Here is a 45,621-nt window from a genome sequence, read left to right on the forward strand (position 1 = left end):
CCAACTTGCCCCGGGCACACCGCCGGGCGGGGTTTTTTTTTCGGCCGGGGGGGGGGGGTGTGTGTCGCCGGGGGGGGCCCCGGGGCCGGCGCGGGGGCACCCCGCTTCTTCGGTGCCGTGTCCCGAACGCGTGGACGCGTCAGATGATATGCAGGCTGGTCATGGTCGTACCGTATTCGACCACCCTCTTGGTCTGCCACTTCCCCACGATCTCGGTGCCCAGGGTCGTCCTGAAGATGACGTTGTTGTTGCCGGTCGAGACCCGGTAGACCTCGGGGATGTTGACGTTCATGGAGCCCGCGTTGGCGTAGCAGACCGACGAGCTCCCCCCGCTGTAGTACTCGATCTTGACCAGGTCGTTCCGGTCGCCGCAGGGCGCCGTGTTGATCGCGGCGGCGGTGCTGACGGGGAGGCTGACCGCGAGAGCCGCGGTCGAGCCGGCCGCGACCAGGACTCGCTTGAGCGAGCGCTTCATGTGAATGTCCTTCATCCGGTCTGTACAGTTCGGGCGGTGAGCGGCCGAAGCCGCTGCCCATCTCGTAGAACGCAGGCCCCCACCCGCGGGTTCACCCGTCGTCGCATTATTTTTGACGGGGCTCCGACAGACAACTGGAAAGCGGACGAAAGCCTTCCGGCGCCGCGCGGAGGAGCCGCCAGGGAGTGCGGCCCGGGTACGTACGGTGAGGGCGCGATGGCGGATCCGTGCGGTGCGTGGCACCCCGCCGCGAACGGAAACACCCCCGAAACCGTTCTTCCTGACAGTTCCGGAACTCCCGCACGGGCCCGGCCGACCGGCCGGCCGCGGGGGGCCTGTACTGCTTCCTCCACGCGGGTGATCCTGGGCGGCATCCGGCCGGTCGGCCGCCCGGGGCCGCTATCTCTTGAGCGTGATCAAAACCCTGATGCGATCCGTGGCGGTCTCCGCCCTGGCACTGCTTCCCCTGACCGCTCCTGCTTCGGCCGCCGGTGAGACCGGCGCAGCACGCGCCGGCATCGACTGCCCGTCCGGCTACGTGTGCATCTATCCCGAGATCGACTTCGGCGGGCAGCTCTGGGTGCGCCGGGCTTCGGACGGCAGTGTGAAGGATCTGCCCTCCGCGATCCGTGACCGAGGCAGCTCCATCCGCAACAACTCCGACCGCACCGCCCGCGTGTACGAAAAGCGCAACCACGCCGGCCGCTGGGTGTGCGTGTCCCGCAGCGGCGGCTCCATCCACGACCTGCGCGGCTACAACCTCAACGACCAGATCCGCTCGCTGAAGATCAACCGCAACGACTGCGGCTGACCTGCCCGTACCACCACCTCGCGAGGGCCGGTGCGCCCGGCCGGCCTGGGCGCAGGTGCCCTTGTCGGAGGCAGCCGCCTCCGGCGGACAAACACGATTGGCCCCTTCAGAGGACTGCACGCGTATCCCAGCAGGTGTTGCGGGAGTTGATCACGGTATGAAGAAGTCATCCTCCCGCGTCCTTGTCATCGCCGCGCTCACCACCGGTGCAGTCCTTGCCTCCGTGGCCCCCGCGCAGGCCGGCATCGTCGACGGCACACTCAACAACGTCTCTGCCCTGGCTTCCGGCAACCCCCTGGGCGCGCTCCTCAACGGCGTCCTTACGGACGAGCCGAACAACAACGCGAACACGAAAGCATCGGGCAAGGAGAACAACAGCACCAACTGAACACCTGCACGCCCCGAACAGCGCAACCAGCAGGCCGGCCTCCTCGGACAAGCCGAAGCCCAGGCCTACACCCGCGGCAGGATCAGCGCCTACCTGGGCCAGATCAACACCACGACCGACAGCGGACACCTCCAGCGCCTGGAGTCAGACGTCGCCGTCGCCCAGCGGCTCGTCCAAGGCCTCGAAGAGCAGCTCGACACCGAGACCATCGACGACAAACTCACCCACGGCCTCAGCTACCTCAGCGGCAGGATGACCGGCCACGCCCGAACCCTGAAACTCGAACACGGCGACCGCTTGGTCCGTCTGGACCTCAAAAAGCTCACCGTCGTCGCCGACACCGTCGAGGGCATCACCGAACTGCTCCGCATCGGCAGCGGCAAGAACCACGTCGGCTACCACGTGGCCGTGCATCTCGCCCTCCACCAGTACTTCGTCGCCAACAGCCGGCCCGTACCCCGCTTCCTCGTGCTCGACCAGCCGACCCAGCCCTACTACCCCTCCGACATGGCCAAACAGCGAGGACGACTGGAAGACCTCGCCCTGGACGAAGACCGAGTGACCGTCACCCGCCTCTTCGAACTCATGCATCAGGTCGTCAGGGAGCTCGCCCCGAACTTCCAGATGATCGTCAGCGACCACGCGGACCTGCCCCACGACTGGTACCAGGCATCCATCCGCTACAACTGGCGCAACGGCGAAAAACTCATCCCGACCACCTGGCTCAACGACAACCCCACCCCGTAGCCAGGCACCCTCTCCACTCTCAGACCGTGTTTGAGATCTGCCGTGTCCCTTTGCTGAGGGGTTCGTTGAGCTCACCGTGAGCGGTGGTGGGTATCCGTCTGACCTGCCGGATGGGCAGTGGGCGCTGGTGGAGCCGTTGCTCCCGCCGGCGCGGGTGGGCCCGAAGAGCGGACGTCGGGAGAAGCATCCGCGGCGGCGGATCGTGGACGCGATCTTCTACGTGGTGCGGACCGGGTGCGCCTGGCGGCAGCTGCCGAAGGACTTCGCCCCGTGGCCGACGGTGTACTGGTACTTCACCTGGTGGCACGACGACGGCACCGTCGAGCGCATCCACGACGCTCTGCGTGGCAAGGTCCGTGAAGCTGACGATCGCGACGTGGAGCCGAGCGCGGGCCTGATCGACTCGCAGTCCGTCCGTACTGCCGATACGGTCCCCGCGGCCACCAGGGGCTTCGATGCGGGCAAGAAGGTGAAGGGCCGCAAGAGGTTCATCGTCACCGACACCCTGGGCCTGCTCCTGGCCGTTCACGTCGTCGCGGCGAGCATCCAGGACCGTGACGGCGCGAAACGGCCCTTGCTGTGGACCAGGCTCGACCACCCCGGCGTCAAGAAGGTCTGGGCCGACCAGGGCTTCGCCGGCCGCCTGGTCGAGTGGGCTGCACAGATCCTCGGCCGCGACCTGGAGATCGTCCGCAAGGATCCTGGCCAGCGAGGCTTCCAGGTTCAGCCCAAGCGGTGGGCGGTAGAGCGGACGTTCTCGTGGCTCACCGCCCACCGGCGCCTGGCCCGGGACTACGAGACCAGTCCGGCCCACTCCGAGACGATGATCCGCTGGGCCATGATCGGCGTCATGGTCCGCCGGCTCACCCGGGGCCGTGCTGCGACACGTCCCGGCCCACGACCGGCCGTGCGAAACTCCTCGTAGACAGCCTGTCGGCCCTCGCCGCGGTAGCTGCCGTCGGCGAGCTACAGAGCCAAAAACCCCTCAACCCCGGGTTTTAGGGCAGGCGGCACATCGGCCAACTCCGAGACGATCAGGCGGACATCCCGCTCGAGCTCGGGGGACTCGCTCCAGACCTCCGCGCTCCTGGTGAGCACGGCGGCCAGCAGATCGCCCTCGTACATGTCGCCTTCCGCCAGTGGGTCAATCTTGAGGACCTCCACCGCCAGGGGCAGGAGATAGGCAAGGCCCACGTTTTGCCTGAGCAATAGCCGCATGTCCTCGACCGTCAGGCCGCCGATCGGCTTGCGCCGAAGCTCACGCACCGTCGCCATCAGCCGGGTTTCACCGCCCGACGGAGCCAACCAGCGGTCGCGCTCAAGCTCCTCAAGGGAACGGTCACGGTTCACGAGTCGAGTCACCGACCGATCGTCCCACCTCAGATTTCAAACACGGTCTGAGGTTGTGGGGGCGTCGGCAGCTCCTGTCGAGTCGACCGTTAACGGCGTTAATACCTCCGAGGAGGCGTCAGCGCCGGAGGCTGCCAACCGGCCCACCGTTAACGGCGTTAATACTTCGGATTCGCGGAGGGCGCTCGTGTGTGGCTGCGGATCCTGCGGAAGCAGCAGCCTGACGCCTATCGCACCCTGCTCGAGGAGCTGTCCCAGCCGGAACGGCAAGCCTGACCCTGCGACAAATACTGAGGAACCCCGCCAGCGCCTGGTGTGATCCAGGTGATGGCGGGGTCTCTTGCTATAGAGAGCACCATCGTCGGTGAGGGCGCTGGGCCGTGTCTGACAAATGATCTCTGCGAGGCTTCGGTGTCCGAGGCCGAAGGAGGGGGCATGGGGATTGAGCTGGAACTGCACTCGGGGGGACCTGCACGCAAGAGATCGTCCCGGGACACCTTGCTGCGGGGCTCTTACGAGCACGGTGAAGCGTTGTCGAGGGTGCTGAGCACCCTCGACCGGCACGGCTCGGGCAAGCTCGGCTGGGTGGATCCATACGGTGACACGCTGTTCAACGAACAGGAAGCTCAAGTCGCCCGCGAGGAAGTCGCCGCCTTGACACAGAACTGTTCTGACGACCAGCAAAAGGCGGCTCTGCTCGACCTGGCCGAGCTCCTTGAAGCGTGTGCAGTGACGCCGGGCAGCTACCTGTGGTTCATCGGTGACTAGCCCTACCTGATCATTGATCTTGTGGTTGGCCAGGGTGACTTGACGGATGAGCTTCGGCAGACCGGTTCTTCACCGTCTTGGCATTGGCGAGGATGCAGGCCGTGTACGGCTGCCGGATGCTGATGCCGCAAATCCAGTCGCCCTCGGGGAGGGGCGCAGTGCTCATGCTGCACGCCCCCACCTGCTCGTACCCGGGCGGCCGGCCCGGCGGCCGTTGATGGTGGGAACCGTGGCGTGCACGGCGGTGGCGAGGTGGGCGCGGCCGGAGTGCTTGCCTTCGTACAGGGCTGCGTCGGCCGCCTTCTGCAGCATGGCCAGGTCGCGGGATCCGATCGCGTCCGGTGTCGCGGCGCCGACCGAAGCGGCGATGTCGACGGTGCGGCCGTCGTCCAAGACGACCGGTGCGTGCAGCATGCGGACCAGCTGCGCGAGGCGCTGCTCGCGACGTGCGGCGGGCAGCTGAAGGGCGACCGTGAACTCATCGCCTCCGAGCCTGCCTGCCGACGCGTGCGGGCCCGCCCACGCGGTGAGCCGGGCGCCGAAGGCCGTCAGGACGGCGTCGCCAGTCGGGTGGCCCATCGTGTCGTTCACGGCCTTGAAGTGGTCGGCGTCGACCATGACCACGGCCACGGTGTCGCCGTGGCGGGCCAGGAGCCGGCGGGCGGTGTAGGCGTCGCGGCGCAGCAGGCCGGTCAGCGGATCCTTCCGGGCCGACCGTCTCGGCCGTCATCCCCGGGGGACCGGGGACGACGCGTGAGCCGTCGCTCTACAACGCGGGGGTGTAGGTGACGGTGGTGTCGCCGCAGTCGTCGGCGAGCCGGTCGTGCTCTGCCTGGTCGGTGGTGAGGTTCCAGCGCAGTTTGGTGGCAGTCCATTAGGCCACGTACCGGCACACCGCGCCCTGGGCCGGGGGCAGCCACTGGGCGGGGTCCTGGTCGGCCTTGCTGCGGTTGGAGCGGGCGGTGACGGCGACGAGGCTGGTCTGCTGTCCGAGGTCGTTGGCGTAGGCCTCGCGCCGGGCAGCGGTCCAGACGGAGGCGCCGGAGTCCCAGGCCTCGGCGAGGGGCACCATGTGGTCGATGCCGAGACCGGAGGCGTCTGCGACGGTGGTCTCGTCGTAGTAGGAGAACCAGCTGCCGCCACTCAGCGCGCAGCGGGCGCCGACGACGGGGGCGGTGACGGCTTCGGCCAGGAGGACCTCGCCGCGGGTGGTGCAGCCGTCGGTCGGGTCGGCGCCGGCATTCCAGTGGCGGAAGGCGTCACGGGTGTAGCCGTCGCGGGACTCACCGGCGAGGAGCAGGGCGGTGACGGCGTCGGTGAGCGGTAGGACGACGGGCTCTGCGGCCACCGCGTGCGCGAGGGCCGCGGCGAGCGGTGCGAGGGCGAGGACGGAGGCGGCGAGAATGTGCGCGAGGGTGTGGGTCACCGAATGTGGATAACGCGTGGCGCGGGAGGTGCTGGGCGGGTTCGGCCTGCGGATCATCCGCGAGGGTGACCGCGTTCACCCGGGTCGCTCACCGCTTCTTCGTGCCGCCGTGCAGGAACCCCTCACCCGTGACAAAGGCGACGCCGCCGGCGATACGATGGGGCGGCTTGCCCAGGTCGCTGTCGGCGGCCTTGGATACGGTGCCCGTGTGAACGGACCGAACACGCCGGCCGAACTTGGCGCTTTGCTGCCCCTGCTGACATCCCACGAAGACGTGGTGGCCTTCTTGCAGCCCAGACCGTCGCCTGCCGCAAAGACGTGTGCCGCTCGGAAAGTCATCGCTGCTGGTCAAGCCGCATATCGGTACTCGTTGATCGCTCCGCCGAGGATGTGGGTGCGTAGGAGTTTGCCGGGATGGCCGTGCTGGCGTTCGGCGGTGGGTTCTTCGCTCACGTCGGGCGGGAGTTGGTCCCGGGCCTGGTGAGGCCGGTGCCCGTTGTAGTGATCTTGGTACCGGCCGAGGACGCGACGCGCATGGGCCTCGTTCACGATCAGCACGTGGTCCAAGGCTTCTGGGCGGATCGTGCCGATCACGCGCTCGCAGTGGGCGTTCATTCGCGGCACCCGGGGCGCGCTGAGCAGCACGTCCACGTCCTCTGACTGGAAGACGGCGTCGAAGGCCCCGGTGTACTTGGTGTCGCGGTCGCGCAGCATGAAACGCAGGTACTCCGTCCGTGTGCCGAAGTCAGCGGCGAGGTTGCGCGCCTGCTGCACCGCCCACTGGCCGGTCGGGTGGGCGGTAACGCCGGTCAGGTGCAGGCGCCGGGTGCCGTGCTCGAGGAACGCCAGCACATACAGGCGCTTGCCCAGGACGGTGTCGAGGTGGAAGAAGTCCGCGGCAATGATCCCCTCGGCCTGGGCAGTGAGGAACGTGCGCCAGCCGGGGCCGGAGCGGCGTGGGGCCGGGTCGATGCCCGCAGCGTTGAGGATCTGCCAGACGGTGGACGGTGAGATCGGGTGCCCCAGCCGGGCCGGCTCGCCCTGAATCCGGCGATGGCCCCACCTCGGATTCTCCTCGGCCAGGCGCAGGACGAGCTTCCTCAGCGCGGCCGGGGTCGGGGGTCGGCTGGTGCGGCCGCGGCGCTTGGAACAGTCCCACTTCTTCGCGATCAGCCTGCGGTGCCAGGCCAGTACGGTGCCGGGCTGGACCGGGAAGACCTGCGCCCAGCGGCGGCGCGGTATCAGCGATGACAGGGCAGCAAACCAGAACCGGTCGGCCGGCTCGTAGCGCACCGGTCCTGCGAGTTGGCGGCGCAGGACCGTGTTCTCGTGCCGCAGCACGAACAGTTCAGCTTCCTTCGTGGTGTCGCGGCGCAGCAGTATGCCGGGGACGGCCAGCAGCTTCCGGGTCACCCTGCACAGCAGCGAGACGATCACCATGACAGCATCCCAGCTGCTACCGACGCTCCAGGACATGGGTACGCACCTGCAGCAATGACTTTCCGAGCGGTACAGGTCCCGGTGCATCCCTGGCCTACTACCGGGACGCCGCCGAGTCGGCGCAGAAGAACCACGACGGGCTGGAACAACAGCGCCTGACGGTCCCGGTTCTTGGGATCTCCAGCAGCGACGGCTGACGACACGGCAGCTTCCATCAAACCGAGAAGGGCTCCTCCGTGTCAGTCCGAGCGTAGCCGTCCCCCATTTTGGTTGCTCGCCGCCCGACTGCTCGTGTCAGGTGACCCTGTCGTCAGGATCGGTTTGGTACAGGTAAAGATTCATGGCACGCATCATCTTGCGTAGATCGCGGCCAAGCCCGAGCCGCTGCTCGTCGTCCAAGAAGGCGAGAGCTCGGTCTTCGGCCGCTCCTGTGGATGCATGGGCGCGCGCCAAGAGCTCCGTTCCCTCCGGAGTGATACGCACCTGAAGGATGCGACCGTGTGTCGGGTGCGGCTCGCGGCGAACTAGTCCGCGTTCGAGCAATCCGGCGATAGCGGTCGACATGGACTGTGCGGTGATGCCGTTCCTCTCCGCCATCGTTGCAGCAGAGAGAGCCTCGGGGTCGACGAGACCCAACTGCGCGAGTGCGCCGTACTGCGCATGCGTCAGAGGAAAGCGCCGAAGCGCCTTGTCGACGTCATGGGCGAGCGCCGTGCTGACCCGCCGCAACAGGTACGTCAGTCTCTGCTCGAAGTTCTCCGCCATCTCGCTCTCTGCCTCTGCGCTGTGGGGCCGAGTGCCCCTTTGCCAGCGGATGGTCAGGCTATCCGACCTTGATTAGTGTCAGCTAACTGATAAGATGACTGATGTCTAACTCGGAGGATCACATGGACACAAGTCCCGCACGAACAGTCGTTGTCACCGGAGCAGCCGGGGGCATCGGTTCGGAAATTGTCGATCGGTTCCTGGTCGCCGGCGACACGGTCGTTGCCTCGGACCTTGCAGGCGCAACGCTCAAGACGTGGCGCGGCCGCTGGGACACCGATGCAGCAGGCGGAAGGAACGAACGGCTGCACACCGTGGCCGCAGACATTGCGAGCGAGGACAGCGTTGCAGCGTTCGCCGACACAGTTCGGCAGCGGTTCGGTGCCGCCGATGTCCTCATCAACAATGCCGGCTTCTTCTCGCACACACTCTTCGAGGAGATGAGCACCGAGGAGTGGCGCAGGATTCTAGACATCAACCTGACCGGCACCTTCCTCATGATCCGCGCATTCGTCCCACTCATGAAGGAGGGCGGCCGGGGACGCATCGTCAACATCGGATCCGGGTCAGTCCACAACGGCACCCCCCAGCAGGCCCACTACGTGGCAGCGAAGGGAGGCGTCATGGGCCTGTCCCGCGTCCTGGCCCGCGAACTCGCCCAGTACGGCATCACCGTCAACCTGCTCACGCCGGGCCTCACCATCACTCCCATGACAGCCGGGGTACTGCCCGAACCTCTCCTGGAGATGCAGCGGAACCTGCGCTCCTTCCACCGCGATGAAACGCCGGCAGATCTCGTAGGAACGATCTTCTTCCTCGCATCCGAGGACGCGGCATTCCTCACCGGCCAGACCCTGAATGTTGACGGAGGGCTGTATTTCGTATGAGAAGAGGGCCCCTCCCTTGTTGCTCCTGACGAGGCGGCCGATCTTGATGATCCACAGGCTGCCATTCTTCTGGGTGTTGCGGCACGCCACCCTGCTGCGGATGCCGACGCTCGTCTTGCCTATGTTGGCACGTCCGATGCCCCGCCCGATGCTGTTGTTGCGCAGGTCCATCTCCTTGTCGTTGCCCCGGGAGGTGGACTCGTGACGCGTGGCGATCTCGTACGCGTCCTTGGTGGAGAGGCGGATTTCCATCAGTGCGTTCCAGCAGCAGTGCCGGAAGAAGTCACCGGTGCCCGTCGGCGGCCGCGCCCACGCCGCCGCCTGAGCTTGGCGTTCGTCCTCCCCAGGCTGCAGGGCTCCGTTGTTCTCGCGGTTGGCCCGAGGTAGCCGGTATGCGCCTGATGGCCCGACTCGTCCGCGATGGTGATCCGTGACGGATCGGCAGATACGCGCGCAGGCACGGCTCCCGGTGATCATGGAGTGTCGAGTTCGCTGATCACCACACCGGAAGACCGCGCCTGCTGCGTACCCATCGCCCATCCCTGCCGGGCTGGGCCAACTCGCCGGTTCCGATCCGGCCCGCTCCGATGAACTGCCCGACCTGCTGGACCTGCTGCGGTATCTGCCCGACCCGCGCCGCCTCCGAGGCCGGCGGTCAGTACCTGTTTCTGATCCCCGGTTCTGAGTAGCCTTGGGTTCTACGCTGGCGTGGTGTCCAAGGGCACCGGGCGGGCCGGGGAGAGGAACTGTCTGGCTTGTGGCGAGCGGCTGAGGCCGGGGGCCCGGCCTGACGCCTTGTTCTGTTCTTCGGCGTGTCGTGCCAGGCAGTGGTGTACGGACCGGCAGTTGCGCAAGCGTCTGGCGGCCGTGCAGGGCGAGGTCGGGGAGGCCGAGTGTCCCGAGTGCGGGGCCCGGTGGGTGGCCGGCGTCGAGCGGAGGTCGACGGCCCTGTTCTGCTCGGGTCGGTGCAAGGTGAGGGCCTGGCGGCGCCGGAAGGAAACGTTCGGCGAACGGTCACAGTGAGCTGTTTCCAACCTCAGCTTGAGCAGGTCAGATACAGGGTGAGGACCGCACCCGCAGCAACCGCTTCAAGCGCTGAACACTTCGCGAAGCGCTGCAGGCAGTCGCGAGTCGGCAGGTCGGCAACGAAGACGAAAGGCGGATCAGCGCGCCGGCTCCGACGTGCCTCGCGCCTGGTCGCGGCTGGCGACCACCAGGTATCCATCGCTCTCGGGGGCGAAGGTGGTGGACTGCACCGTGAGCCCGACACTCCGCAACTGCGCCACAAGGTCCTCGTACCGGTAGGGCCAGATGGACAACCGCTCCGAGCAGGCTCGCACTGACCCGTCCGGCTCGATCTGGGCGACCACGATCTCGAGGAAGTGTTCCTGCTCCCAGCGCTGCTCGATCTGCCAGTAGTAGCTGACGACCGCATCGCGGTCGTTGCGGCGGATGAGCCGATCGCGGACGTCTACCCGTGAGCCGGCGGAGCGCACGAGCTCCCAGTTGCGTGAGTGGAGCACAAGGCGTCCGCCTGGATTCAGCAGCCCCGACATCGCTTCCAGTGCGGTCAGGCGCCCGGCTGCGCCCTCGGCGTGCCCGAGCGAGTTGCCGACGCAAAACACCAGATCGAACGTGGAGTCCTCCAGGTGCTCGGGCAGCTCGTCCCAGCTCGCGCGGAGGGCTCGAAGCGAGACACCCTGCTCGTCGGCGGCCTTCTCGGTCCGGCGAACCATCCCCTTGCCGGCATCTGCGGCGACCACGTCAAGGCCAAGACTCGCGAGACCGACGGCGAGCTGGCCGGTTCCACACGCGCAGTCGAGGACGCGCGCATTGGGCAGCGCAGAGCCCACGACATCGCTGTAGTAAACCGCGACTGCCTTGGCGGGGGTCAACCTGTCGTCCCCGATCAGCCACTCGTATACGTCGGAAAGCGCCCCATAACCAGCCACCGCGATAACCTCCATCATTCGATGCCACGCGGGCTTGACCGCGCCTGCGACTCGGACCTTGTGCCTCGCACTGTGCCGGGCCGTGTCAGCGAAGCATTGAGCAGGACCCAACCACTTCCGGCCGCTGAGACTCCACCGGATTTCATGGAAAACCGCGGCACGCCGCACCGACGCAGGTCCTGCGGTGCCTGACCGCGAGTTGGACTGTCCTGCGCAACGACGAAGCTCCTGGTAGACGGGTTCTAGACCAAGATCACCCTTATCCGCCAGGAGCTTCGCGTGCTTGTCTACCCGTCCTCGATTGATCTGTCCAGCCGCACCCTGCGGTTCCTGACCGGACAACTGACAGCCCGGCGGCAGGAGATCGGAACGCGGTGGCGGCGCCTTCCCGCCGCACGTCAGGCACTGCTCGCTCTGGCCCATCTACGGTGCGGTGACACCTATGCCCAGCTCGCTGCCGGGTTCGACATCGGGATCACGACCGTCTACCGCTACATACGTGAAGCCGTCGAGGCCCTGGCCGCCCTCGCCCCGTCCCTGGCCGAGGCGATGAAGACGATCCGGACGAAGGCGTTCGTGATCCTCGACGGCACCCTGCTGCCGATCGACCGCATCGCCGCCGACACCCCGTACTACTCCGGGAAACACAAACGCCACGGCATGAACGTCCAGGTCCTCACCGATCCGTTCGGACGGCTGCTCTGGGCCTCGCCGGCTCTGCCCGGCTCGACTCCCGACCTGACCGCCGCGCGGCAGCACGGCATCATCGAAGCCCTCGCCGATGCGGAACTCAAATGCTGGGCGGACAAGGCATATCAAGGCGCCGGCGGACCCGTCCGCGTACCGTTTCGGGGCCGCCGCCTCAAGCGATGGAAGCGTCGCCACAACACCACCCACGCCAAGATCCGCTGCCTCGGCGAGCGGGACTGTAAAACGTTCGGTGTAACTCCCGATCATGGAAGATGCATCGATGACCAGCAACAACGTGACCGAGGCCGAGTCCGGCGAGCCGTCTGCACGACCAACGCGATCGAGTCCGTCAACGCTAGGATCCGCCGGGCGGTCAAGGCCCGCGGCCACTTCCCCAACGAGCAGGCCGCGTTGAAATGCGTCTACATGGCGATCATGTCCTTGGACCCCACCGGCAAGGGCCAGGCCCGCTGGACCATGCGTTGGAAGACCGCGCTGAACGCCTTCGATATCACCTTCGACGGCCGCCTCTCTGCTGCCCGCCAGTAACCCTCAACAACCCCAGTTACACCGCTCGTTTGACAGACCCCGAGGTGTCAGCCTCTGCGACTCCACGAGTTCAACCTCAGTAATGACAGCCGGGTCGGGTGGGGAGTCGTCCGCGCTGATGGCTCCGGACGCTCCCACCCCAGCTGGCGTCGGGCGAAGTCACCACTGAAGTTCCCCCTGAACGTGGACAGCGGGTGGTTACGCTGCGGGGGCGAGAGCTTGTGCTGTCAGGGCCCGGGTTTCGAGCGGGGTGACGTAGCCGTAGACGGGATGCTTCCGCAGGCGGGTGCGGTTGTACTCGACCTCGATGAAGTGGAAGACATCGGCGCGGGCCTGCTCGTGCGACTCCCAGACAGTGGTCCCAATCTCTGCCTTCAGGAGGCCGAAGAAGCTCTCAGCTGGGACGTTGTCGTAGCAGGAGCCCGTTCTGCCCCCACTTTTCCGCAGCCCCAACTCCCTGATGACGGCGCGGTATTCGCGTGAGCTGCATTCCGCTCCGCGGTCCGAGTGCGTGATGCATCCCTCCTTCAGGTCACTCCGGTCGGCGGCCATCCGCAGGGCGTCGACGACCAGGCCGGCCCGATGGTGGTCGACCATCGCATAGCAGACGACCTCGGGGGTGGCCAGATCGATCACTGTGGCCAGATACCACCAGCCGGCCAGCGTGGGCAGGTAGGTGATGTCGCCAGCCAGCTTCGTACCCGGCTCGGCGGCCGTGAAGTCGCGGCCGACCAGATCCGGCGACGCGAGTGCCGTGCGATCCGCTCCGGTCAGGCACCGGCGCCGTCTGCGGGTGATGCCGCTGATACCGTGCTCGCGCATGAGCCGCTCGACCCGTTTGCGGTTGACCCGCCGACCTCGTCTGCGCAGGGCCGCCGTGATCCGGGGAGATCCATAGGCCCTCCGGGATGCGGTGTGCAGGTGTCGGATCTCGGTGACCAGCTCGTCCTGGCGGCGGGCCCGTTCCCGGGCTGCTTCCCGCGTGGTCAGATAGGTGTAACAGCCCGAGCGGGACACGCCCAGGAGTCGGCACAGCAGGGCGACACTGTGGCCATCGGGGTTCGTCTCGGTGGCCCTCTCCGCGTCGATGAACGCGTAGCGCACGGCTACTTCGTCGACTCCCTCGCGAAGAAGGCCGCGGCTTTTTTCAGGACCTCGATCGTCTGCTGCTGTTCTCGGTTCTCTCGCCGCAGACGACGCAGCTCTTCCTTCTCGTCGCTGGTCAGCGCGCCCGCCGGCCCCTGGCCCCGGTCGGCCTTGTCCTGGTTCACCCAGTTCCGCAGGCCCTCCGGGCTCACCCCGATCTGCCGGGCGACCTCGGTCACCGTCTTCTCCGACGAGTGGACCAGCGCGACCGCGTCCCGCTTGAACTCGGCCGTGTACCGCTTGCTCGTCTTGCTCTTCTTGCTCAACTACCTGGAACTGCTTCCTCCGGGACCGGTCGTCCCAGTATCAAGCTGTCCAGCCCAGAGGGGGAACTTCAAGGTGCCCGTGCACCGTGAAACGGGGCACGTCGAATCTGTCGGGGATCTGCTGGACGGTCTTCTCCCGCTCGTCGCCGTAGAGCCGCTGGACGAGCACGGCCTGGTCCGCGGTGAGCTCGGCCTGCGCCCGCCGTCTGTTCCGGCGGCGGATCCAACGCGTTCGGCGCGGGATTCCATCTCCACGCTCACGTCACTCCGCCCCGGTGGGCAGAACCCACGCCGAACCCTACGGTTCGCACGGGATCGCCCAGCTGATCAGAGAGGCTGGCGAGGTGCCGCGAGTACGTCCATGAGTACCTTCTCGAGCGTGACGCGGGCCAGTTCGCGTCTCAGGGTCTCCTCGATGTCCTGGTAGATGCCCCGCATCGCCGGCTGGATGCCGTGACCCACCACGCATCCCTGGTCCGGGGTGGTGCGGTGCATGGCGAACAGCGGGCCGGGTTCCACTGCCTCGTACACGTCGAGCAGGGTCATCGACTCCAGCTCGCGCGCCAGCGACCAGCCCGCGCCCACGCCCCGCCGGGACTCCACGAGCCCGGCCCTGCGCAGCTCGCCGAGCAGCCGTCTGATCACCACGGGGTTGGTGTTCGCGCTGGCTGCGATCTTCTCGGAGGTGGCGACCTCATGGCCCTGGCGCTGATAGAGACCGATCCAGGCCAGCGCATGGGCGGCAATGGTCAGCCTGCTGTTGGCGCTCATGATCCCTCCTCTGGTCGCAACACTCCATGTTACGACATGGAAGTCGTAACAGTGAAGGTTGCGACAATCTGCCGTAACGATTATTGTTACGACGGCCGGGAAGGGTCGATCAAAGACAAGCGCGGACCGTGAGCGTGTTGCGAATTCAAAGGAGAACAGGAATGGAAAGTAACGAAAAGACCATTCGCAAGGCTTACCGGCTTGCGGAAGGGAACGTTCTCGACGGTGACGGTTTCCTGGCCTTGTTCACCGAGGACGGGTCGTTCAACGACATGTCGACCTCGCAGAGTTTCCGCGGAGAGCAGATTCCTCAGGTGATCGCGGGCCTCGCCCGCTCATTCCCCGATGTACACCGTGAGCTGCTCGAGATACATGCGTTCGGTGATGTCGTCGCCGTCGAGTTGCGAATCCAGGGCACGCATCTCGGAGGATTTCCGACTCCGGTCGGCGAGATCCCACCGACCGGGAACCGGATCGACGTGCCGGCGGCGGACCTCTGGTACCTCCGTGACGGAAAGATCGAAAGGTTCAATTGCTACAACTCGATGAGCGTGTGGCTTGATCAAATCGGGGTCCACCCTGACTTCAAGTCCGCAGTCGAAGCCATCGAGACAGCAGCCACGACGGCGTAACTCTGCCGGTCAGCGCCGAGTATGCGACAAGACACTCCCTTCTTCGGGCCGCATACCCGGCGCTGCTTCTTGAACAAAGTTGTTGTTCGCACCCAACCGCCGACACGACCCGGCAGGCCGGCTCATCGAGTATCAGCAGCCCTGGCCGGCAGGCAGGGTCTTTGAGAAGTGCCGAGGTGGATGGTTCGCCTGCTGAGTGCCGGTTGTGGTGGCTTGTCGACTTCTGTCGACGTCCGCCCTGGACGCAGAACAGGCATGGCCACTGGTGATCATGTGGGTGTCTAGTCCATATGAGCACCGAGCGAGTCCATGCCTGCGCACCCCTCTTCCCGCATGCCCTCATGCCCTCGGCAGTTGGGGGATGCCTCCGGCCCAGCCCCGCTGGAGGCAGCCGTTGACCTGCGGAAGTATCTGGCCACGGTGCCTGATCCACGGGCCCGTCGCGGCATTCGGTATCCGTGGACGGCCCTGCTCACCGCTGCGGCTGCCGCCGTTCTGGCCGGCACCGTCTCGCTCACGGCGATCGGTGAGTGGGTCGCCGACGCGCCGCAGCGCGTCTTGGCCCTGCTCGGGCGCTGTCACGTTGGTTGGCCGGGTGGGATGATCTTCTGGTTGATCGTGCTGGAGGGGGCTGTCCGTGGGGGCCGTGTCATTGTCGTACAAGGGGCACCGGTACCCGGTCGAGGTGATCTCCCACTGGGTGTGGCTGTACTTCCGTTTCCCGCTGTCGTTGCGCGAGGTCGAAGAGCTGGTGTTCGAGCGCGGGATCGTCGTTTCCTACGAGACGGTGCGCCGCTGGTGCGCCAAGTTCGGGTCGGCCTACGCAGGCGCGCTGCGCCGCCGACGGCCTCGGCCTGGGGACAAGTGGCACTTGGACGAGGTCTTCATCAAGATCAATGGGCGGCTGCAGTACCTGTGGCGGGCGATCAACCAGGACGGCAGCGTCCTGGACATCCTGGGGCAGAAACGCCGGGACAAGGCCGCGGCCAGGCGCTTCTTCCGCAGACTTCTGAAGAAGACCGGCGCGGTGCCGCGGGTGATCGTCACCGACAAGCTCCGCTCCTACGGCGCCGCCCACCGAGAGGTCATGCCCTGCGTCGAACACCGGCAGTCGAAGTACCTGAACAACCGAGCGGAGAACAGCCACCAGCCCACCAGGCAACGCGAACGGGCGATGAAAGGCTTCCGCTCGGTGGGCGGAGCACAGCGGTTCCTCTCCGCGTTCAGCGGCACCTCAACCCACTTCCGGCCCCGCCGTCATCTGATGACCGCTGCCGCCCACCGAGCCGAGATGACCGTCCGCTTCGCAATCTGGGAGCAGATCACCGGCGCCGCCGGCCTCGCCACCACGGCCTGAGCACAGCCCGGAACGGGCCCCACCAGGCCGTGCACACCATCAGAGACCGCCCGCCCAACAACGTGACAGCGCCTCCGGCAAGAGTCGGCGAGGGCGGCCGGGTGAGGTTCGCTTCGTGTACGAGGTCAGCGCGTATCCGTAGGGGGCCGTACGGCCGTGAACGGGAGCGACAAGATCATGGACCTGGCCATGCCGGACATGGTGCCGCCGGCCAGTTCGGCGGTGCACTTGATCTTCATCCTGACCGGCGAGGTGACTACCGCGGTGAAGCGCACGGTGGTTCCCTCGATGCGCCCGTCGGTGATCGGCCTGCCGCCGTACGTGCCGACCAGAGTCGTGCCGGCGGTGGCCAGGACCAGTTCAGCGGTCTCCTCGCCACCGCCGGTCTTGAAGGTGAGGTTCCAGGTCCCGTCAACCTCCCTTTGTTCCTTGAGCTTCTGCTGCAGGGTGCGGGCCTCGTCTTCGCCGTCGGGCTGCTCGTCCACCTCCAGGAGGAAGTCGGCGCCGCCGACGAGTGCCTCGGCCAGGTCGGTGGATCGCGGCAGCATGGTCTTCTCGTAGGCGCGGACGGCCTCGTCGACGGTGGGGTGGGTGGCCAGGGCGAGAGCAAGGTCGTGGGCGTCGAGCATGGCCAGGTTGACGCCGACGCCGATCGGCGGCATGAGGTGTGCGGCGTCGCCGAGCAGGGTCACGGTGGGCACGTGGTCCCAGGTGTGCGGTGCCGGGAGGACGAACAGCGGCCGGTCGGCGTAGGGGCCGTCGTTGTTGCTGATCATTTGCTGCATGCTGGGTGCCCATCCGGTGAACTCATCCAGCAGGTGTGCGCGGATGCCGGCGGTGTCCTCGGCGGTCAGACCGGCTGCAGTGATCCAGTCGGCCGGCGCGCGCCGGATGATGTAGACCCGGATGTGCCCACCGCTGTTGCGCTGGGCGAACAGCGCGCGGTCGCCGTCGGTAGCGGTCGCGCTGCCGTTGCCGACCAGCGCGGAAAGTTCGGCGTGGCGGTTTTCGACGTCGTCGAACCACGCTTCTGTGAAGGTGACCCCGGAGTAGTACGGGACAGCTGCCGAGACGGCCGGGCGGACCCGGGAGAACGCGCCGTCCGCTCCGATGACCAGATCGGTCTCGACACTCGTTCCGTCGGTGAAGTGCAGAATGCGCGGCCCCTCGGCGGGGCCGGCGACCGAGGCGAGGGTGCGGCCCCATTGCACCGTGCCCGGTGCGAGGGAGCTGAGGAGCAGGTCGCGCAGTTGGCTGCGGTCGATCTCTGGCTTGTAGAGGTCGTCCTCGTCCGGGATCTGATCGAGTAGGACGTTGCCGGCGGTGTCCCAGCGGCGCATCTGCTGTCCTTCCGGGCGCGCCAGCTTCCAGAACTGCTGGATCAGGCCCGCCTCGCGCAGTGCGAGCTGACCGTCGTCGGCGTGCAGGTCGAGACTGCCGCCCTGGTTGCGGGCGTCGGCGTCCAGGTCGCGGTCGTAGACCGTGACGTCGATGCCGTGCTTTTGCAAGATGCGGGCGCATGTCAGGCCGCCAGGGCCGGCCCCGATAATCGAGATGCGGGGGGTGGGCGTGGTGTTCACGGTGGTGCTCCGTTCGTGAGGGGCACGGCGGCTGCTATGCCGGTGCGCTGTCTGGCAGGTGCAGAGGTCAGCTGGCGGTTGTGGCGGAGGTGAGCGTGCTCGCGGGGGCGGGCGGCGGGCCGGCCTTCTTCAGCGGGACCTCGATGACAAAGAGCGCGGCGAGGAAGGCAACGGCGGACAGGATCGCGGCGGTGAGGAAGATATGGCTGGCGGCGGTGAGATAGGCGTCCTTTGCCGCGGCGGGCAGGTTCAGCAGGGCGCCGGGGCCGGATGCGGCGCCGGCGGGCAGCGTGGACTGGATGGCGCGGGTGAACAGCGAGCCGAAGACGGCGACGCCGAGGGATCCGCCCAGGGTGCGAAAGAGGTTGACCGAGCTCATGGCGGCCCCCATGTCACGCATGGAGAAGCTGTTCTGTGCGATGGTGCCGGACATCTGCATGGTGAAGCCGAGCCCGATGCCGACGAGCACCATGTACACGCCGGTCAGCAGGCGTGAGGTGCCGGTGTCCATGGTGGCCAGCAGGCTCAGGCCGGCCGTGAGGAACACGGTGCCGAGCACGGGGAAGATCTTGTACCGGCCGGTGGCGGACATGGCCTTGCCCGCGATGGTCCAGACGATCACGACGGGGACCATCATGGGCAGCATCAGCAGGCCGGAGTTGGTGACCGAGGCGCCCTGCACGGTCTGCTGGAACAGCGGTAGGTACACCCTGGCGCCGAACATGGCCACACCGGCGATCAGGATCATGGTCATCGAGAGCGGGTAGTTGCGGTGGCCGGTGAACACGCCCGGCGGCAGCAACGGCTCGTCGGCCCGCTTCTCCACCCAGATGAACAGGGCGAGCCCGAGCACGGCGACGGCGGTGAGCGCGAGGATCTGCCAGGAGCCCCAGGCATAGGTGGCACCCGCCCAGGTGGCGGCCAGCACGATCGCGCTGATCGAGACGGTGAGCAGGACGATGCCCGCCCAGTCGATCTTCGCCTTGATGCGTTTGGCGGGCACGTGCAGCGTCCGCCACAGCCATACCAGGGCAACCAGGCCCAGCGGCAAGTTGATGTAGAAGGCCCAGCACCAGTCGAAGTGACCGGTGATGAACCCGCCGAACAGCGGCCCGCCAATGGTGCCGATCGCCATGACGGAGGCGCTCATGCCTTGGTACTTGCCGCGCTCACGCGGCGGTACGAGGGCGCCGATCAGGTCGAAGGCGCCCGCGCCGACACCGCCGGCGCCGATGCCCTGCACAACGCGGAAGGCGATCAGCTCGGTCATCGACTGGGCGGCCCCGCACAGGGCAGAGCCGGCCATGAACACCGCGATCGAGGCCAGATACATGGGCTTGCGGCCCACCAGGTCGCCGAACTTGCCCCAGATCGGTGTGGTCACGGCGGTGACCAGCGTGTAGGCGGTGACGACCCAGGAGATGTGCTCCAGGCCGCCGAGCTCGCCGACGATCGTGGGCATCGCGGTGCTGACGACCATGTTGTCGAGCATGGCGAGCAGCATCGCGAGCATGACGCCGAGCAGCACCCAGCACACGTTCTTCGGCGCGGCCGCAGGGCCGGTGGGAAGGAGAGATACAGACGCAGACATGACTGATCACTCCTTTCGGACAGGGAAGGGGAAAAGGGAATGTGGTCAGGCGCAGCGCCCTGCAACCACTCCCACAGAAGAGCACACCAACCCAATTAGTGCAACTGATGCACTTTTGAAGTTGGACAACCGAAGAGTAAGCTCTGGGATATGACCGACACCGAGACCGGCGCCGCACCTGCGCCGATGGGGCGCCGTGAGCGCAAGAAGGCCGCCACCCGCCAGGCCATCGCCGACACCGCGCTGCGCCTGTTCCTGGAGCGGGGGTACGACGATGTGGGCATCCGCGAAATCGCGGACGCCGCCGACGTGTCCACTACGACGCTGTTCAAGCACTTCCCGGTCAAGGAAGCCCTCGTCTTCGACGAGGACGCCGACCAGGAGTCCCGCCTGCTCGCTGCCGTACGCGAACGCCCCGAAGGCCAGTCCATCCCCGCGGCCCTGCGCGAGCACGCGCTGCGCCACCGGATGGCGGCCGCAGACAGCGACGCCCGCTTCACCGCGTTCTTCGACCTGGTCAGCAGCACCCCAGCCTTGCGCGACTACGTCCAGGCCATGTGGCTGCGTCATACCGACGCCCTGGCCCAGGTCATCGCCGAGGAGAGCGGCCTGCCCGAGAACGAACCCGCCTGCACCGCCCTGGCCCACTTCGCCCTCGAAGCGCCGCGCGCTGCGCGCAGTCACGGCGACGACGCCCGCCAGGCCATCACCGTCGCCTTCGACCTCCTCGACAACGGCTGGCGCACCCTTACTTCCCCGTAACTGAGCCTCGGCATCGCGCCCCGTTTACGCGCCGCAGCAGATCACCAGTTCCAGAAAGTTGGCCTCCTTTCGTCAAACGAGGGCGAGCGTGGTCGAGCATCCGTTCTCGCCGTGCGCCCGCCAGCGGGCGTACCACTTGGCCAGGCAACGGCGCGAGATCCCGGCTTCCGCAGCGACGTGCGCGATCGGACGTCCGGCGTCGATCCGCAGGCACAGGCGCAGACGTCCTTCGGGGGTCAGCGGTGCGTTCCGGTGCCCCCTGCTGGTGGCGCTCCTGGACTCGGCGGCCGCGTTCACCGGGAACCCTGGGATCTCAGGGCTCCCGCGTGAGCGGCTGTGCGTGGCGTCAGCGGGCGAACTTTTCGATGGCCGCCGGGGTGACGGGGGTGAAGAAGTTGACGAGGTTGCCGTCGGGGTCACGGAACAGCAGCGACCGGTTGCCCCAGGGCATCGTGGTGGGCTCGGTGACGAAGTCGGTGACGAAGCCGGTCAGGTTCTGGTGAACACGGTCCACGTCGTCGACGAGGAACTCGGTGATCACGCTGTGGTTGTCCGCCGGGCGGGCAGAGCCCGGGGCGAACAGCGGGACGGTGCGGGTGCCGGCGATCGCGAGGGTGGCGCCCGGGGTCTTGAGCTCGGCGAAGTCCTCGGTGGCCCACGTCGCCCCCACTCCTGTGGCTCGCTCGTAGAACTCGACGAGACGCGCTACGTCGCTGGTGATGATGCGGATCGAGACGAAGTCCATGGGGATCTCCTTGGCTGTGTGGAGTCGTGCACGTCGCAGGCTAGGAGAAATAGTGGACAGAATCGGTCCTGTATTCGCGTTAGGTTGTGCACATGCCTCGACCCACTGGCCGCGTGCTGACACTCCTGGAGCTGCTGCAGTCGGGCGGTACCCGGACGGTGGCCGAACTCGCCGACCGGCTCGGCGTCGAAGGGCGCACCGTGCGGCGGTATGTGGACCAGCTGATCGACCTCGACGTGCCCGTGGAATCGGTGCGCGGCCGCTACGGCGGGTACCGGCTCGCCCCCGGGTACCGCTTGCCTCCGCTCATGCTCAGCGACGACGAGGCGCTGGCCGTGCTGCTCGGCCTGGTCGCCGGCCGCCGGGCAGGGCTGACAACGACGCAGCACACGGCAAGCGAGACGGCATCGGCCAAGATCCGGAGGGTGCTGCCCAAGCACATCGCCCGCCGGCTCGACACACTCCTGGAATCCCTCGCCTTCACGGACCAGCCCGGAGAGTTCGACACCCCGGACGCCGGGGTCCTGCTCACCATCGCCGATGCGGTGCGCCACCGCCGACCGGTCTCGATCCGCTACACCGACCGCGACGAACGGCGCAGTGAACGCACGCTGCACGCGTACGGGATCGTCGCCCATGCGGGCCGGTGGTACGTCACGGGCAAGGACGCCCGGATCGGCGAGGACCGAACCTTCCGGCTCGATCGCATCGCAGACGCGCGGACCCTGCCCGGCTCATTCGAAGCGCCGGCGGGCCCCGATCCGGCACAGCGCGTGTTGTCAGGCTTCGCCACGGCTGACTACCGGCATGAGGTGACCTTGCGGATCCACGGGACGGTCGAGCAGATCCGCGCCCACCTTCCCGCCGGCGTCGCGAGTCTGGAGGAGCACGAGCCCGCGGTAGGCGAGGACCGGGCAACCGAGCGCTGGCTGCGCGTCGAGCTGCGGGCGGAGCGGCTCGACTGGGTGCCTCCGGTACTCGCCTCACTCGACCGGCCGTTCGTCATCGAGCGCCCCGATGAACTTCGCGACCTCGTCATCGAGCTCGGCGATCGCCTCGCGTCCTACGCCCGCCAAGCCTGACAGCGAGGAACCAATGTCATGAGATGGCACACCCGTGGTACTGCTGGGCGGCGGTGATGCTGAGCCGCCATTTGTCTGACCGGCTGGGCCGCGCCGACTTCTCCTCGGCGGGCGCCGACCGTGCCCCTGCCGAAAACCTCATCCGCCCTGACCAGGACCGCTGCATGGTGCGCGGGCCGGAGTTCGACAGCTCCAAGACCGGTGGTCTGGTCACCCAGCGCCCGTGCCAGTCGAGCCCGCCCAGCAGCCACCAGTGGGGGGCCGAGAAGCCGTCGTACGACGGCAAGGGCCACTTCTGGATCAAGGCGAGCAACGGCAAGTGCCTGACCGTCCCCTACAACGACGGGACCCCGCCGGGCTCGGGCACCCAGCTGTTCTGGTGGGACTGTGAAACCCGCTGGTTCTCGGGCAGCCAGATGTGGAACATCATCCCGACCAAGCTCGCCACCGCGACCGGATCCCGGCCGGCCTACACGTTCATCAACAACTGGACCGACAAGTGCCTATCGATGGACCCGGCCACCGCCGCCACGGCGGGCGGCAAGGTCACCCAAGAGACCTGCCCCAAGTAACACCCCCGCCAAGGGAGAAGGCCGCCCACCCCAGCTGCCTTCACACGCCCGATCCCAGGCCGTCCTTCTCCCCTGAAGGGCGGCCTGGGATCGTTGCCCTTGCCGGCGCGTTCAGGAGGTCGGCCGGCCCGGCGGGGGAAAAATCTGCGCTGGGCAGCGGTGCTGAGGGTGTCGGTGTTGAGGGTGTCGGTGTTGAGGGTGTCGGTGTTGAGGGCGTCGGTGTTGAGGGCGTCGGTAGAATGGATATACCCTACGCGCCCCAGTCCGCGACAACAGCTGTCGTGCGCCGCGACGGCCTGTTCAAAGCTGTCGAACTCGATCAGGACAGTGCGCTCGGCGATTCCAGCGTCGTGTGCGACGACCCGACCGCCACGGACGAGGAGCCGCCCGCCCCCGGCCTCGACGGCCGGACCGGCCAGCTTGTCGTAAGCAGCCAGCTTCTCAGGGTCTGAAACGGTGCGGTAGGCACTGACCCAGTAGCCCTTGGGCATGGAACCTCCATTGTCGAAATGAGCGCATCTGACTTATTGATCAGAAACTCATGGGGTTCTCGTCCAGGACGTAGCGGACGTGGGGGCCGCCGAAATAGCCGCGGACGATGTGCGGCTGGCGCTGGCGTCTGCGGAAGAAGCGGCGGGTCTCCGCGGCGAATTCGGCCTGGTCCCGGGCCCGGTGCTGCTTGGGCAGGCTTGTGCTTGAGGTCGGCGTTGACCAACTCGTCGGGGTTGAGCTCGGGCGAGTACGGGGGCAGGAAGTGCAGCTCGACAGCCTCGGGGTGGGCGGCGAGCCAGTCCCGGACTTTCCTCGAACGGTGCGCGGAGTGCCCGTCGACCACGAGATGGACCTTGGGGTCGAAGTGGCCGGCCAGCCGGTCCAGGAAGCGGCACATCACCTCGGCGGTGAAGGACTCGGTGAAGACCATGAAGTGCATCCGGCCCTTGGTGCTGATCGCCGACATCGCGTTCACCGAGAACCGGTTCCCGCTCCGCCGCACCACAGGGGTCTTCCCCTTCTCGCCCCAGGCACGGCCGGTGACCCGGTCGGAGCGGATACCGACCTGATCGGCGAAGAGGATCTCGCCCCCATCCTCCCTCGCCTTCGCCCGGATCTTCGGCCAGGTCTCCTCGTGCCGGCGCCGAACGGCCTCCGGATCCTGCTCGACAGCCCGCTTGTCCGGCCGCTGGAAGGACAACCCCCACCGCTTCAGGTACTTGCCCACCCCCGGCTCGGTCAGCCGCACCCGGTACAGCTTCGCGATCAGCTCACCCACCAGCCGCCGCGTCCACAACTGCCCGCCCAGACCCACGTCACAGGGCCGATGATCCAGGACCGCCTGCCGCACCGCGGCCTGCTCGGCCTCCCCGAGCACCTGATGCACCCCGACCGGCTTGCCCCTCGGCCGCATGACCAGCGCCTCCCGGCCGCCGGCCCGCCACTTCGCCCACCACGTGCCGACCGCCTTCAACGACACCCCGAACACCGCCGCCATATCCTCACGGTCCCGACCCGCCACCAACGCGGCCACCGCCCGCAGCCGAAGGGCCTCCTGCGCCGACGGCGACAGATGCCGCGCGTCCCCCACCAGATCGCTCACACACCACCAACGACCCAGAACCCAAACCCTTTCAGATCAATAGAAGGTTCCGTCGCGGAGCATGGTGAACAGGACGCTGATGCGGTGGCGGGCGAGGCAGAGGAGGGCCTGGGTATGGGTTTTGCCGCGGACTCGGCAGCGGTCGCAGTAGCCACGGGAGGCGGGGTCGTGCAGGGCGGCGAACGCGGACAGGAACATCGCCCGTTTGGGTTGCCGGTTGCCGCCTCTGGGGGCGTGTTCGCCATGGATCGAGGTCCCGGAGGACTTCATCGTGGGGGCGAGGCCGGCATAGGAGGCCAGGTGGGCGGCGGTGGGGAAGCTGGTGCCGTCGCCGACGGTGGCCAGCAAGGTGGCGGCGGTCCTGACGCCGACGCCGGGCAGTGACGTCAGGACCTGGGAAAGCAGACTCGCGCTTGCTGCTGCGGCGACCAACAGTTCGACCCCGAGCGCCCAGGTCGGTTGCGGCAGGGTGACCAGCGATGCGGTGACTGTGGTTGTCAGGAACAGGGAGACGGTTTGCGCGGCGCGGTTGCGGTGTTCCTGGGAGGCGGCGACGACGTCGAAGCGGAAGGCGACAACGATGAAGGTGAGGCCGGCGGCGCTTCCGCCGACGGTTGCAGCGAACGTGGTCCACATGGCGGTTGCTCCTGTGCGACCCGTGCTGGGGTGGAAGGTCTCGGTGCGATGAAGTGCGGTGGGCGGCGGCCGTCGCGCCGCCCACTTCGCGGAACTACCTCGTTTCGACCTTGGCCATCGGGTCTTCACCGTTCTCCAGGGCGTTCACCGCGTTCTTCCAGGACGGGTCGGCCGAGTAGAGCTGGCTGCGCAAGTAGGCCCACACGAGAGCCCGCAGAGTCGCCACGCGCTCGGGATTTTCGTCGTCCGTCTCTGCCGCGTCGTATCCGGATATGCCACCGAAGATGTGACCAGCGCCGTACATGGTCACCATGGTTTTGTTGCCGGCGGGGCTGGCCGAGTAAGCGTCAGCACGGTAGCTGAGCCGATTGGAGAAGTTGGGGTTGAGGTCCTGATCGCCCACGATGATCAGGCCGGTGCCTGTCATCTGCTCGAAGTCGGTGTAGTACAGCACCGGGTAGTTCGTCTTGGCCCACTCGGCGAAGTGCTCGTCGTTGCCGATGCCTGGAGCTCCGATGAGCACTCCCGCCTTGACACGAGAGTCGGAGAGGTCCTTCGGCCGGTCGTCGTCCGGGTCCAGCATCTGGGCTCCGAGGAGGAGGGAGACGGTGTTGCCGCCCAGGGAGTGTCCTACGGCACCGACACGGTCCCTGTCGATCCGCCGTTCGGCAAGACCAGGGACGGCGGCCTCGATGTCGTCGAGGCGGTCGAGGATGTTGTGCATGTCGGTGGCGCGGTCACGCCAGAACAGGGGCGCGTCCTTGAGGTCCGTATCGCGCAGACCGAGGGCCGTCGAGTCCAGGTGGGTCGGCTGGACGACCGCGAACCCGTGGGCGGCGAAGAAGTTCGCCAGCGGCCCGTAGCCGTTGTAGGAGGACAGGAAGTTCGCCAGCCCGTGCCCGTGGGACAGGAGGATGAGCGGCAGGTCGGTGCCGGTCGCGGGGATCGACACCTTGACCTCCAGCGGCACGGGCCGGCCGGGAACGTCGAGGGTGACCGGATGGTAGGTGAGGACGGGTTGCGACGCGTTGACCGGGATGTTGGCGGCGTCGCTGTACGGCTTGCTCATCGGAGCCCTTTCGAGATGGGTGTTGACATAGCGCCTGTCGTAACTGGCGGTAGGCATGGAACTAGCGGTCGTGGCCACGAGCCTGATGGGCCAGGAACGGCCGCCCGGCACCTGGATCGGTGTGGACGGTGATCTCCGCAGCGGTGCACAGATCTCGTCAGGTGTTCGTCCCGCGGTCTGACGGCAGGGGAGGGCGACTGGCTCGACCATCGACTGTCATGCCTCCCTGGCTCGACGGATGCACTTGTCTTGCCGGGAACTGTAAGATCAACTGAACAAACCGAACTAGGGCGAAAGTGACATGGCTGAGTCCGCAACCGATGGGCATCGCAGAAGAGCACGGTTCGGAGTCGAGAGCCTGGCTGTGCGCGCTACCGATGGTGACTTCCCGACCGTTGTGAACGGCGGGTACACCGTCAAGATCACGCATGGCGGCTCCGCACCCCCTTTTCAGTACCTCGGGCGGACCCAGAGCCCCCCTGTTCCTGGCGCGGTGACGGTGATCGAGCCCCATGAGGTCGTGAGCTGCCTCGAACAGGACAAAGCCGCCGCTGACGGCCAGGCCATTGTGCAGCTGATGTTCCTCGACGCCGATCTCATGCCGGTCGGCACAGGCCGGCCGCGCTTTCACAAGGTGACCTATTCAGACCGCGGCCTCTTCGACGGCATCGCTGCGCTGCACAGGGATTTGGAGCACGGCGAGGACGAGTTGGATCTCGAGTCGTCGCTGATCAGCTTGCTGAACGTTCTGCTCGTCAGGCATGCGGATGCTCCCGGCGCAGCGAGTCCGGCACTTCGTCCTCGAGCGCTTCGTCAAGTACGGGAGATGCTCCACAGCCAACTGAACTCCAACATCAAGCTCGACGACCTCGCGGCAGTCGCCGGTTGCAGCAAACGCCACTTGATCAGGAGCTTCCGACAGGCTTACGGGGTTCCACCCCACCATTACCGGACCCTGTTGCGCTTGGCCGGCGCCAAGTCCATGCTGGCGGCGGGACGATCCGTGGCAGAGACCGCCGCCGAGCTTGGTTACTGTGACCAGAGCCAGCTCAACCGGCACTTCCGGCGGGAGTTCGGCATGAGCGCAGGTGGCTATGCCAGGACCGTGCGGTAGGCCTGCGACGTCTTGGCTCAACTGCCACCTTGCCGGCCCCCATGGGAAAGCGCTGACCGGTGGGTCGGGTCACGTCCGCTGGAGTGGTGTATCGACGGCCACTCGGTGATCTCGGTCTGAGGCTGTGCGGTGAGTTCGGCGGGCAGGGCGGGGTCGTCGGTTTCTGACTCGATCGGGTGGAGTCGGGCCTTGGCGAGGAGCTCGCGGCCCATGTAGCGGCGGGCTTCGGTCCACTCGTCGTTCTGCTCGGCAGGACCGCGCCGACCAGGCGGATGACGGCGGTGCGAAGTTCGGCCTGGCCGGGTTCACGGCGGTGAGGGATGATCAGGCCAGTCCCCCGGTAGCCACCGTCAGCGATCCGGTAGCCACCGTCAGCGATCACGATGGTCCGGCCGACGGCATCCTTCGCACCGGACAGCGCGATCCGGAGCCGGGCTTCCTGCAGGTAGAGCTTCACGCGCTGGTAGTTGCCGGTGAAACCGTACTCCTAGACCAGCCGTTCGTGGATGACAGCGCCCTTGATCGTGATTTCCGCCCGTAGCATCGCGTCGATCAGCGGGGCGACCTCGTCAACCACCCGCTTCCGGGGCCGGCCGTCGGCCGCCCGTCGCGGCGGCGCCACCGGGGCTTGCCCGGACAGGTGCTTTCGGACCGTCCGACGGTTCAGCCCGGTCTCCTTCGCGATCTCCGACAGGCTGATCGCGCCAGACGCATACAGACCGCGGTACCGGCGAAGATCCAACCACCGATGCGGGTCCAAAACCATGACCAGCCGCCCTCTGCCGCCTCAACAGATCAAGCAGCAGACTGTCCGGCGCAGGCTCCCAGCGCCTCGCGAACTGAGCACGTTCATCCGTACGTGACTGGGCACGTTCACGTGTACGCCGACACCGCGTACCTCACGGCGGCCGGCGTGCCGGTGACGGTGGCGCCGAAGGACGCGGTAGCGCTCCGCCGCCCGGGTCCGGGACGGGCTCGGCGTGCGCGACCTGGCCGAAGAGATCAAGCGAGAGTGGGTCGTGTAATGACCTGCGGAGAGACCGCAGCGGGCGGTGGCCGTTTCGTTGTCCGGTCCGCCCCAGCCGCTCGGGTGAGGCAAGTCATATTCAGTAAAGGGATGGTATCCGCAGGTCAACCCCATGATCATTCGGCTCGCCATCCGATCTTCACGGATGGCTAAAAACATGCACGAGCATCACATGATCGGGGGGTGTGAACATAGGGTTCACAACAGTGGCCACATCGCTGGCCCTGTCTCTCACGTTCGCCGCAGGCGCGGCGGGCTCGACCTACGCGGTCGACTCCGCCGAGGAAACGGCAACGGGCGCGGCGCGAAAGGCGGTTGCGCACGAGCCCGTGGCCGAGGCGCCGGACATCGAGTCCGCGCGGCTGGCCGCGGTGTTGGGGGCAAGCGGGTGGAGGCCGTGTCGCAACGCACGGCCGACTCGACGACCTGGGCCGACCCGGACGGCAGCCTGACCACCGAAACCGCGTCCGGTGCGATACGGGTGCGCGAGAACGGCGAGTGGAAGCGCATCGACACCACACTCGTCGACACCGGCGACCGGCTGGAGCCGCAGACCGCCGTCGCCGACGTGGCGCTGTCCGACGGCGGCTCCGGGGACTTCGCCTCGGTCAGCCGGGGCACGTTCACCTTCGGCCTGGGCTGGGGCAAGGATCTGCTGGCGCCCCGTGTGGACGGCGACACCGCCGTCTACCCGTCGGTCGTGCCGGACGGAGATCTGCACGTCACCGCTCTGCCGCACGGGTTCACCGAGTCGCTGATCTTGAAGAAGCGGCCGACCGGGCCCGTCGAACTCCGCCTTCCCGTCACCCTGGGCGGAATGGACCTGGAGAAGACCGAGCAGCGCCATCTGCGCCTGGAGGACGACAAGGGCGCCCTCGTGGCCAGCGCCCCAGCACTCCGGATGTGGGGCAGCGGCACGGACCCCACGTCGGGGGACCCGGCGCGCTCGGCCGAGATCGTCACCACCGTCGAAGAGAGCGCCGAGGGCACCGTCCTGGTGCTCCGCCCGAGCCAGGAGTTCCTCTCCGACCCGAGCGTCACCTACCCGGTCACCATCGACCCGACGACCACGCTCGCCGCGTCGACCGACACCTGGGTCGCCACCAACTACCCCGACTCGCAGCGCGGTTCGACCGAGCTGAAGGCGGGTACGTACGACGGCGGCACCACCAAGGCGCGCTCGTCCGTGAAGTTCGACGTGGCCAAGTACGCCGACGAGCACATCCTCAACGCCGAGCTGCGGCTGCACTCGTACTGGTCCTCCAGCTGCTCCACCTCCGGTGCGGGCGTGGAGGCGCGGCGGATCACCGCAAGCTGGGACCCGAGCGCCGTGACGTGGGGCGCCCAGCCTGCGACCACCACGACCGGTGCCGCCGTCTCCATGGCGTCGTACGGCTACAGCTCCGCCTGCCCGGCCAACTTCATGCGCTGGAACGTTTCGTCGATAGCCCAGGCCTGGGCCGACGGCCAGCCCAACCACGGCCTGCAGATCAGGGGCGCCGACGAGACCGACTCCTCCACCTGGCGACGCTTCCGGTCCGCCAACTACGTGGACGGCTCGCAGGGTCCGACCGAGCCCGTGCTGTCGGTGACCTACAACACCAAGCCCGGCCCGGCCTCCGCGGTGAGCCCGGCCGACGGGACCGTCACGGCCGACACCACGCCGACGCTGTCGGCGAAGGCGACCGACCCCGACGGCAACACCGTCCGCCTCACCATCGAGGTGTGGAGCGCCGACGGCACCACCAAGGTCGCCTCCGGCCAGACCGCGCACGTCGCCTCGGGAGCCACCGGCTCGTGGACCGCTCCGGTCCTCGCGCCCGGGCCTACAAGTGGCACGTCACGGCCTACGACGGGCACCGACTGGAACGGCACCTGGTCCGCCTGGCGCACCCTGACCGTCGACACCACGGTGCCCGCCGCCCCCACGCTGTCCTCCGTGACGTACCCGGCCGACGGCCTGTGGCACGGTGACGCGGGTCAGACCGGCACCTTCCAGATCACCGACCCGACGGGCAAGGCGGTCTCCGCCGGATACGCCCTCGACATGGGTGCGAACAGCGTCGTCACGCTCAGCGGCGGCACGGCGTCCGTCTCCCTGACCCCGACGACCCGCGGCACCCACACCCTGACCGCCCGGGTGAAGAACCCCAGCGGCGTCTGGTCGGATTGGGGCACCTACACCTTCCGCGTGGGCGCCATCTCGGGAAGCCTCTCCAGCTCGTTCATCAACGACATCGCCGAGGCGCACTTCTCCCAGACGCTGCACCCGCCGGTGGACGACACCCCGATCGAGGAGCTCCCGGCCGACGCGGTGTACCCGGAAGAGGACGACACCTCGGCCGACTTCGTCGAGCAGAGCGACCCCGAGGTGGTGAAAACCGAGGACTCCGCCAAGGCCGTCCCGGTCGCCCAGCTGCCCGAGCGCGCCGACCAGGACGGCCGGACGCCTGCGCGGCATCGAAGCCGAAGCCGACCGGCTCCACGAGGTCCTCCACCGCGAGTACCTCCACCAACCACCTCAGGTGGAGGATGCCTACGGTCGGCAGACCACCGCCTTGCTGCGGCAGCTGGAAGCAGCCTGCACCAATGCCGACCAGCTCGAAGCCACCACAAGGGAGACTTTCGCGCAGCATCCGGACGCCCCGATCGTCTCCAGCTTTCCGGGCCTGGGATCCCTCACCGGGGCCCGGGTCCTGGCCGGGATCGGCGATGACCGGGCTCGTTTTACGACCGCCGGAGCAATGAAGGCATACGCCGGCAGTGCACCGGTCACCCGGGCGAGCGGCAAAAGCTGCACGGTGATGGCCCGCAGGGTCAAGAACCAGCGGTTGGCCGCCGTCGGCCATGTCTGGGCCTTCGCCTCCCTGACCGCCTCCCCGGGCGCCAGAGCCCACTACGACCGTCGCAAAGAAGCAGGTGACCGCCACATCGCCGCACAGCGCAACCTCTTCAACCGCTTCGTCGGGATGCTCTTCCACTGCCTCCAACACGGCGAGTACTACAACGTGCCGTTGAAGCACTCGGGTGCCATGTAGGCCGGGGTGCCGATCAGGACGCCGCTGGTGGTGATGTCATGCCGCTCGTCGCTGCTCTTGGTGATGCCGAAGTCGACCACCGTCGCCTGGCCGTTGGGGCAGACGATGATGTTGGACGGCTTGATATCCCGGTGGGTCAGGCCTGCCCCGTGCGCGGTGCCCAGGGCATCGGCGATGCAGACCGCCGTGCGAACGGCATCGGGCAGAGGCAGTCGGCCGCCCTTCAACACGACACTGAGGGGCTTGCCGGGTGCTGCCGCGTGCGCGGCAGCACCACGGGACGCCGAGGTCGGGTTACCGATCACCCCCGTTGACCCCGACCCCGACCGCGACGGGACTTCCCGTGCCGTCCGGGTTCCTCAGGGTGGTGAGCGAACCGATGTCCACCGTGTCCGACGCCGCGGTGCGAGCGCTCGGTGAGAGGTTCAGCGCACTGTCGCCGGGGTTGGTCGGCGCGCTGCCGTCGGGATGGGGCGGGATGACGCAGTTGGACTTGTCGGACTCGAGGGAGCCGTTGACGGCCGTCACGCAGAATTCGAAGTTCCACACGCCCGGGAACAGGAAGGCGACGCCGTGGTGGGTGCCCTCGATGATGTTCTCGTCGGCCTCCGGCGGGGTGGTGCCGCCGTCCTTGACGTTGGAGACCCACAGCCGGTAGCCGGCCGCCGATTTCGCGCCGTTCCAGTCCAGTTCCACCGTGGTGGGATCGACGGTGGTCACCCGCAGGCCGGTCGGGGCGGCCGGGATGCCGCCGCCGACCATCACCGGCCGGGCCAGTGCGGGCAGCCCGCCGCCGGCGGCGTTCCAGGTGGCCGCCGCGACGAGGTAGCGGTGGCCCGGTTTCAGCCCGTAGATCTGCACCCGGTTGCCGCGGAAGCCGGTGCCGGTGAGCCAGGCGCCGGGCGTGTCCTTGTCGAAGAGGATCACTTCGTACCGGTCGATGGTGGTGGGGTAGTCAGGTGGTGCGATCTCGAGCTCGATGCCGTCCTGGCCGATGGGCCGGCTGGCCAGGATCCGCGGCGGCGGTGCCGTCTCCGGGTGGGCGACCGCGCTGACCGTGCCGGACCAGGGGCCCTTGACGTTGTCACCGCCGACGGTGCGCACCTGGTACTCCCACCGGATGCCGTCGACGGTCCAGGTGGTGTCGGTCCGGTTGCTGTTGACGCGGCCCTCGCCCCAGGTGCTCTGGCCGGCGATCCGCGACCGCACGTCGTAGCCGAACGCCCCGTACACCGGGTTCCAGGTGACGGTCACGCCCTGGGGGCTGGACTCGGCCTTCAGACCGGCCGGCACGGGTGTCGGCCGGACCGGCAGGTTCTCGGGCGGGAAGGGTATCGGGCCCCGGCCCAGGCCGTACCGGTCGTGCAGGGTCTGCTCGAAGGCGATGGCGAGCTGGTACTCGCCGAAGGCGTTGGGGTGCAGGCCGTCATAGGCGGCCGGGCAGGTGGCGGGGGCGCAGGAGTACCCTTTCTGCCAGTCGACGACCTCCACCTGGGAGATGGATTTGCTCCACCGGGGGGCCGCGTTCGCGAGCAGCCGGTTGTAGTTGTCGGTCTTGGTGATCAGGTCGTCCCGGCCGCCGATCTTCGACCGGTGCGGCACGGTGGCCACCGCGAAGTCGACCCCCGGCCGGGCCGCGCGGGCCTGGTCGATGATGGTCTCGACGCTGTCCAGGGTGCCGTTCTCGTCGCTGACGAACCAGCCCATGTCGTTGAAGCCGGCCGCGAGCAGGACGAGGTCCGGCTGGTAGGTCTCGACCTGCCGGCGGATGTCGCCCTTGATCTGCGCGGCCTGCCTGCCCCAGTGCGCGTAGTGGTCGCTGTCGAAGGCGACCCCGGCCGCGTAACCGCCGTCCACGCGGATGCCCTGGTCCGCCGGCTTCTCACCGACGAAGAGCGGCGGTTTCGGCGGCGAGGGCTGGTCCGGGGTGAACGTGCCGTGGTAGGGACCGACGAAGTCGACCGAGACGTTGTTCTCCTGGAACCACTGCCACAACCGGTAGCGCCAGGTGTAGTCGCCCTCGTGGCCCTGGCTGATCGAGTCGCCGACCACCATCACCCGGATCGTCGACGGCCAGGCGGTGGCTCGCTGACCCTGGAGCAACCGTTCGATGGTCAACCTGAACCTCTGCGCGAAGTCGGGGGTGAACAGGCCTCGGATGTACGACAACGGCCCCGACCACGAGCCGAGCCGGGTACTGATGTTCCGCATGGTCTTCTCCACCGCTTCGACCACCGAGACTGCCCCCTCCGCGGCCCATTTCTTCAGGCTCTCGCGGGCCGCCGCGCCCATCCCGCCCAGCCCGGACACCAGCGCCACGGAGATCGCCTCCAACCAGACGCTCGAGTCGCCCAGCGACCGCCCGTCGAAGTAGGAGTTCATCAGGTCACCGACGAGGCCACCCAGTGCGCCGCCGACGCCCGCGCAGATCGGTATGGCGAGAGGCGCGGCGGGGCCGAAGAAGAGTTCGCACACCTCAACGGCCGCTAACCCCACCGCGATGCCGACCGCGCTGGCGATCATCTTCTGCCACCAGTTCGACGAAGCGTTCACCTCACCCGTGGGTATGACGATGACGAGGCTGTCGCCGACCACCTGGATGCTGCCGTCGAACCGGACGTCGCTCTGCCGGTCGTAGAAGCCCACGTTGCTCTTCTGCGCCTGCAGGTCGAACGACTCGCTGAGCGTGAGCCCCTTGTCCTTGTCGGCACGCACCGTGTCGACCACCTGCCGCATCTGCCGCTGAAACTCCTCCGGCCGCTGCGCGGTGTTGAAATCGATGGCGGCCACCACGTCGGTGTCACTGTCCGCCAGCGACCGCAGCCCTCCCGCGTCGCGGGCACACCCCAACCGCAACGCCGCCGTGCTCTCCGCGATCGTCTGGCTGGCGAAGTTCGATCCAGCCGTGGCACACGCCTCCCCAGCCGCCTCGGCCGGTTCCGCCATCCCTGCCGTCATCAGCGTCACTGCTAAGACGAGCGCGGTCAGCCACCCGGGTCTTCTCATGAACGTCCCCAATCAAGTCGACTGCGTAGAAGTGGCGTACAAGCGACCGCATGCCGTACGGACCCGAGCCGACCAGCCACGAGCGTCCAGTAACCATGACAGCGCCTTCCGGTCAGGGTGTCGGCTTATGCGATCCTCGTCGTCGATGGCACGACACCACCGGCGACGCACGGCCGTTGCTGCCCGCCGTCCCGGAAAGACGCGGCCGTGCCCGCTTGACGATTCTGCGGCTCGACGAACAGCCGGGGTATGCGTCACGTGACTGCATCGGTGCCCCGGACGACGACTGCGCTCTGAGTGCTCTGAGCTGGGTTCGATACCGCTGCCGGCGCTGCCGCCGTAGCGCCACGCTAGTGTCTGGGATATCTCGATTCCTTGGAGCATCCGTGCAAAACGATGGAAGGGCTCGTGGGGACCAGCGCTCGACGCGTGATTCCGGTCCGGCGGTGGTGAGCCGAGAAGCCGAGACCGCAGAAATCATCCGGCGTGTGGGCACCGACCGGTCCCACAGCGACGTTTTGATCGTCACGGGTGACCCCGGTGCCGGAAAAAGCACGCTGCTCGACCTCGCGGCCGATCGCGCACGGGGCGCGGGTGGCCGAGTGCTGCGGGCGGTGGGGAGCGGATCCGAGGCGCACCTCGGATTCGCCGGTCTTCATCAGTTGTTGCGCCCGGTACTCGCTGAAGCCCAGGGACTGCCGTCGCGGCAGCGCTCCGCGCTCCGAGCCGTCCTGGGGCTCGAAGAGTGTGCGGAGACTCCCGACGCAATGCTCGTCGGTCTGGCGGTCCTGACCTTGTTGTCGGACCTGGCGGAAACCGCCCCGCTGCTGGTGGTGGTCGACGACGCCCAGTGGATCGACCGCGCATCACTGGACGTTCTGGCGTTCGTGGCGCGACGCATGGACAGCGAGCCTGTCACGCTGCTGGTCGGAGTCCGCACCGCGGCCGCCCTGCCTGGATTCGACAAGGGATACGAGCGCCTCGAACTCGGCCCGCTGGACGCTGAGGCGGCCAACCTACTGCTGGACCGGCAACCCACGCCGCCCACCGGCCGAGCCCGGGTGCGGATCCTCCAGGAGGCGGCCGGCAACCCGCTGGCCCTGGTGGAACTGACCCACGCCACCGCGATCCGGCACCCCGAGGGCAGTGGCGTGCAGGGCCCGCTGCCGGTCACCGACCGACTGGAGCGGATCTTCGCGGGGCACACGGCGGACCTGCCGGAACCGACCCGCCGCATCCTGCTGCTGCTCGCGGCCGCCGACGCGGCGGACGCTCCGGCGGCGGCCGTGGGACTTCCCGAGGCGGACGACGAGGCATGGGTCCCCGCGGACCGGGCCGGTCTTGTACGCCAGGACGGATCCCGGATCTCCTTCCGTCACCCGCTCATCCGCTCCGCCGTCTACCATGCCGCGTCGTTCGAGGAACGCCGCCGGGCCCACCTCGCTCTCGCGGAGTTGCTGCGCGAGGAGCCCGACCGCCGCGCCTGGCACCTCGCCGCCGCGACCGTACGCCCCGACCAGGACGTGTCGGCCGCACTGCAGCAGACGGCCGACCGGGCCCGGCGCCGAGGTGGCTTCGCGGCCGCGGCCGCGGCCCAGGAGCGCGCCGCGGAACTCAGCCCGCGCCGCGAGGACCGGGCGCGTCTTCTGGCCGAAGCCGCCACCACCGCCGTCTTCACCGGTCAACTCGGCTGGGTGGAACAACTGGCCGCCGCAGTCCGCCAGTGCACCGACGACCAGGCACTGCTGGGCAAAGCCGCGCTGGCCACCGGACAGCTCATGTCCCTGGGCTCCCATCACACAGCAGCCTTCGCTCTGCTCATGCGTGTTGCCGACGAGGCGACGGACGCCCGGTCGCCCCTCGCCCTCGACGCGCTGGCCGCGGCGGCGGTGGTCCGTTACTACTCGGGCGAGGAGTCCCAACAGCGACAGATCCAGAGCCTGCTCTCCCGCATACCCGACGATGCCGCCGCAGCGGCGCTGCGCGCCTGGGTCCTGGCCGTCTCCGACCCCAGCAGCGCAGGAGCCTTCCTCACACCGGCCCTGCCCGGGCTCATCGCCAAGGCCAAGGGCGACGCCAGTCGCCTGACCGCGCTGGCCATCGTCGCCTGGCTGCTCGACCAGACCACCCTCGCCGCCAGGACCTTCGGCGAGGCGTTCGACCAGTGGCAGGCCCGTGGACGGCTCCCGGACGGACTGGGATGCGCGGCCGGCTGGACCCGCCTGGAGCAGGGCCGATGGGCCGAGGCCCGCTCGGTGGCGACTGACATCGCGGCCATGGCATCGTCGGCCGGACTCGACCATGCCGAGGCGTGTGCTCACGCACTCGATGCCACGGTGGTCGCTCTGCTGGGCGACCCGGCCACCGCACGCCGGCTCGTCGAACGAGCCCTGGCTCTCGTCGATCCACTGGAGAGCCGCTCCGTCGCGGTCTTCGCGCGTCGGGCCCTGGGGATGGCGGCCGTGGCCGAGGGCGACTACGACACCGCGTACACGCAGTTCCGCTCCGCGTTCACCGATGACGGCGATCCGGTCCACTACCACGTCTCCTACACCCTCCTGGCCGAACTGGCGGCGGCGGCCGTCCGCCGAGGACGACAGGAGCACGCCGCAGAGCTACTGGAACGGTCGGCGCGGCGCCTCGGTACAGGCATGTCGGCACGGGTGAGGACACTGATCGACCGGGGCCGCGCCCTGCTGGCGGAACCCGAGCACGCGGAGCTGTTCTTCCGCGCAGCGCTCAAGGAACCCGCAGGTGGGCAGTGGCCGTTCGAACGGGCGCAGACACAGCTCGACTACGGGGAATGGCTTCGGCGGCAGCGCCGTATCGCCGAGGCCCGTCCGCTGCTGAGCGCCGCCCTCGAAACCTTCCAGCGGCTGGGCGCGCGGCCGTGGGGCGAGCGGGCACAGGCAGAACTTCGCGCCGCCGGCATCGAGGCCGGCGACGTCGTACCCACTGCCTTCGCCGAACTCAGCCCCCAGCAGCAGCAGATCGTCCAGTTGGCGGCCCGTGGCCTGACGAACCGTGAGATCGGGGAAAAGCTGTTCCTCTCACCGCGCACGGTCGGTTCTCACCTCTACCGGGTGTTCCCCAAGCTCGGCATCACCGCCCGCTCACAGCTCCGCGACGTGGTCGAAGGCATCCTGTCGGGTACCGGCGTCCAGGGCTGAGTGCAGTTTCCCTGTAATAGTGGACACTCGATGCTTGCGCTGCGAGGGCGTGTTCTTGCTCGTGTCGTTGCCGGGTCTCCAGCGGGGTGAGGTAGCCCCACACTGGATGCCTCCGCAGCCGCTTGCGGTGGTAGAAGGTCTCGATGAAGGTGAGAATCTCAGCGCGGGCCGTGGTCCGGTCGGGCCGGCGGCAGGTGCCGATCTCGGCTTTCAGCAGCGCGAAGGTGCTCCCCTCGGCGAGGCGAGCGCCTGGCCGGGATGCTCCCGGGCCACCGACAAGTCCGAGGAAGGACAGCACGGTCGATCGGAGTGCGGGTCAGGAGGCCGCGAGAGCATCCCGGCACCCGCATCCCGGCGCGTCCATCGCTGTGCGGGTCAAGAGGCCTGGAATATCCGGTACTTCACATTTTCACTGTCCGAGTGCGCGATGCAGCCGGGCTGGAGGCCTCTGCGGCCGGTGCCATCGTCAGTGCGTCGACCACGGGGGATGCACGGTGGGGGCTGGCCATCAAGTAGCCGACGATCTCGCGGGTCGCCAGGTCTAGCCACGTCGCCGGATACAGCCAGCCCTCGTCGGTGGGGATGTCGGTGATGACACCGACCAGATTCCGCCCCGGGGCGGCGGCCGTGAAGTCACGGCCGATCAGCGAAGCCTTCCTCGTCCCACGCCTCGATGTCCCCGGCAGTCTGCCCCGGGGGAGCGTTGCCTGCCGTCGCCGATGCCTTGCATCACCGCAGGACCGACATGGATCTCGGACAGGTGGACAGCGTCGTCGTCCAGCCACCGGCGCAGCAGAGGAAGGGGTGTGCGGATCTCAATCATGGCCCCATCCTGCCGACGCGGCGGCGGGGGCATGAATCGCGGTGCCGCACAGCTCGTCACTCGGGACTCGGACATTCGGCCCGACTCCCAGGAATCGAATACGCCGGCGCAGATACCTGTCGGCCGACCAGCTCCGCCGACGGGTCCGTACCGGCCACGACGATGCCCCTGCGGCTTCGACGCCGGAAAGGGAATCAACGGCCGCAAGAGACACATCGCGGTCGCCGCCTCGGGCTCCTGGTGACGACCACGGTGACGCCCTCGGACACCACCAGCCCTGACACCACCCGCGAAATGCTCTGGCAGCTGCGGATCACGCAGCTCCAGATGGCCCAGGCCGACGACTCCGCCGACACCGGCTGCTCACCTCCTCGTCCGACGACTCCCCTCCACCTCGACGGAAGCCGTACGCAGCCCTTGGCTCAGGGCTCTGTCCAGCTTCTTGCCCACAGGCCAGAACAGCGGGGAATGAACCCGGCCGGCTGGTGGTTGCCGAAACCGAATCTGATTCGGATAACGGAAGGGCAGCCATGACCGACTCGTGGTAGCGGGACGCACTCCGTGTTGGCCTGCTGGTTCGGGGTGGACCGCTCCGCCAACACCCGCGCGATCGGCGAGATACGCCCCTTGCCGGCCCAGCGTGGCTGCGTGGTCGTAGCGGCCATCCGACTGCACACGCTTGCTGCTGTTGTCGACTACCTCGGCGTCAGGGGACAGAGCGCCATCATCGACGCCACCGAGATCCGCGTCCGTCGCCCCGTCCACAACACCGACGGCCGCGACCGCTACATCTCCGGCCAGGGCAGGCAGAACGCGGTGAAAGTCCTGGCCGTCACCGATACCCATGGGCAGCTGCTGTCCGGTGGCGCACTCAAGCCTGGCAGCTGCCCAGACATCACCCAAGCCCACGACGCAAGGACTGGTCGAACTGCTCGGCAGACACCGAGGCCTGCGCATCCTCGCGGATGCCGGCTACCAGGGGCTGGGCGCCCGGACCGTCGGCCGGGTGATCACACCACCGCACCGCAGAATCAAGAAGAACGCCCCGACCTGGTGGGAAGAACGGGTTCACCCAGCAACCAAAGGCCCACTCATCGCAACGGTCCGCGTCGAGCACGGCATCGCCCACCTCAACAATTGGCGGGCTCCGGCCCGCCACCACGGCCGACGCGAACTCTTCGACGAACTCGTCCCCGCTGTCGCGGGACTCGCGTCCATCCGTCGACCGTCACCGCACCCTGCCTCAGCAGGGGAGCAACACCCCGCATGCCCCGTCGCCATGCCCCGCGCGAACCATGCACGAGCTCGTCAGGATTGTCCTTTTCGCGGGTGTTGACCGCGCTGGGCATGGCCGATCCAGAGTCGGCCCACGAGGCAGCTCTTGAACGGGCGAACGACCGAGCGAACGCGCAGGGCGCGGAAACCTGGGGCCTGACGAAGACGCTCCGGGTGTCGAGTGCCCCTCGGCCACCTGGCAATTGTCCGCCCCAAGTCCGTGCACTGCCTGGCCCCCTGAACCGTAAGCCATTGTCCACGGGTACAGACCCGACCGGCGCCGCGCGGTCGTCAATGCCGACAACGGACGCCTTGTCTCGTTTCACCGTCCGGACCACCGCGAGCTACCCCACGCTCCTCCACCTGCGTGCTGCAGAACCTCCGAGAGCAGTCACCTGACGCATACCGGAGGGGATCCCCGCGTACCGAGACTGGCGAAGCGGGCGGTGGCCGGCCAGAACCTCGAGACACCCCTGGCGGTGGTGCACCCGCGAAAGGACCTACGGAGCACCATGACGGCAAGGACAACGGCAGCACTGTGGGACCGCTTCGCCGCCTTTGACCCCGGGCTCACGCGTCTGACCTCCGCGATGCGCGCCGTGCTCGGCACAGCCGCGGCACTTGCCGTGCTGACAGCGCTGCGAGCGCCCGAAACGGTGCTGGTGGTCGGCGGTTTCACCGCGATGACGACGTCACTGGCGATCAGCGACCGGCATCCGCGCGACCAGCTCATCACCCTCGGGCTGGGCGCTCCGCTCTCTCTCGCGTCCCTGGCCGCCGGAGCTGTGCTGACGCCGTACCCGACGGCAGCCAAGCTGATCTTTTTGGTGGTGATCCACCTCGCCGTTCAGGCCCGCCGGTTCGGCTCACGAGGGCTGGGCCTGGGGGTCTTCGGGTTCATGTTCTTCCTGCTGTCTCAATTCGTCCAGGCCCGAGCAGACCAGCTTCCGCAACTCGGGGCATCGGTACTCGTGGCTTTCGGGGCCGTTACGACCGTGTGGTACTGCGTCGGCCCCGTCACGGCGGCTGGAGCTCTGAGACGGCTGCGGCACGCATTCGGCGTGCGTCTGCACGACGTCCTCCGGGACACGGCCTCGGTGGTCGCCACCGGGCAGGACGACGGCACCCGCAGCCGTCTGTTGCAGGAGCGCCTCGACAGACTGCACGCAGCCGCGCTGCTGATCGAGGACTTTTTCGACGAGCCCGCAGTCGACGAGGGCACCGAGGCCCCGCTGCGGCACATTGGTCGTGTGGAGGTGGCCGCGCAGCGCCTGGCCGTACTCACCGTCCGCGCGGTCCGCACACCGGCGGCCCGCGACGATCTGGCGGAACGAAGGGCGCGGCAGCGGCTCGCGCAGCGGATCCGGGCTCTCGGGCACCGGGTCACCGCGGGAACGGCCCGCACATCCGAACAGTACGAGGAGAGGGACGAAGACGGCCCGGCGAACCGGCCGGCCGGCTCCGCACATGTGCAGGACTGCTTCCTAGCGGTCGACGAACTCACCACAGCCCTGCGGGTTCTCGGCCCACGCGGCCGCCCAGCAGGGTTCGGGACACCTCCTCACAAAGCCGCCCCATCAGCCTTGGGTGCGGTACCGCGCAGGGACACAGACACCGACAGCCTGAAGCGACAAGCCACCCGCCAGGCGGTCCAGGTGACAACAGCCTCGGCCCTCGCAGTCGCGGGCGGTCATCTCCTGTCTCCGCACCTGTGGTACTGGGCAGTAGTGACCGCATGGGTCGTCTTCATCAGGACCGAGAGCACCGGCGAGGTGCTGCTGCAAAGTGCCCGGCGGCTGGCGGGCACTGTCGTCGGCGTGATTTTCGGCTACGGCCTCGCCTCCCTGGTCGGTGGAGACGGCCCGGGCCTCCTGATCCTGCTCCTGCTGTGCATGTTCGGGATCTTCTACACCCCGTCACGGGCCTATTCGGCCGTGACGTTCTTCATCACCGGCACACTCAGCATGCTGCTCGCGCTGATGGACACCTTCTCGACGCACGTGCTGCTTCTGCGTGTCCAGGAGACCACACTGGGAGTAACCTGCGGAATCCTCGCCGCCACCCTCGTCCTTCCCACCACGGTCCGCCGGGCCAGTGACGAGGAGCTGGTCGGTTTCCTGCGCGTCCTCGACCGCCTCCTTCAGGCCATCGCGTCAGGAAGCACGGACGCGGAAACCCCGGCGAACTGGGTCCGCGCGGCACACGACCTCGACCAGACACTGGAGTCCTTCCGCAAGGCCTGCCTGCCTCTCACCCATCCGCTCAATCCGCAGCGCGGCCGACGGCACCACACCCGCCACCTGCTGGAACTCCTCGAGGCCGGCGCGTACCACGCACGGAACCTGGCCGCCACGGCCGAGCGTCTCCCAGCGGGCCATGCTTCGGAATGCGCCTCCCGCCTCACTGCCGCGGCCGACCGTGCGCACGAGACCGTGGCCCACCTGATCCGCGTCACCGGCCATCGACCGGGATTCTCCTCGCACACGGCACGCCCCAGAGTCGTCAGGGCACTGTCCCTACTTTCGGAGGAGCCGCGCGTCAGCCGCAGCCGGCCGTCGCTGGAGTGTCGCCTGCAGCAGCACATCAGTCGCCTCGACGCGACCTTGACCGCGCTGGTGCGAGCTGCGGACCCGCTCGTCCCGGCCCCCGGCCGCACCACCATGGTCCCGCCCGAGAGCGTGGACATCTTGTCGCCGCACGGGCCGGCCCCGGTTGTCGCGGTGCGCTGCGTCGGTCTCGAGGACCAATGCAACGCCCAAGCCGTCTGACACCCGCCAGAACGCATCACGGGGTGACCGCACACCCTTGCATTTTGCTGATTTGCAGGCATCAAAGCCGTCGGCGCGAAAGGCAGGGACAGCCACCGCACACGACACGGCCGACGATCGGGCATACGGATCCGGCTGCCGTCTCGTGAACGCGGCGAGGTAGCCACGCGCTCATCCACAAGGCATCCGGGAACGGAACTGGAAACGGGGAGCCGCCTCGCCTTTCACCTGGCTTAAAAGAGGAAAAGTCCCTGTTCAGAGACGTAAACACTGGTGCAGTCACGTGACTGATACCGCGCCCGCTGAAGCCGCTCGTACGGTTGGGTAAACCTTACGAACTCCAAGGAAATCACATGGAACAGATCACGCTCGGCAACGTCTCCATCACCCGCGTCTGGGAATATTACGGGTCCGTCGAAATGGAGCCCCACGCCTTCTTCCCGGAAAGCTCGCAGGAAGTCTGGGAGGACGGCGCCCACTGGCTGGCCCCGCATTTCCTGGACTCCGATACCAACATCGTGAATTCCGCGATCCAGACCTGGCTGCTGCGCAGCGGAGGCAAGACCATCCTCGTCGACACCGGTGTGGGCAACCACAAGGAGCGCCCGTACGCGCCGGTCTGGAGCCACCTGGAGACGGACTTCCTGGCCAACCTCGCCCGGGCAGGTGTCCAGCCCGAGGACGTGGACATCGTGATCAACACGCATCTGCACATCGATCACGTCGGCTGGAACACGTACCTGGACGGGCGGAGTTGGGTTCCCACCTTTCCCAACGCCACCTATCTGATGCCGAAGGACGACTTCGACTTCTGGAACCCGGCCAACGGCCACGAGCCGTTGCCCGGCCGCGGCAACCAGAACGTCTTCGAGGACAGCGTGGCCCCGGTGCACCAGGCCGGCCAGACGCTGCTGTGGGAGAACAGCCATCAAATCGACGCCGACCTGCGCCTGGACGCGGCTCCCGGACACACCCCCGGCTCCTCCGTGCTGACCCTCAGCTCCGGGACGGACCGCGCGGTGTTCGTCGGTGACCTGCTGCACAACCCGGTGCAGATCGTCGAGCCGGACGCCAACAGCTGCTTCTGCGAGGACCCCGCGGGCGCCCGCGCCACCCGCCGCAAGGTGCTGGGCTGGGCGGCCGACAACAACGCGCTCCTGATCCCCGCGCACCTGGGTGGTCACGGTGCCGCCGAAATCGCGCGTAACGGCAACACGTTCGACATCAAGGGCTGGGCGCCCTTCGCCCCGTACTCCGAGCAGGGCTGACGCCCCGGAAAGGCATAGCTGTGAGCCACGAACCCGAGCCCGTCGTCACCACCGCACAGGGAGCCGTCCGCGGTCTCCGTCAGGACGACGGCACCGCCACCTTCCTGAACATCCCCTACGCCGCTCCTCCGATGGGCGCCGGCCGGTTCGCCCCGCCGCAGCCGCACGAGCCCTGGGACGGCGTACGGGACGCCACCGTGCCCGGCCCCAACGCCCCGCAGTCCGAGCGGAAGCTCGGCAGCATCGACATGGCCCCCTACTTCGGCGCCGGCTGGAGCCGTGGCGAGGACTACCTCACCGTCAACGTCTTCCAGCCCACCATCGCGGACAGCGGCCTGCCCGTGATGGTGTTCGTCCACGGCGGCGGGTTCGTCGCCGGATCGACGCGGTCCGCGCTGTACGACGGTTCCGCCTTCGCCCGCGACGGCGTCGTCCTGGTCACACTCAACTACCGGCTGGGCATCGCCGGGTTCCTCGACATCCCCGGGGCGCCCGCCAACCGCGGCCTGCTCGATGTCGTCGCGGCGCTGCGCTGGGTGCGGGAGAACATCGCCGCCTTCAACGGTGACCCGGACGACGTCACCCTCTTCGGCCAGTCGGCCGGGGCGACCGTCGTCGGCGGCATCCTCGCCACCCCTGAGGCCGCGGGCCTGTTCCGCCGGGCGATCGTGCAGAGCGGCAGCGGTCTGGGGGCGTTCACCTCCGAGCAGGCCGCCCGTGTCACCAAGGCCGCGGCCGAGGAACTGGGCATCGAGCCGCACACCGACGCCTTCGCGGACATCTCCGACGGGCGCCTGGTGGAGGCCGCCTCCCGGCTCGCGGGCATCGACCTGCAGACCAAGACACACCACGATCCGCTGATCGGCCTCAGCCCCTTCAGCCTGGTGCTCGACACACAGCCTGCCGTCTCCGTCGGCGCCGGCCTGAGCGCTGATGTCGACCTGCTCATCGGGACCAACACCGAGGAGGGAAACCTCTACCTGGTCCCGGTGGACAAGTACGCCACCTCGACCGCCGACGATGTCGACGATGCGGCGGCGCGCTCGCACCCGAAGCCCGCGCAGCTCGTGGAGACGTACCGCACCACCCGCCCCGAGGCGTCCTTCGGTGAGCTGCGGTCGGCCATCATGGGCGACGCGCTGTTCGGAGCGGGCAGCTGGGCCCTGGTCGGCGCACATGCCGCCCACCCCCAGTCCGCCACGTTCAGCTACGAGTTCGCCTGGCGCTCCCAGGCCCTGAGCGGAGACCTCGGCGCCACCCACACGATGGAACTCCCCTTCGTCTTCGACATCGCCGAACTCCCGCAGCTGGCGGGTGAGAGCGCCCTGCTCGGCCCCGACAAGCCCCCCGGGGACCTCGCCACCCGCACGCACGAGGCCTGGATCCGCTTCGCCAGGACCGGCAACCCCGGCTGGGACCAGTACGACACCACACGCCGGACCACGATGCACATCGACGCCGAGTGGACCCAGGTCGACGACCCCCGCAGCCAGGAACGACAGGCCTGGGCCTGACCTCGTCGCACAGACCGCTCTGTGCGCCCTTCCGTCAAGGACACACCATGAAAACCGTCATCACCACCGAGAACGCACCCACTCCGGCAGCCCCGCTGTCCCAGGGCATCCGCAAGGGCCCGATCCTTCAGGTCTCCGGGCAACTCCCGCTCGACCCGGCCACCGGCGCAGTCGTCGGCACCACGGTCGCCGAGCAGACCACGCAGGCCCTGCGCAACGTCACCGCCGTACTCAAGGCGGCCGGCGCCGGACCGAAGGACGTCGTGATGCTCCGCGCTTACCTCACCGACCCCGCCCACCTGCCCGAGCTGAACGAGGCGTACGCGGCGGCCGTCGGCGAACCCTTCCCCGCCCGCACCACCGTCCACATGCAGCTCCCTCCGGGACTGCTCGTGGAGATCGACGCCCTGGCAGTCCCGGACCACTGACTCGGCTACAAGGCAAGGCCGGTCTGGGGGGGGGGGCCCGGGGGCGGGCCCCCCCCCCCCCCCCCCCGGCGGCGGGGGGGGGGGCGGCGGGGCCCGGGGGGGGGGGGGGGGGGGGGGGCCCCGGGGGGGGGCGGGGGAA

The 45,621-nt window shown here is 68.0% G+C and carries 34 protein-coding genes and 13 pseudogenes; 23 read left to right on the plus strand and 24 right to left on the minus strand.

The window, feature by feature from the left end:
* Positions 1-139: 139 nt before the first annotated feature.
* Entirely contained in the window at positions 140-475 is a 336-nt protein-coding gene (locus tag ACGFQC_RS17160) for a beta/gamma crystallin domain-containing protein (RefSeq protein WP_363091653.1), read from the minus strand.
* A gap of 412 nt (positions 476-887) precedes the next feature.
* On the opposite strand from ACGFQC_RS17160, the gene ACGFQC_RS17165 reads away from it, so the two are divergent.
* The 4 genes from ACGFQC_RS17165 (at position 888) to ACGFQC_RS17180 (ending at position 3,346) form a co-directional block, all read left to right on the plus strand.
* Positions 888-1,286, plus strand: a complete 399-nt coding sequence (locus ACGFQC_RS17165; RefSeq protein ID WP_363091652.1) for a peptidase inhibitor family I36 protein — start codon at positions 888-890, stop codon at positions 1,284-1,286.
* 157 nt (positions 1,287-1,443) lie between these two features.
* Positions 1,444-1,674, plus strand: coding sequence for a hypothetical protein (locus ACGFQC_RS17170; RefSeq protein ID WP_363091651.1), 231 nt, complete (start codon positions 1,444-1,446; stop codon positions 1,672-1,674).
* Between the two features lie 207 nt (positions 1,675-1,881).
* Positions 1,882-2,421 carry a DUF3732 domain-containing protein gene (locus ACGFQC_RS17175; protein WP_363091664.1) on the plus strand — a complete coding sequence of 180 codons (540 nt, stop codon included), beginning with the start codon at positions 1,882-1,884 and terminating at the stop codon, positions 2,419-2,421.
* A gap of 76 nt (positions 2,422-2,497) precedes the next feature.
* Positions 2,498-3,346, plus strand: coding sequence for an IS5 family transposase (locus tag ACGFQC_RS17180; RefSeq protein WP_363091650.1), 849 nt, complete (start codon positions 2,498-2,500; stop codon positions 3,344-3,346).
* 41 nt (positions 3,347-3,387) lie between these two features.
* Here ACGFQC_RS17180 and ACGFQC_RS17185 read toward each other — a convergent pair whose 3' ends face one another.
* Positions 3,388-3,783 (minus strand): contact-dependent growth inhibition system immunity protein, encoded by a 396-nt coding sequence (locus ACGFQC_RS17185; protein ID WP_363091649.1) that lies wholly within the window; start codon positions 3,781-3,783, stop codon positions 3,388-3,390.
* Positions 3,784-4,206: 423 nt separating this feature from the next.
* On the opposite strand from ACGFQC_RS17185, the gene ACGFQC_RS17190 reads away from it, so the two are divergent.
* Complete coding sequence (locus ACGFQC_RS17190) at positions 4,207-4,539, plus strand: hypothetical protein (RefSeq protein ID WP_363091648.1); 333 nt, start codon at positions 4,207-4,209, stop codon at positions 4,537-4,539.
* Positions 4,540-4,701: 162 nt separating this feature from the next.
* On the opposite strand, the pseudogene ACGFQC_RS17195 reads toward ACGFQC_RS17190, so the two are convergent.
* The 4 genes and pseudogenes from ACGFQC_RS17195 to ACGFQC_RS17210 all read right to left on the minus strand — a co-directional run.
* Positions 4,702-5,241 (minus strand): annotated as a pseudogene (locus tag ACGFQC_RS17195) (GGDEF domain-containing protein); the annotation flags it as partial.
* Between the two features lie 64 nt (positions 5,242-5,305).
* Positions 5,306-6,022, minus strand: a pseudogene (locus ACGFQC_RS17200) (HNH endonuclease family protein).
* A 31-nt stretch (positions 6,023-6,053) separates the two neighbouring features.
* On the minus strand, positions 6,054-6,317 hold the full coding sequence (locus ACGFQC_RS17205) for a hypothetical protein (protein WP_363091647.1): 264 nt from the start codon (positions 6,315-6,317) through the stop codon (positions 6,054-6,056).
* Positions 6,314-7,441 (minus strand): integrase core domain-containing protein, encoded by a 1,128-nt coding sequence (locus ACGFQC_RS17210; protein WP_363091646.1) that lies wholly within the window; start codon positions 7,439-7,441, stop codon positions 6,314-6,316. The genes ACGFQC_RS17205 and ACGFQC_RS17210 overlap by 4 nt, the downstream gene beginning before the upstream one ends.
* A gap of 38 nt (positions 7,442-7,479) precedes the next feature.
* Between ACGFQC_RS17210 and ACGFQC_RS17215 the strand changes: the two are divergent.
* Positions 7,480-7,599 (plus strand): annotated as a pseudogene (locus ACGFQC_RS17215) (alpha/beta hydrolase); the annotation flags it as partial.
* Between the two features lie 100 nt (positions 7,600-7,699).
* On the opposite strand, the gene ACGFQC_RS17220 reads toward ACGFQC_RS17215, so the two are convergent.
* Positions 7,700-8,170: a MarR family transcriptional regulator gene (locus tag ACGFQC_RS17220; protein ID WP_363091645.1), complete on the minus strand. Its 471-nt coding sequence runs from the start codon at positions 8,168-8,170 to the stop codon at positions 7,700-7,702.
* A gap of 122 nt (positions 8,171-8,292) precedes the next feature.
* On the opposite strand from ACGFQC_RS17220, the gene ACGFQC_RS17225 reads away from it, so the two are divergent.
* On the plus strand, positions 8,293-9,057 hold the full coding sequence (locus tag ACGFQC_RS17225; RefSeq protein ID WP_363091644.1) for an SDR family oxidoreductase: 765 nt from the start codon (positions 8,293-8,295) through the stop codon (positions 9,055-9,057).
* A gap of 120 nt (positions 9,058-9,177) precedes the next feature.
* Here ACGFQC_RS17225 and ACGFQC_RS17230 read toward each other — a convergent pair.
* Both ACGFQC_RS17230 and ACGFQC_RS17235 read right to left on the minus strand, forming a co-directional pair.
* Positions 9,178-9,597 (minus strand): annotated as a pseudogene (locus ACGFQC_RS17230) (DUF6973 domain-containing protein); the annotation flags it as partial.
* Between the two features lie 623 nt (positions 9,598-10,220).
* Positions 10,221-11,024, minus strand: a complete 804-nt coding sequence (locus tag ACGFQC_RS17235) for a class I SAM-dependent methyltransferase (protein ID WP_363091643.1) — start codon at positions 11,022-11,024, stop codon at positions 10,221-10,223.
* A gap of 264 nt (positions 11,025-11,288) precedes the next feature.
* Between ACGFQC_RS17235 and ACGFQC_RS17240 the strand changes: the two are divergent.
* Both ACGFQC_RS17240 and ACGFQC_RS17245 read left to right on the plus strand, forming a co-directional pair.
* Positions 11,289-11,933: pseudogene (locus tag ACGFQC_RS17240) on the plus strand (transposase family protein); the annotation flags it as partial.
* A gap of 75 nt (positions 11,934-12,008) precedes the next feature.
* Positions 12,009-12,248: pseudogene (locus ACGFQC_RS17245) on the plus strand (transposase); the annotation flags it as partial.
* 198 nt (positions 12,249-12,446) lie between these two features.
* Here the strand turns inward: ACGFQC_RS17245 and ACGFQC_RS17250 are convergent.
* The 4 genes from ACGFQC_RS17250 to ACGFQC_RS17265 form a co-directional block, all read right to left on the minus strand.
* Positions 12,447-13,352: an IS3 family transposase gene (locus ACGFQC_RS17250; RefSeq protein ID WP_363091642.1), complete on the minus strand. Its 906-nt coding sequence runs from the start codon at positions 13,350-13,352 to the stop codon at positions 12,447-12,449.
* A 2-nt stretch (positions 13,353-13,354) separates the two neighbouring features.
* Positions 13,355-13,660 (minus strand): transposase, encoded by a 306-nt coding sequence (locus ACGFQC_RS17255; protein WP_363091641.1) that lies wholly within the window; start codon positions 13,658-13,660, stop codon positions 13,355-13,357.
* Between the two features lie 40 nt (positions 13,661-13,700).
* Positions 13,701-13,829: a hypothetical protein gene (locus ACGFQC_RS17260; RefSeq protein ID WP_363091640.1), complete on the minus strand. Its 129-nt coding sequence runs from the start codon at positions 13,827-13,829 to the stop codon at positions 13,701-13,703.
* 158 nt (positions 13,830-13,987) lie between these two features.
* Positions 13,988-14,431, minus strand: coding sequence for an Rrf2 family transcriptional regulator (locus ACGFQC_RS17265; protein ID WP_363091639.1), 444 nt, complete (start codon positions 14,429-14,431; stop codon positions 13,988-13,990).
* A gap of 161 nt (positions 14,432-14,592) precedes the next feature.
* Here ACGFQC_RS17265 and ACGFQC_RS17270 point away from each other — a divergent pair, with 161 nt between their 5' ends.
* From ACGFQC_RS17270 to ACGFQC_RS17280, 3 genes and pseudogenes are all read left to right on the plus strand, one after another.
* Positions 14,593-15,063, plus strand: a complete 471-nt coding sequence (locus ACGFQC_RS17270) for a nuclear transport factor 2 family protein (protein WP_363091638.1) — start codon at positions 14,593-14,595, stop codon at positions 15,061-15,063.
* Between the two features lie 333 nt (positions 15,064-15,396).
* A pseudogene (locus ACGFQC_RS17275) lies at positions 15,397-15,651 on the plus strand (transposase family protein); the annotation flags it as partial.
* Between the two features lie 49 nt (positions 15,652-15,700).
* Positions 15,701-16,420: an IS6 family transposase gene (locus ACGFQC_RS17280; RefSeq protein WP_363091637.1), complete on the plus strand. Its 720-nt coding sequence runs from the start codon at positions 15,701-15,703 to the stop codon at positions 16,418-16,420.
* Positions 16,421-16,875: 455 nt separating this feature from the next.
* On the opposite strand, the pseudogene ACGFQC_RS17285 reads toward ACGFQC_RS17280, so the two are convergent.
* Both ACGFQC_RS17285 and ACGFQC_RS17290 read right to left on the minus strand, forming a co-directional pair.
* Positions 16,876-18,000, minus strand: a pseudogene (locus ACGFQC_RS17285) (FAD-dependent oxidoreductase); the annotation flags it as partial.
* A 67-nt stretch (positions 18,001-18,067) separates the two neighbouring features.
* Entirely contained in the window at positions 18,068-19,591 is a 1,524-nt protein-coding gene (locus ACGFQC_RS17290) for an MDR family MFS transporter (RefSeq protein ID WP_363091636.1), read from the minus strand.
* 150 nt (positions 19,592-19,741) lie between these two features.
* Between ACGFQC_RS17290 and ACGFQC_RS17295 the strand changes: the two genes are divergently transcribed.
* On the plus strand, positions 19,742-20,353 hold the full coding sequence (locus ACGFQC_RS17295) for a helix-turn-helix domain-containing protein (RefSeq protein ID WP_363091635.1): 612 nt from the start codon (positions 19,742-19,744) through the stop codon (positions 20,351-20,353).
* Between the two features lie 99 nt (positions 20,354-20,452).
* Here ACGFQC_RS17295 and ACGFQC_RS17300 read toward each other — a convergent pair.
* Together ACGFQC_RS17300 and ACGFQC_RS17305 are read right to left on the minus strand one after the other, a co-directional pair.
* Positions 20,453-20,650: pseudogene (locus ACGFQC_RS17300) on the minus strand (helix-turn-helix domain-containing protein); the annotation flags it as partial.
* Positions 20,651-20,699: 49 nt separating this feature from the next.
* Positions 20,700-21,098 (minus strand): VOC family protein, encoded by a 399-nt coding sequence (locus tag ACGFQC_RS17305; RefSeq protein WP_363091634.1) that lies wholly within the window; start codon positions 21,096-21,098, stop codon positions 20,700-20,702.
* 92 nt (positions 21,099-21,190) lie between these two features.
* Here ACGFQC_RS17305 and ACGFQC_RS17310 point away from each other — a divergent pair, with 92 nt between their 5' ends.
* Both ACGFQC_RS17310 and ACGFQC_RS17315 read left to right on the plus strand, forming a co-directional pair.
* Positions 21,191-22,180, plus strand: a complete 990-nt coding sequence (locus tag ACGFQC_RS17310; RefSeq protein ID WP_363091663.1) for a YafY family protein — start codon at positions 21,191-21,193, stop codon at positions 22,178-22,180.
* A 23-nt stretch (positions 22,181-22,203) separates the two neighbouring features.
* A complete protein-coding gene (locus tag ACGFQC_RS17315) occupies positions 22,204-22,752 on the plus strand; it encodes a hypothetical protein (protein ID WP_363091633.1) in 549 nt (182 codons plus the stop codon).
* A gap of 275 nt (positions 22,753-23,027) precedes the next feature.
* On the opposite strand, the pseudogene ACGFQC_RS17320 reads toward ACGFQC_RS17315, so the two are convergent.
* From ACGFQC_RS17320 to ACGFQC_RS17335, 4 genes and pseudogenes are all read right to left on the minus strand, one after another.
* Positions 23,028-23,243: pseudogene (locus ACGFQC_RS17320) on the minus strand (DUF1330 domain-containing protein); the annotation flags it as partial.
* Positions 23,244-23,500: 257 nt separating this feature from the next.
* Positions 23,501-24,241: pseudogene (locus ACGFQC_RS17325) on the minus strand (IS630 family transposase); the annotation flags it as partial.
* A 141-nt stretch (positions 24,242-24,382) separates the two neighbouring features.
* Positions 24,383-24,757: pseudogene (locus ACGFQC_RS17330) on the minus strand (transposase); the annotation flags it as partial.
* A gap of 319 nt (positions 24,758-25,076) precedes the next feature.
* On the minus strand, positions 25,077-26,051 hold the full coding sequence (locus tag ACGFQC_RS17335) for a chlorophyllase (protein WP_363091662.1): 975 nt from the start codon (positions 26,049-26,051) through the stop codon (positions 25,077-25,079).
* Positions 26,052-26,877: 826 nt separating this feature from the next.
* Between ACGFQC_RS17335 and ACGFQC_RS17340 the strand changes: the two genes are divergently transcribed.
* Positions 26,878-27,165: a helix-turn-helix transcriptional regulator gene (locus ACGFQC_RS17340; protein ID WP_393288406.1), complete on the plus strand. Its 288-nt coding sequence runs from the start codon at positions 26,878-26,880 to the stop codon at positions 27,163-27,165.
* Between the two features lie 418 nt (positions 27,166-27,583).
* Here the strand turns inward: ACGFQC_RS17340 and ACGFQC_RS17345 are convergent.
* Positions 27,584-27,931, minus strand: a pseudogene (locus ACGFQC_RS17345) (IS21 family transposase); the annotation flags it as partial.
* A 658-nt stretch (positions 27,932-28,589) separates the two neighbouring features.
* Here ACGFQC_RS17345 and ACGFQC_RS17350 point away from each other — a divergent pair.
* Positions 28,590-30,908 (plus strand): DNRLRE domain-containing protein, encoded by a 2,319-nt coding sequence (locus ACGFQC_RS17350; protein WP_393288320.1) that lies wholly within the window; start codon positions 28,590-28,592, stop codon positions 30,906-30,908.
* Positions 30,898-31,230: a transposase gene (locus ACGFQC_RS17355; protein WP_393288408.1), complete on the plus strand. Its 333-nt coding sequence runs from the start codon at positions 30,898-30,900 to the stop codon at positions 31,228-31,230. The genes ACGFQC_RS17350 and ACGFQC_RS17355 overlap by 11 nt, the downstream gene beginning before the upstream one ends.
* Here ACGFQC_RS17355 and ACGFQC_RS17360 read toward each other — a convergent pair.
* Both ACGFQC_RS17360 and ACGFQC_RS17365 read right to left on the minus strand, forming a co-directional pair.
* Positions 31,194-31,535, minus strand: coding sequence for a protein kinase (locus tag ACGFQC_RS17360; protein WP_363091631.1), 342 nt, complete (start codon positions 31,533-31,535; stop codon positions 31,194-31,196). The genes ACGFQC_RS17355 and ACGFQC_RS17360 overlap by 37 nt on opposite strands.
* Positions 31,525-34,236, minus strand: a complete 2,712-nt coding sequence (locus ACGFQC_RS17365; protein WP_363091630.1) for a GDSL-type esterase/lipase family protein — start codon at positions 34,234-34,236, stop codon at positions 31,525-31,527. The genes ACGFQC_RS17360 and ACGFQC_RS17365 overlap by 11 nt, the downstream gene beginning before the upstream one ends.
* A 386-nt stretch (positions 34,237-34,622) precedes the next feature.
* Between ACGFQC_RS17365 and ACGFQC_RS17370 the strand changes: the two genes are divergently transcribed.
* The 5 genes from ACGFQC_RS17370 (at position 34,623) to ACGFQC_RS17390 (ending at position 45,482) form a co-directional block, all read left to right on the plus strand.
* Positions 34,623-37,406: an AAA family ATPase gene (locus ACGFQC_RS17370; protein WP_363091629.1), complete on the plus strand. Its 2,784-nt coding sequence runs from the start codon at positions 34,623-34,625 to the stop codon at positions 37,404-37,406.
* A gap of 2,610 nt (positions 37,407-40,016) precedes the next feature.
* A complete protein-coding gene (locus tag ACGFQC_RS17375) occupies positions 40,017-42,272 on the plus strand; it encodes an FUSC family protein (RefSeq protein WP_363091628.1) in 2,256 nt (751 codons plus the stop codon).
* A gap of 353 nt (positions 42,273-42,625) precedes the next feature.
* Positions 42,626-43,540 carry an MBL fold metallo-hydrolase gene (locus ACGFQC_RS17380; protein WP_363091627.1) on the plus strand — a complete coding sequence of 305 codons (915 nt, stop codon included), beginning with the start codon at positions 42,626-42,628 and terminating at the stop codon, positions 43,538-43,540.
* A 20-nt stretch (positions 43,541-43,560) separates the two neighbouring features.
* The gene (locus ACGFQC_RS17385; RefSeq protein ID WP_363091626.1) at positions 43,561-45,054 is read left to right on the plus strand and encodes a carboxylesterase family protein; all 1,494 of its coding nucleotides are present in this window, start codon (positions 43,561-43,563) and stop codon (positions 45,052-45,054) included.
* 47 nt (positions 45,055-45,101) lie between these two features.
* Positions 45,102-45,482, plus strand: coding sequence for a Rid family hydrolase (locus ACGFQC_RS17390; protein WP_363091625.1), 381 nt, complete (start codon positions 45,102-45,104; stop codon positions 45,480-45,482).
* The last annotated feature ends 139 nt before the right edge of the window (positions 45,483-45,621 follow it).

This window comes from Streptomyces sp. NPDC048734 (assembly GCF_043198675.1).
GTDB lineage: Bacteria > Actinomycetota > Actinomycetes > Streptomycetales > Streptomycetaceae > Streptomyces.

What these genes read in the sequence shown, in the direction of transcription:
- ACGFQC_RS17265 (WP_363091639.1), bottom strand. Translation starts at nt 14,431, where the DNA reads ATGAGCGCCAACAGCAGGCTGACCATTGCCGCCCATGCGCTGGCCTGG.
- ACGFQC_RS17220 (WP_363091645.1), bottom strand. Translation starts at nt 8,170, where the DNA reads ATGGCGGAGAACTTCGAGCAGAGACTGACGTACCTGTTGCGGCGGGTC.
- ACGFQC_RS17335 (WP_363091662.1), bottom strand. Translation starts at nt 26,051, where the DNA reads ATGAGCAAGCCGTACAGCGACGCCGCCAACATCCCGGTCAACGCGTCG.
- ACGFQC_RS17290 (WP_363091636.1), bottom strand. Translation starts at nt 19,591, where the DNA reads ATGTCTGCGTCTGTATCTCTCCTTCCCACCGGCCCTGCGGCCGCGCCG.
- ACGFQC_RS17340 (WP_393288406.1), top strand. Translation starts at nt 26,878, where the DNA reads ATGCTCCACAGCCAACTGAACTCCAACATCAAGCTCGACGACCTCGCG.
- ACGFQC_RS17375 (WP_363091628.1), top strand. Translation starts at nt 40,017, where the DNA reads ATGACGGCAAGGACAACGGCAGCACTGTGGGACCGCTTCGCCGCCTTT.
- ACGFQC_RS17315 (WP_363091633.1), top strand. Translation starts at nt 22,204, where the DNA reads ATGGCACACCCGTGGTACTGCTGGGCGGCGGTGATGCTGAGCCGCCAT.
- ACGFQC_RS17160 (WP_363091653.1), bottom strand. Translation starts at nt 475, where the DNA reads ATGAAGCGCTCGCTCAAGCGAGTCCTGGTCGCGGCCGGCTCGACCGCG.
- ACGFQC_RS17170 (WP_363091651.1), top strand. Translation starts at nt 1,444, where the DNA reads ATGAAGAAGTCATCCTCCCGCGTCCTTGTCATCGCCGCGCTCACCACC.
- ACGFQC_RS17210 (WP_363091646.1), bottom strand. Translation starts at nt 7,441, where the DNA reads ATGTCCTGGAGCGTCGGTAGCAGCTGGGATGCTGTCATGGTGATCGTC.
- ACGFQC_RS17310 (WP_363091663.1), top strand. Translation starts at nt 21,191, where the DNA reads ATGCCTCGACCCACTGGCCGCGTGCTGACACTCCTGGAGCTGCTGCAG.
- ACGFQC_RS17305 (WP_363091634.1), bottom strand. Translation starts at nt 21,098, where the DNA reads ATGGACTTCGTCTCGATCCGCATCATCACCAGCGACGTAGCGCGTCTC.
- ACGFQC_RS17295 (WP_363091635.1), top strand. Translation starts at nt 19,742, where the DNA reads ATGACCGACACCGAGACCGGCGCCGCACCTGCGCCGATGGGGCGCCGT.
- ACGFQC_RS17390 (WP_363091625.1), top strand. Translation starts at nt 45,102, where the DNA reads ATGAAAACCGTCATCACCACCGAGAACGCACCCACTCCGGCAGCCCCG.
- ACGFQC_RS17190 (WP_363091648.1), top strand. Translation starts at nt 4,207, where the DNA reads ATGGGGATTGAGCTGGAACTGCACTCGGGGGGACCTGCACGCAAGAGA.
- ACGFQC_RS17270 (WP_363091638.1), top strand. Translation starts at nt 14,593, where the DNA reads ATGGAAAGTAACGAAAAGACCATTCGCAAGGCTTACCGGCTTGCGGAA.
- ACGFQC_RS17380 (WP_363091627.1), top strand. Translation starts at nt 42,626, where the DNA reads ATGGAACAGATCACGCTCGGCAACGTCTCCATCACCCGCGTCTGGGAA.
- ACGFQC_RS17235 (WP_363091643.1), bottom strand. Translation starts at nt 11,024, where the DNA reads ATGGAGGTTATCGCGGTGGCTGGTTATGGGGCGCTTTCCGACGTATAC.
- ACGFQC_RS17365 (WP_363091630.1), bottom strand. Translation starts at nt 34,236, where the DNA reads ATGAGAAGACCCGGGTGGCTGACCGCGCTCGTCTTAGCAGTGACGCTG.
- ACGFQC_RS17225 (WP_363091644.1), top strand. Translation starts at nt 8,293, where the DNA reads ATGGACACAAGTCCCGCACGAACAGTCGTTGTCACCGGAGCAGCCGGG.